This window comes from Sphingomonas sp. SORGH_AS_0879, from assembly GCF_030819175.1.
Lineage (GTDB): Bacteria > Pseudomonadota > Alphaproteobacteria > Sphingomonadales > Sphingomonadaceae > Sphingomonas.
Genome location: NZ_JAUTBJ010000001.1, coordinates 57,672 through 113,184, shown reverse-complemented (window position 1 = coordinate 113,184; position 55,513 = coordinate 57,672). Strand labels below are relative to the sequence as shown.

General features: G+C 66.7%; 36 protein-coding genes and 8 pseudogenes (1 of these 44 running past the window's edge). 20 read left to right on the top strand and 24 right to left on the bottom strand.

Annotation, left to right across the window (positions count from 1 at the left end):
- Together QE379_RS00505 and QE379_RS00500 are read right to left on the bottom strand one after the other, a co-directional pair.
- Positions 1 to 844 (bottom strand): annotated as a pseudogene (locus tag QE379_RS00505) (IS3 family transposase); the annotation flags it as partial.
- A 48-nt stretch (positions 845 to 892) separates the two neighbouring features.
- Positions 893 to 1,596 (bottom strand): annotated as a pseudogene (locus QE379_RS00500) (IS3 family transposase); the annotation flags it as partial.
- A gap of 38 nt (positions 1,597 to 1,634) precedes the next feature.
- On the opposite strand from QE379_RS00500, the gene QE379_RS00495 reads away from it, so the two are divergent.
- Both QE379_RS00495 and QE379_RS00490 read left to right on the top strand, forming a co-directional pair.
- Positions 1,635 to 1,856 carry a GFA family protein gene (locus QE379_RS00495; protein WP_306996810.1) on the top strand — a complete coding sequence of 74 codons (222 nt, stop codon included), beginning with the start codon at positions 1,635 to 1,637 and terminating at the stop codon, positions 1,854 to 1,856.
- Positions 1,857 to 2,314: 458 nt separating this feature from the next.
- Positions 2,315 to 2,848 (top strand): helix-turn-helix domain-containing protein, encoded by a 534-nt coding sequence (locus QE379_RS00490; protein ID WP_306996808.1) that lies wholly within the window; start codon positions 2,315 to 2,317, stop codon positions 2,846 to 2,848.
- Here the strand turns inward: QE379_RS00490 and QE379_RS00485 are convergent.
- From QE379_RS00485 to QE379_RS00470, 4 genes and pseudogenes are all read right to left on the bottom strand, one after another.
- Positions 2,812 to 2,961: pseudogene (locus tag QE379_RS00485) on the bottom strand (IS481 family transposase); the annotation flags it as partial. The gene QE379_RS00490 and the pseudogene QE379_RS00485 overlap by 37 nt on opposite strands.
- Positions 2,962 to 3,750 (bottom strand): annotated as a pseudogene (locus QE379_RS00480) (IS256 family transposase); the annotation flags it as partial. It lies immediately after the preceding pseudogene.
- A gap of 128 nt (positions 3,751 to 3,878) precedes the next feature.
- Positions 3,879 to 9,380, bottom strand: a complete 5,502-nt coding sequence (locus QE379_RS00475) for an autotransporter-associated beta strand repeat-containing protein (RefSeq protein ID WP_306996816.1) — start codon at positions 9,378 to 9,380, stop codon at positions 3,879 to 3,881.
- A complete protein-coding gene (locus QE379_RS00470; RefSeq protein WP_306996806.1) occupies positions 9,283 to 12,828 on the bottom strand; it encodes a hypothetical protein in 3,546 nt (1,181 codons plus the stop codon). Before QE379_RS00470 ends, QE379_RS00475 begins: the two co-directional genes overlap by 98 nt.
- A gap of 524 nt (positions 12,829 to 13,352) precedes the next feature.
- Here QE379_RS00470 and QE379_RS00465 point away from each other — a divergent pair.
- A complete protein-coding gene (locus QE379_RS00465) occupies positions 13,353 to 13,988 on the top strand; it encodes a transposase (protein WP_306996804.1) in 636 nt (211 codons plus the stop codon).
- A 130-nt stretch (positions 13,989 to 14,118) separates the two neighbouring features.
- Here the strand turns inward: QE379_RS00465 and QE379_RS00460 are convergent, their stop codons facing one another.
- From QE379_RS00460 to QE379_RS00435, 6 genes and pseudogenes are all read right to left on the bottom strand, one after another.
- Positions 14,119 to 14,856 (bottom strand): hypothetical protein, encoded by a 738-nt coding sequence (locus tag QE379_RS00460; protein ID WP_306996802.1) that lies wholly within the window; start codon positions 14,854 to 14,856, stop codon positions 14,119 to 14,121.
- Positions 14,857 to 14,880: 24 nt separating this feature from the next.
- Positions 14,881 to 15,564 (bottom strand): annotated as a pseudogene (locus QE379_RS00455) (IS3 family transposase); the annotation flags it as partial.
- Between the two features lie 1,145 nt (positions 15,565 to 16,709).
- Positions 16,710 to 17,252 (bottom strand): annotated as a pseudogene (locus tag QE379_RS00450) (recombinase family protein); the annotation flags it as partial.
- 78 nt (positions 17,253 to 17,330) lie between these two features.
- Positions 17,331 to 17,717, bottom strand: a complete 387-nt coding sequence (locus QE379_RS00445) for a TniQ family protein (RefSeq protein WP_306996800.1) — start codon at positions 17,715 to 17,717, stop codon at positions 17,331 to 17,333.
- Complete coding sequence (locus QE379_RS00440) at positions 17,707 to 18,624, bottom strand: TniB family NTP-binding protein (RefSeq protein ID WP_306996797.1); 918 nt, start codon at positions 18,622 to 18,624, stop codon at positions 17,707 to 17,709. Before QE379_RS00440 ends, QE379_RS00445 begins: the two co-directional genes overlap by 11 nt.
- Positions 18,625 to 18,626: 2 nt before the next feature.
- Positions 18,627 to 20,357: a Mu transposase C-terminal domain-containing protein gene (locus QE379_RS00435; RefSeq protein WP_306996795.1), complete on the bottom strand. Its 1,731-nt coding sequence runs from the start codon at positions 20,355 to 20,357 to the stop codon at positions 18,627 to 18,629.
- 162 nt (positions 20,358 to 20,519) lie between these two features.
- On the opposite strand from QE379_RS00435, the pseudogene QE379_RS19535 reads away from it, so the two are divergent.
- Positions 20,520 to 23,488: pseudogene (locus QE379_RS19535) on the top strand (Tn3 family transposase).
- Positions 23,489 to 23,628: 140 nt separating this feature from the next.
- Entirely contained in the window at positions 23,629 to 23,928 is a 300-nt protein-coding gene (locus QE379_RS00420; RefSeq protein ID WP_306996789.1) for a hypothetical protein, read from the top strand.
- Between the two features lie 12 nt (positions 23,929 to 23,940).
- Here the strand turns inward: QE379_RS00420 and QE379_RS00415 are convergent, their stop codons facing one another.
- Positions 23,941 to 24,444: a hypothetical protein gene (locus tag QE379_RS00415; protein WP_306996787.1), complete on the bottom strand. Its 504-nt coding sequence runs from the start codon at positions 24,442 to 24,444 to the stop codon at positions 23,941 to 23,943.
- A 315-nt stretch (positions 24,445 to 24,759) separates the two neighbouring features.
- On the opposite strand from QE379_RS00415, the pseudogene QE379_RS00410 reads away from it, so the two are divergent.
- Both QE379_RS00410 and QE379_RS00405 read left to right on the top strand, forming a co-directional pair.
- Positions 24,760 to 25,626 (top strand): annotated as a pseudogene (locus tag QE379_RS00410) (purine nucleoside permease); the annotation flags it as partial.
- A gap of 68 nt (positions 25,627 to 25,694) precedes the next feature.
- On the top strand, positions 25,695 to 25,973 hold the full coding sequence (locus QE379_RS00405; RefSeq protein ID WP_306996784.1) for a hypothetical protein: 279 nt from the start codon (positions 25,695 to 25,697) through the stop codon (positions 25,971 to 25,973).
- 28 nt (positions 25,974 to 26,001) lie between these two features.
- On the opposite strand, the gene QE379_RS00400 is transcribed toward QE379_RS00405, so the two are convergent.
- The 6 genes from QE379_RS00400 to QE379_RS00375 form a co-directional block, all read right to left on the bottom strand.
- Positions 26,002 to 26,850 (bottom strand): alpha/beta hydrolase, encoded by an 849-nt coding sequence (locus QE379_RS00400; RefSeq protein WP_306996782.1) that lies wholly within the window; start codon positions 26,848 to 26,850, stop codon positions 26,002 to 26,004.
- A gap of 365 nt (positions 26,851 to 27,215) precedes the next feature.
- The gene (locus QE379_RS00395) at positions 27,216 to 27,623 is read right to left on the bottom strand and encodes a TadE/TadG family type IV pilus assembly protein (protein WP_306996780.1); all 408 of its coding nucleotides are present in this window, start codon (positions 27,621 to 27,623) and stop codon (positions 27,216 to 27,218) included.
- Entirely contained in the window at positions 27,620 to 28,138 is a 519-nt protein-coding gene (locus tag QE379_RS00390; protein ID WP_306996778.1) for a TadE/TadG family type IV pilus assembly protein, read from the bottom strand. The genes QE379_RS00395 and QE379_RS00390 overlap by 4 nt, the downstream gene beginning before the upstream one ends.
- Positions 28,135 to 28,719 carry a hypothetical protein gene (locus QE379_RS00385; RefSeq protein ID WP_306996776.1) on the bottom strand — a complete coding sequence of 195 codons (585 nt, stop codon included), beginning with the start codon at positions 28,717 to 28,719 and terminating at the stop codon, positions 28,135 to 28,137. Before QE379_RS00385 ends, QE379_RS00390 begins: the two co-directional genes overlap by 4 nt.
- Entirely contained in the window at positions 28,679 to 29,980 is a 1,302-nt protein-coding gene (locus tag QE379_RS00380; RefSeq protein WP_306996774.1) for a pilus assembly protein TadG-related protein, read from the bottom strand. Before QE379_RS00380 ends, QE379_RS00385 begins: the two co-directional genes overlap by 41 nt.
- Positions 29,981 to 30,143: 163 nt before the next feature.
- Entirely contained in the window at positions 30,144 to 30,761 is a 618-nt protein-coding gene (locus tag QE379_RS00375) for a TetR/AcrR family transcriptional regulator (protein WP_306996815.1), read from the bottom strand.
- Between the two features lie 47 nt (positions 30,762 to 30,808).
- Here QE379_RS00375 and QE379_RS00370 point away from each other — a divergent pair, with 47 nt between their 5' ends.
- The 10 genes from QE379_RS00370 to QE379_RS00325 all read left to right on the top strand — a co-directional run bounded on the left by QE379_RS00370 (position 30,809) and on the right by QE379_RS00325 (position 42,754).
- Complete coding sequence (locus QE379_RS00370; protein ID WP_306996772.1) at positions 30,809 to 31,654, top strand: oxidoreductase; 846 nt, start codon at positions 30,809 to 30,811, stop codon at positions 31,652 to 31,654.
- Positions 31,655 to 31,831: 177 nt separating this feature from the next.
- Entirely contained in the window at positions 31,832 to 32,473 is a 642-nt protein-coding gene (locus QE379_RS00365; protein WP_306996769.1) for a TMEM175 family protein, read from the top strand.
- The gene (locus QE379_RS00360; protein ID WP_306996767.1) at positions 32,470 to 32,982 is read left to right on the top strand and encodes a DUF2306 domain-containing protein; all 513 of its coding nucleotides are present in this window, start codon (positions 32,470 to 32,472) and stop codon (positions 32,980 to 32,982) included. The genes QE379_RS00365 and QE379_RS00360 overlap by 4 nt, the downstream gene beginning before the upstream one ends.
- 192 nt (positions 32,983 to 33,174) lie before the next feature.
- A complete protein-coding gene (locus QE379_RS00355; protein WP_306996765.1) occupies positions 33,175 to 33,585 on the top strand; it encodes a hypothetical protein in 411 nt (136 codons plus the stop codon).
- 82 nt (positions 33,586 to 33,667) lie between these two features.
- Positions 33,668 to 35,881 (top strand): TonB-dependent siderophore receptor, encoded by a 2,214-nt coding sequence (locus tag QE379_RS00350; protein ID WP_306996763.1) that lies wholly within the window; start codon positions 33,668 to 33,670, stop codon positions 35,879 to 35,881.
- On the top strand, positions 35,881 to 37,008 hold the full coding sequence (locus QE379_RS00345) for a PepSY domain-containing protein (RefSeq protein WP_306996761.1): 1,128 nt from the start codon (positions 35,881 to 35,883) through the stop codon (positions 37,006 to 37,008). Before QE379_RS00350 ends, QE379_RS00345 begins: the two co-directional genes overlap by 1 nt.
- Before the next feature lie 121 nt (positions 37,009 to 37,129).
- Positions 37,130 to 37,789, top strand: coding sequence for a TetR/AcrR family transcriptional regulator (locus QE379_RS00340; protein ID WP_306996759.1), 660 nt, complete (start codon positions 37,130 to 37,132; stop codon positions 37,787 to 37,789).
- Positions 37,790 to 37,920: 131 nt separating this feature from the next.
- A complete protein-coding gene (locus tag QE379_RS00335; RefSeq protein WP_306996757.1) occupies positions 37,921 to 40,149 on the top strand; it encodes a TonB-dependent receptor in 2,229 nt (742 codons plus the stop codon).
- Positions 40,150 to 40,193: 44 nt separating this feature from the next.
- Positions 40,194 to 41,498, top strand: coding sequence for an LLM class flavin-dependent oxidoreductase (locus tag QE379_RS00330; RefSeq protein ID WP_306996813.1), 1,305 nt, complete (start codon positions 40,194 to 40,196; stop codon positions 41,496 to 41,498).
- On the top strand, positions 41,495 to 42,754 hold the full coding sequence (locus QE379_RS00325) for an MFS transporter (protein ID WP_306996755.1): 1,260 nt from the start codon (positions 41,495 to 41,497) through the stop codon (positions 42,752 to 42,754). Before QE379_RS00330 ends, QE379_RS00325 begins: the two co-directional genes overlap by 4 nt.
- A 103-nt stretch (positions 42,755 to 42,857) precedes the next feature.
- On the opposite strand, the gene QE379_RS00320 is transcribed toward QE379_RS00325, so the two are convergent.
- The 3 genes from QE379_RS00320 to QE379_RS00310 form a co-directional block, all read right to left on the bottom strand.
- Complete coding sequence (locus QE379_RS00320; protein ID WP_306996753.1) at positions 42,858 to 44,051, bottom strand: Fic family protein; 1,194 nt, start codon at positions 44,049 to 44,051, stop codon at positions 42,858 to 42,860.
- Between the two features lie 198 nt (positions 44,052 to 44,249).
- Positions 44,250 to 45,770, bottom strand: a complete 1,521-nt coding sequence (locus QE379_RS00315; RefSeq protein ID WP_306996749.1) for a family 43 glycosylhydrolase — start codon at positions 45,768 to 45,770, stop codon at positions 44,250 to 44,252.
- A gap of 55 nt (positions 45,771 to 45,825) precedes the next feature.
- A complete protein-coding gene (locus QE379_RS00310) occupies positions 45,826 to 47,349 on the bottom strand; it encodes a glycosyltransferase family 39 protein (protein WP_306996747.1) in 1,524 nt (507 codons plus the stop codon).
- A 581-nt stretch (positions 47,350 to 47,930) separates the two neighbouring features.
- Here QE379_RS00310 and QE379_RS00305 point away from each other — a divergent pair.
- From QE379_RS00305 to QE379_RS00295, 3 genes are all read left to right on the top strand, one after another.
- Entirely contained in the window at positions 47,931 to 49,091 is a 1,161-nt protein-coding gene (locus QE379_RS00305) for a glycosyltransferase (RefSeq protein WP_306996745.1), read from the top strand.
- A 222-nt stretch (positions 49,092 to 49,313) separates the two neighbouring features.
- Entirely contained in the window at positions 49,314 to 51,434 is a 2,121-nt protein-coding gene (locus tag QE379_RS00300) for a TonB-dependent receptor domain-containing protein (RefSeq protein WP_306996743.1), read from the top strand.
- On the top strand, positions 51,395 to 51,847 hold the full coding sequence (locus QE379_RS00295; RefSeq protein WP_306996741.1) for a hypothetical protein: 453 nt from the start codon (positions 51,395 to 51,397) through the stop codon (positions 51,845 to 51,847). The genes QE379_RS00300 and QE379_RS00295 overlap by 40 nt, the downstream gene beginning before the upstream one ends.
- A gap of 130 nt (positions 51,848 to 51,977) precedes the next feature.
- On the opposite strand, the gene QE379_RS00290 is transcribed toward QE379_RS00295, so the two are convergent.
- The gene (locus tag QE379_RS00290) at positions 51,978 to 52,997 is read right to left on the bottom strand and encodes a phytase (protein WP_306996740.1); all 1,020 of its coding nucleotides are present in this window, start codon (positions 52,995 to 52,997) and stop codon (positions 51,978 to 51,980) included.
- Positions 52,994 to 55,513: the 3' portion of a TonB-dependent receptor gene (locus tag QE379_RS00285; protein ID WP_306996738.1), read on the bottom strand. The gene runs 276 nt beyond the window's last position; 2,520 of the gene's 2,796 nt are visible here — the last part of the coding sequence; its start codon lies off the right edge, out of view; its stop codon occupies positions 52,994 to 52,996. The genes QE379_RS00290 and QE379_RS00285 overlap by 4 nt, the downstream gene beginning before the upstream one ends.

Here is a 55,513-nt window from a genome sequence, read left to right as displayed (position 1 = left end):
GCAACCGCGCGCCACGAGATGATCTCGCGGTCATGGGCGTCGATGATGAAGGCACCGCGCACGACCTCACCGTTCCAGCAGGTGAACTCGAAGCCGTCGGAGCACCAGCGCAGGTTCGAGCGGATCGTCACTACGACGCCGTCATGCCCATAGTCGGCTCGCTCGGCGTAGCGCCGCGCCAGCAGCAGGCGGTCCGCCGCCATGATGCGGTAGACGCGCTTGTGGTTGACCGGCGCAAGTCCTTCGGCGCGCCGCTGCCGATTGAGGACCGCCGCGATGCGGCGGTAGCCGTATGTTGGCCGTTGCGCGGCGATCTGGCGAATGCAGGGCAGCAGATCCGTGTCGTCGGCCTTGGCGTACGGCCCGCGCGTCCTGGTGGTTCCCGTCAGGCGGTCGTACACCGTCGAACGCCCGACCCCGAGCGTGCTGGCGACCAGGCTCACCGGATAGTCTCCGGCAGCGGCGAGTGCATGAGCAAGCTCGCTTTTTTTGGGCGCGAGCGCTCCAGCGCCTCCTTCAGTATCTCGACCTCCAGCGTCTTGCGCCCGAGCTGGCGCTCCAGTTCGCGGATGCGGGTTTCCATCTCGCGGACCTGCCGGTTGCTGGTCACGTCGTCGTCGCCGGCAACTGCAACGCTCCCGCCTTCCAGCATCAGCCGCCGCCAACGGTACAGCAGGTTCGGCGCCACGCCGTTGCGGCGCGCCACCACCGATATGCTCTCCCGACCATCGAGCGTCTCCTCGACGATCCTCAGCTTCTCGGGCGTGCTCCAGTGACGGCGACGACCGCCGTCGGTGATGATCTCGGACACGGACATAAGCCTATGCTCAGGGGATAGCCCCAAGCCTCCTTCCTAGGCTCAAATCCGTCCGGTCGAAATGGGGGCCAGTTCACATTCGCGCGTGACGTCATCGACGATGTTGAGCACGCGGAACCGACGGCCGGTCACGAGCTGGTCGTGGACGAAGTCCAGACTCCAGCGCTGGTTGGGAAGCGCCAGCACTGACGCGGGCGCACGGCTGCCTGTGGCGCGCCTTCGTCCCTTCCGGCGCCTGACCGTCAAACCCTCCTCACGATAGAGCCGCTGGGTCTTCTTGCGGTTGATCGTGATGCCGTCCCGGCGCAGCAGGATGTGCAGACGCCGATAGCCGAACCGTCGGCGTTGCTGCGCCAGCTCGCGCAGCCGCGACCGCAGGTCGCCATCATCCGCCCGGCACGAGCGATACCGCATGCTCGTGCGGTCTGCCCCAACGACCGTGCATGCCCGCCGCTCGCTCATCCCCAGCGTCGCCTGGAGATGCGCGACCGCTTGCCGCTTCGCGGCGGGCGTCACCACTTTTTTGACAGCAGGTCTTTCAACCCCGCATTGTCCAGCATCGTGTCCGCCAGTAGCCGTTTGAGCCGGGCGTTCTCCTCTTCGAGCGACCGCAGGCGCTTTGCGTCGGATACCTCCAGGCCGCCGAACTTCGCCTTCCACGCATAGTAAGTCGCGCTCGACATCCCGTGCTTGCGGCACAGCTCCGTCACCACCGCACCCGCCTCGGCCTCCTTCAGGATGCCGATGATCTGCTCTTCCGAAAACTGCTTCCGCTTCATTCCGTCCGTCCCTTTAAGGAGACGGTCTCTACTTCCAGTTGGATGAAGAAACGGGGGTCACGTCACGCGGCTTCTGCACGAAGTGCGGAACGACGCTGTTTTCCGAACGCCTGAGCGCCGGCACCATAGGGTTGTCGATGGGAAGCCTCGACAGGCCCGAGTTGTTCGAACCGACCGAGCATATCTGGACTTCCAGCAAACAGGCGTGGCTCATTCTCAACGATGGCAGGCCACAGTATCCTGAAGGACCGCCCGCATAGAAGCTGGCCTGACCTTCCCGAAATCGAAGGTCGGGTGAGATTCCGGGCCACCGACCGTCCGGGCCGCGCGCTTCCAAGACGAATTTCCCGAAATCTGTTCCCGATTGCCTTTTCCCGAAATGCGCCATCGGACATGGAGTTTCGGGAAAGGGCGGGTCGTCTGAAAACCGGCGTGACCGAGCCCGCTGCTGGCGCAGCGGGTCCGGGGTTAGGAGCCGAGGGGTGTCGCATCAGCGGGGGCAGCGCTGCGCTGCTTGGATGGCTCCACGCTGCCCCCGCTGCTACCAGACGGTGTCATTTCTATCTGGCGACGATTATGTCTTTTCTAAATTGCGGGAACAAGGAGTGTAAGCACCAGATACAAATGACACCACTCTGCTAGATAGAAATGGCACTGCCGGTGCTGTCAGCGGGTCGCCGGTGTCATAGCCTTCCTCGGCAACGAGGACGCGCATGGTATGACGGTGCTGACGATGAGTGCTGCAGAGATCACCCGGTTCGACACGTTGATGCGGGTCGACCGCGGCGAGATCCGGATCCCGGACGCGATGGAACTGCTGGGCCTCCAGCGGCGGCAAATTTACTGGCTGCTCCGCCGTCTTCGGCAGGAAGGCGCTGCGGGCCTCGTCTCGCGCAAGCGCGGGCGGCCGAGCAACCGGCGCTTTAGCGATGCCTTCCGCGCCGAGGTGGTCGCGCTGGTGCGCGAACACTATGCCGACTTCGGCCCGACGCTCGCGCGCGAGTACCTCGCCGAGCGCCATGGTCTGGGACTGTCGTGTGAAACGCTGCGACAGATCATGATGGAAGCCGGCCTCTGGAAAGACCGCGCAGCTAGGCGCCCTCGCCCCTATCAGCCCCGCTACCGGCGCGACTGTCGCGGCGAGCTGGTCCAGGTCGACGGCTCAAAACATTGGTGGTTCGAGGAACGCGGCCCGCAATGCACGCTGCTGGTGTTCATCGACGACGCCACGAGCGAGCTGAGGCTTCGATAATAGGCGACGGCGGCGTGAAGGAAGGCGATGGCGCTTTCCTTCTTCTCGTCGGCGAGCACCTGGCTGAAGGCGATACGCGAGTTGTCGTCGATGGCGACGTGGACAAATTCCCATCAGATGACGAACCGCTCGCCGAAGACGACGGCGAACTGGGTTTTTGCCTCGGACCACTCGCGGGGTGGACGCTTCCACTCCTGAGCGGCGGTGTTGAGCACGAGGTATAGCAGCTTCATCGCGGCATCGTCACCGGGGAAGTGTCCGCGGGCCCGCACCGCCCGGCGTAGTTTGGAGTTCAGCGCCTCGATGGCGTTGGTAGTGTAGATGATCCGGCGGACGCCCTCGGGAAAGGCAAAGAACGGGATCACCTGATCCCAATGGCGCCGCCAGCTCTGCGCGATCGCGGGGTAGCGTTTGCCCCAGGGACCGGCCTCGAAGGCGTCCAGCGCCGCCAGGCCGGCCTCGGCGGTTTCGGCCCGGTAGACGCTACGGAGCGCCTGTGCGACCGGCTTGCGGTCCTTCCACGACGCGAAGCTCATCGAGTTGCGCAACAGGTGGACGATGCAGGTCTGGACGAGCGTCTGCGGGAAGGCTGCGTTGATCGCCTCAGGAAACCCCTTCAGGCCATCAACGACGGCGATCAGGATATCGGCGACGCCGCGGTTCCTGGGCTCGTTCATGACTCGCAGCCAGAATTTGGCACCTTCGGTCTGCTCGATCCAGATGCCGAGGATGTCCTTGGTGCCGTCGGGCAAAATGCCGAGCGCAATGTACACCGCCTTGTTGCGGACGAAGCCCTCGTCGCGGATCTTCACCCGGATCGCGTCGAAGAACACCAGCGGGTAGCAGGTGTCGAGCGGGCGGCCCTGCCATTCCGAGACGGTTTCCAGCACCGCGTCGGTCAGCCGCTTCAACCGGACATTCTCTTCCTCCAGCACCTTCAAACACCTACGCCCGTTGCTTCCCATCGAGGAGGCAACGGGCGTCAGTTTTTCCAGACCGGTCGTGGCCTCGCCCGACCGGTTGGATCGCATCAGAAGCGGAAGCGGACGTTCCCGCCGATGCGGTAGCTTTCGTAATTGCCCGCGCTTGCGTCCAGCCCGATCCGCACGCCCTGACCGACGTCGACCTGTGCGCCAACCCCAGCGTTGACGCGGTCGCGCGCCAGCCCCGGATTGGTCATGGTCACGCCGATCGGGTCGATCGCGCCATCGGCCGTGATCGGGGTCAGTCCATTCTTGAATTCGTGGACATAACCCACCTTCACGAAGGTCAGCGCGTTCGGGGTGACCGAATAGCCGACCTGCGCGTTCAGGCGGCTGATCGCACTGTCGCGACGCTGGCGACGGATGTTGAACAGATCCAGCCCCGCCTCGCCGCTTTCCGAGAAGGCATCGACCGTCTGGCTGATGCCCAGCACCTCGGCCGACCCGCTCAGCACGGCGCGCCCGAACGGCTTGTAGTAGCCGAAGCCGCCACCATAGACGAAGCTGTTCCCGTCCACCGAATGGAAGCGCGCAGTGCCGCCGATGACGCCACGCGTGCCGCCAGCCTTGTAGGTGCCGTAGGCGACCCGACCGATCAGGCGCAGCGCCTGGTCGCCCGTCAGCGGCGCGGACACGCCCAGCCCGAACTGCTCGCCATTCAGCTTGGCGTTCATGTTCGTGCTGCGGAAGCCGCCTTCCGAATGCGCATAGCTGATATTGGCGCGCAAGATCGACAGGTCGTGGCTGACACCGATCTGGTAGGTCGTGTCGCGGAAGCGGTTATGTGCATAACCGTCACGCTCCAGCCCGCGCAGTTGTCCGCCATGGATGTCGCCGGTCATCGCGCTCTTGCCCGGGGTGAGCGTGTTGTAATCGCTCACCTCGACCAGACCGTCGATCATCGACGCGCGCATCCCGTCGCTGATGCCCGCATAGGCATCGGGCGACCAGCGTGCGAAGCTGGCCTGCGTCGCGTTGCGTCCGCCTGCGACATTGGCGGCCAGCGACTGGAGGAGGTTGCCACCATAATATTGCGGCACCCCGCCGGTTGTCTTGACCAGCATCGCGGCCAGTGCGCCCTTCTGGCTGGCGGTAATCGCGGTGGCATCCGACAGCGTCTGCGGCGTGTAGGACCCCATACCGATCACGGCGCCGTTCGACAGGTTGAAGGCCAGGTTCTGCCCGAAGTTCGCCTTCGTCACCGAACCGAACGACCCGCTGATCGCACCCGGCTTGAACTGGAAGATCTGGATCGCGGTGCCCAGCGGCAGCTCGTAGCTGTTCGCGGGGACGCTCTTGTCCAGGGCCAGTACCGAGGTGCCCGACAGCGCCAGCTTACCCGTCACGACGATACGGTCATACCCGTTCGCAACGCCCGGCCCGGCATTGCCGTCGATCTGCATCGCGGCCACCGCATTGTCGCCGAACGACAGGTTCGCGAAGGTCATGACGCCCGGCGAGTTACCCGGTGCGACCACGCCCTTGCTTGCGCCGCCCACGATCGTCGAACCACTGACCGAGCCGTTGCCGGTGAGCTGCCCACCGCCATTGACGAGGGTGGTGGTGCTGGTGAGCTGACCGGACGTCGAGCCGGCGGTGTTGAGTGCCAGCCCGTTGCCGAGGTGCAGCGTGCTGTTGTCGGTGACCGTCGTGATGGTCGCCGTCGCGGCACCCGCCAGATTGATCCGGCTGTTGGATGCACTCAGCGTCTGAGTGGCCAGCGTCGTGGTGCTGCCGACGTTCAGCGTGCTGCCCGGCTGCACTGCGAAGGTGCCGCTGGACACGGTGCCCGCAGTGTTCAGGTCAAGCGCGCCCGAGGTCAGCGCGATCTGCCCGGTGCCGTTCACCTTGCCGGTGAAGTTGCCGCCGGTGGCCAGCGTCAGGGTGCTGGCCCCGATGTTGAGCGTACCCGCGCCGGTCAGGTCGCGGATCGTCTGGTTGGCCTGCAGCGTCAGCGTGGCGGGCGCCGCGACGGACACCGTTAGCGCCTTGTCCAGCAGCCCGGCATTGACGACAGTCAGCTGCCCCGCCTCGATCGCCAGCGACGTCGGTGCGAAGCTGTCAACCGCGCCAGCCAGCGTCAGCGTCGCCGAACCTAGTTTGGTCACTGTACCGGTGCCCGCGATCACACCGTTATAGGTGCCGTCGACCGTCTGGTTGATGGTCAGGCGGTTGGCGTTGATCGTGATCGTGCCGCCCGCACCCGACAGCGAGCCGGTCGACATCGCCCCGTTCGCCGTCAGCGAACCCGCATTCTGCTGGTAGGCACCCGCAATCGTCAGCGTGTCATTGGCGACGATCGTACCGCTGTTGACGAGGCTGCCCAGCGTCGGAGCCGAACCCGCCGCCAGCGTCATCGTACCGCCGCTGGCGTTGCTTACTGCGCCGCTCACCCCGAACATCGAGGCGGCGGTGACCGTCCCGGCGTTCGCCAGGCTGGCCATCGACGCCGCGCCATTCAACGACAGCGTTGCATTTGCCGCGTTCGTGACGGTGCCACCCGCCGCGAAGGTCGAAGCCGCAGTGGTTGACCCAGTGTTGGTCACGTCGCCCAGCGCAACGAAGTTGGCGTCGAACCGCGCGGTCCCGCTGTTGGTGAGCGTGCCGACACGATAATTGGCGTTGGCGGTGAGCGAGCCAGCGTTGGTGACGTTGCGCACCATGTCGGCGGTGCCGACGGTGTAGCCCGCACCCTGCGCCACCGTCACGTCCAGCGTGTCGGCGAAGGTGCCGCCGCCCGTCGTGTCGACATTGCCTGCAGCGATCGTGAAGCTGCCGGTGAAGGTGTTCGCGCCAGTCAGGACCAGCGTGCCCGCACCCGCCTTGGTCAGCATCCCCGCACCGGCGACGATGCCGGCATAGGTGCTGGTGCCCGACTGGTCGATCGTCAGCGCCGACATATTGGCCAGCGTGACGACGCCGCTGGCGTTGCCCGTAAAGGTCGAGGTGTGGAGCGTGCGATTACCGGTCACCACGGTCTGGCCGTTGTTGACCGTCCCGCCAGTGGTAGTCAGATCGGCGTTGAGCGCCACCAGACCATCATTGGCGAGCGTGGCGATCGTCTGGTCGGCCTGTACCGACAGTGTACCCGGCGCCGAGACGGCCACCGCCAGTGCGTGGCCGAAGATGTCCGCGTTCGCGGCGGTCACCTGGCCCTGCGCCACGGTCAGCGAGCTCGGCGCGATGCTGTTCGCCGCACCCGCCAGGGTCAGCGTCGCCGCACCGGTCTTGGTGAGCGTGCCCGTGCCCGACAACGTGCCGGCATAGCTGCCGTCGACGCTCTGCTTGACCAGCATCTGCGTCGCGCCGTTCAGCACGATGTCACCACCCGCACCCGACAACGTGCCGGTCGCGATATTGGCGTTGGCGGTCAGCGTGCCGGCGTTCTGGGTATAGCCGCCCGCCACGGTCACTACGTCGTTGGCGACGATCGTGCCCGCGTTGGTCAGACTGCCCAGCATCGGCGCCGAAGTGGAGGCGAAGGTGATCGCGCCGGTCGCGGCATTGTCGACTGCCCCCACGACGACCAGCGAATGCGCCGCCTTGACCGTGCCGGCGTTGGTCAGACTGCCGAACTGGCTGGTCCCACCGTTGGTCATCGACAGCAGCGCGTTCGCCGCGTTGGTGACGTCGGTATCGACGACCAGCGCGCCCGCCGCATTGACAGTGCCGGTGTTGACCAGCTTGCCCATCACGCGACTTGCCGAGGTGGTGGCCAGGTCGAGCTGCCCACTGTTCGTCACGTCGCCTCTGGTGGCAAGGATCGCATTGACCTGCGCCGTGCCGCTATTAATCAACGACGCCGCGCCGTAATCGGCATTGGTGGTCAGCAGGCCCGCATTGGTGACGTTCTGCACGATGTCGTTTGTGCCGACCGTGTAGCTCGCCCCCTGTGCCACCGCGATGTCGAGCGTATCGGCCAGTGTGCCGCCGCCCGTCGTGTCGATGCCACCTGCGTCGATCGCGAAACCGCCGGTGAAGTTGCTGGCACCGGTCAGCGTCAGCGTACCCGCGCCGATCTTGGTCAGCGCGCCTCGACCGGTGACGATACCGGCATAGGTGCTGGTGCCCGACTGGTCGATCGTCAGCTTCCCCGCTTCGGCGACCGCGACCACGCCACCGGCATTGCCCGCGAAGGTCGAAGTGTGGAGCGTCTGCGTGCCCGTCACCGCGATCCCGCCGTTGTTGACGGTGCCGCCGGTGGTGGTCAGGTTCGCGTTGAGACGCGTCACGCCGTCATTGACGAGCGTGGCGATCGCCTGATCGCCCTGTACCGACAGTGTACCCGGCGCCGAGACGGCCACCGCCAGCGCTTGGCCGAAGATGTCCGCGTTCGCGGCGATCACCTGGCCCTGCGCCACGGTCAGCGTGCTCGGCGCGATGCTGTTCGCCGCACCCGCCAGCGTCGACGTCGCACCACCCGTCTTGGTAAGCGTGCCCGTGCCCGACAGCGTGCCGGCATAGCTGCCGTCAACGTCTTGGTTCACCAGCATGTGGCTGGCGCCGTTGAGCACGATGTCACCACCTGCACCCGACAACGCGCCGGTGGCGACATTGGCGTTGGTGGTCAGCGAGCCGGCATTCTGGGCATAGCCGCCCGCCACGGTCAGTGTGTCGGTCGCGGTGATCGTGCCGGCGTTGGCGAGGCTGCCCATCCTGGCCGCCGCGCCCAGCGCGATCGTACCGGTCGCTCCATTGTCGACCGCATTCGCCACCGTCAGCGCCGAGGCGGTGGTAACCGTACCCGCGTTGCTCACGCTGCCCAGCCAGGGGGTCGAACCAACATCCAGGTTCAGCGTGGCGTTCTGGGCGTTGTCGACCGCACCGGTGACGATCAGCGCGTGATTCGCGAGCACGAACCCGGCGTTCGCCAGGCGCGCGAACTGCGTCGCACCGCCGCTGTACAGCGTCATGCTCGCATTCGTCGCATTGGTAACCGTGCCGTCGACCAGCAATTGGCCGCCGACATGCATGACGCCCGAACCGGTGTTCGACAGCGCGCCCTGCAGATGTGCGACCGCCTGGTTGCCGATCTGCAGTTCGCCACCGTTCGTCACGTCGCCGGTCGCCAGGAAGGCGTTGTCGACGCGCATGAAGCCGCTGTTGTTCGCCGCCGCGACGCCGAACGCCGCGTGGGCGATCGTGACACCCGCGTTGGTGAGGTTACGGATCGTATCAACCGTGCCGACGTGATAGCTGGCGCCCTGCGCGACCGAGACGTCGATCGTATCGGCAAAGGTGCCGCCGCCCGTCGTGTCGATCGTACCCCCGTTGATCGCCAGCCCGCCGGTGAAGGTGTTGGCGCCGGTCAGCGTCAGCGTACCCAGCCCGGCCTTGGTCAGCGTGCCCGCGCCGGTGACGATACCGGCATAGGTGCTGGTGCCCGACTGGTCGATCGTCAGCGATCCCGCCGTGCCATCGACACCGCCCAGCAGCACGCCGCCGCTGGTGTTACCCGTGAAGGTTGGCGTCTGAAGCGTTTGCGTACCGGTGACGGTCAGCAGGCCATTGTTGGCGACCGCACCCGAGGCGGTGATCGCGCCGTTCATCGCCCAGCTGGCATTGTTGGTGACGATGCCAGCCGTCAGGTCGGCGTTCTGCAGCAGCAGGCCAGCCTGATCGTTCAGGATGTTGCCGGCCGTGGTCGTGCCGTTGAACACGATCCGCCCGGTGTTGCTGATACCGCCGGTGCTGGCGCTCGAAGCGAAGCGGATCGTGCCGGCGTTCACGATCGCGGCGGTGCTGACCGCGGCATCGGCGAGCAGCATGCCCTGGCTGGCGACGGTGACGGCGTTCAGCTTTTCGGCATTGGCGAGGTGCAGCGTGCCGCCATTGACGGTGGCATAGCCGCCGATTGACCGCATCCATCAACCGACCCGACAGATCGTTCAGCTTAGTCGAAACCGCGCCGCTGTTGACGGTGATGCCGCGCAGCGTGTTCTGCCCGGTCAGGTACAGGCTGCCGCTGTAGTTGGTGCTGTTGGCGGTCAGGAAGCCGTTGGTGACATTGCCGGTCAGCAGCGCGAAGTCGCCGGTGCTGCCGAGATTGTCATAGACGGCGACCTTGCCGTCCAGCCCGTTCAGGTTGATGTTGTTCATCAACCGCACCGCGCCGGTCGCGTCCACGGCGTCCGATCCGAACACCAGGGTGTCGGCGGTACGCACGAACCCTCCCGAGTTCCACGTGAGGTCCTGCCCCTGACCGCCGTTCAACGAGCCGAAGTTGAGCGTCAGGCCGTTGGCGAGCGCGGCGAAGCCGCCGCTGCCCCCTGCGGTGCTGGTTACGTCGGTCCACGACACCTGGTTCGGCTGAACGCCGACGCGACGCGTCACCGTACCCGAGGTCAGGAGCGTGCCGGCATTGGCCGTCGCCAGCTCGGTCGAGCCGCCGATCGTGCTCTGCCCCTCGAACAGGATGTGGCTGTTGGCGTTGATGCCCACGCCGTCATCGGCACGCAGTGTGCCGCCCTGCAGGCGAGTGTTGCCGGTATAGGTGTTGACGTTATTGAAGCGGACGAGGCCGCCACCCGCGATCGTGATGTCGGCGCCATAGCCTGCCGCGATCGACGTGTTGCCGATGCTGGCCGCGCTGTCGTCGGCGATCGTGCCGTTGAAGGTGATCGTCTTGCCCGCGCCCGGTGACAGGATGACGGTCGAACCGCGCATGATGAACAGGTCGCTGCCCGCCGCACCGCCGGCCGCGCCGCCATTGTTGCTGGAACCGCCCAGCGCCGCATTGCCGTCGAACAGCGCATTGCCGTTAATCTGCAACGTACCGCCGTCGCGCACGAAGATTGCGCCACCATAGCCGGAGCCGCCGCCGCCGCCCTGGCCGTTCGAGGAGCCAACACCGCCACCGAATCCGGCTGCGCCGCCCGCCCCCGCCGCGCCGTCTAGGCTTTGCCCGCCAGAGCCACCCGCACCGCCAGCACCGCCCGAGCCGCCGCCCGCGCCGAAGCCGCCGGCACCGCCGGCACCGCCCGCGCCGCCGGCACCGCCGTCGGTGATCGACAACGCGCCCGCGCCGCCCGAGCCGCCCCCGCCGCCGGCACCGCCGCCGAAGAAGGTCGCGCCCGCACCGCCGGTGCCGCCCGCACCACCGGCGCCGCCGAACGCGACCTTGCCGTTAGCCATGTCGATGTTCCACGTCACCAGATCGGCGATCGACTTGGCGAGCAGCACGCCCGCGCGCGCGGTCTCGACCGCCAGCGCCGCCGACAGCGCCGCGCCCGGCGGGAAGGTGGCGAGCGCGCCCGCGACCTCCGCGGCCTTCAGCCCGACCTCGATGCCGTTATTGACGGTGTCGATCACCATCGCGGTGTTGACCGGCTTGCCGCCGCTGCCGGCGCCGCCCGAACCGCCGTTGCCGCCCGCCGCGGCGGTGCCCGCCCCGGCGTTATAGCCGTTGGTGCCGACCGAACCCTCGCCATCGTTGAGGATCGCGTTGAAATTGCTGCCGGTGCGCCCGCCACCACCGTCTGAACCGACCGTCCCGGTCGACACGATCGCGTTCATCGAGCCACCCTTGACCAGGTTGGCGACCGCCGGGTTGATGACATAGGTGACCGTGTTGCTCTGGGCGTCGATCGCGGTGACGACCGCATTGGCCGGGATCGCCCCGTCACCCGACAATACCTGTCCGACCTTCATCCCGCTGATCGACACAAGCGTCACGGTGCGCGCGTTGGTGTCGATGCTGGCGACCGGGCTCAGCGTTATCAGCATCTTGCCCTTGCTGATCGCGTTCAGCCCTTCGCTGCCGATCGTGCCGCTCAGCGTGATCGTGCCGTCGCCGTTGATGGCGGTGATCGTCGTGCCGTCGGCGATGCCCTGACCACTGATCTTCTGGCCGACACGCATCCCGTTGGTCGAATTGACCTTCACCACGGCGTTACCGCTGTTCGACACGATGGGGTTCGACGCCGCCTTCAACGAGGTGACGGTGTTCAGGTCGACCGCGTTCGACAGCGTCAGCGCACCGGTCGCCTCGTCGATCGCGGTGACGGTGGTGCCGGCGGGAACGCCGTTGCCGGTCACGGTCATCCCGACCTCGAACCCGGCCAGGGTTCCGCCCGACGGGGGGGTGATGACGTTGGACACCTGCGGGGTGATCGAGGCGGCGAAGCGCGTGATGTCGAACTGCGTCGCCGACGACACTGCGACGTTCAACGCACCGGTCGAGCCGTCCGACAGCGTGAAGCTCTTGACCTTCTGGTTGCTGTCGTAGGTGACGTTCTTGACGGTTACGCCGGCGCCGACTCCATTGCCGTACACCACCGAACCCGGCAGCAGTTTGGCGGCGTCGATCGTGCCGGGAGTGACGTAATAACCCGCCGGGTCGCCGTTCGCGGGGGCCGCCTGATAGGAGGCGGTGATGACGCTGCTGGAGTCCAGCGTGTACGGCTGCGCCAGCGAGACGTGTTGCTTGCCATCATTGTCGACGGTGACCGCGCTGATCGTTGCGCCAATCGCGCCGCCGCCCATCGCGACGCCCGCGCCGACGCCGATCAGCGAATTCTCATTGTCCAGCGTGAAGCCGGTGATGCGCAGGTGGGTGCCGTCGTAGCTGGCGGTCACCTTCGGGAAATACAGCTGCACCGCGGCCGCATCGGCGCTATTGGTGGCCAGCGAAAAGACCTTGGGCGCGACCGAGAAGATCGGCGCCCCACCGCCTTCGCCGCCCTTGGTGGTGTTGCTGGAAAAGCTGACATTGTTGAGCGTCAACCGTGACCCGCTGTCGATGAAGAACACGCCGCCGAAGCCGCCACCGCCGCCCGAGCCGGCTCCACCTTCGGTGTTGTAATTGGTGTAGACGGTGGTTTGGCCATCGCTGCCGATCGTAGTGGTGGACGGCAGGACGGTCGGATTTGCCCCGGCCGAAACGTTGGCGGAAACGATGAAGCCTTTGCCGCCCGCGCCGTCATTAACCACAGTCGTGGTTTGCGCCTGCGCGCCGGCCCCCCCGATCGTCGCCATTGCGAGCGCGGTCGATGCCAACAATTTTACCCGATTTTTCATGTGACTTAACCCCCCGATATTACGCAACACGAAGCATGAACCGCCTCTTGCCTAGCATATGGCACCGGGCGATACTATATTTGAAATTCTTAATTTCGTGTGTGCATGCTCGCTGAAATTATATCAGAAATATTGTAACCAACTATTTCATGGTGATAACGACATTTGTTTAATGTTATCAAACACAAGATAATCTTTTTAACGATAGAGTGTGCGGAATGTTTGCATTTTAATATGTGGGGATCAGGACCCATTGATGTGATGGCTTCGATCTGATCCGGGCTCCGCGAGGAGGCTGGCATGAGCGACCTGTTTTGGCTGACGGACGAGTAGATGGAGCGGCTACGATCGTTCTTTCCCTAAAGCCACGGCAAGCCACGCGTCGGTGACCCGCGGGTCCTAGGTATTCAGTCCCGGCATCTGGTGGATCGGGTTAACGATGAACCGGTCATCGTGTAATTTGTGACTGCTTCCTCGGGCTGGCTGAGCGGCGCACCTTCTGGTTGTCGGACTTTAAGGAAGCGCGTGTCCGGCTCGACAACACCATCCGTGGCCTCTGCGCCACCTTCGGGATCAGGCCGGGAACCGGTCAGGGTGAGCGGTTCCTTGCGCGGGTGCAGGCCGCCGTCGCCATCCCGGGTCTTGGCGAGGCGGTGGCCTCGCTGCTCCGGGCGCGAGCTGGCCTGGTCGAGGAGATCCGCCAGATGGACCGCGAGCTCAAGGCGATCAGCGTTGCCTCTCCGGCCTGCCAGGCCTTGATGAGCATCCCGGGCGTCGGCGTGCAGACCTCGGCTGCATTCGCCGCTGTCATCGATGACGCCGGCAGGTTCAAGCGATCGCGAACGGCGGGGGCCTATTTCGGCCTCGTCCCGCGGCGGCACCAGTCGGGCGAGCTTGACTGGACTGGGCGGATCACCAAGCAGGGTGACGGCACCGTCCGCAAGCTCCTCCACGAGGCAGCGAACTCGATCCTGACCCGAACGCGGCAGACCTTCGCGTTGAAGCCCTGGGCGCTCAAGATCGCAAAGCGGCGCGGCCTCAAGAAAGCCAGGGTCGCGTTCGCCCGCCTAGGTGTAGGCGCTTGCACACGTAGCGTCGCCTGCTCGCAAACAGGGCCATTTTTTGCTCGCATTGACTGACAGCCAGTACGTTATGCTGCTCACACTATGTGACAATGTACTCGCCATCAGCTCCGTCTGCTCGCAAACGGCGGTGTCCTGCTCACATTGATAGCCTGCCGGCCAGCGCGTTTGGATCGTCGATCCGATGTCACGGCAAGCGTTCCAATTTCCTCAGTTGATCCGCTGCCGCGTTCCCCCACTCGGTGTTCCCGATTTGCCCGGTCAGGCGGTCGAGATAGTCGGAGAGCTGGGCAGCCTCATCTGCGCGCGCTTCGTCATTCGCGACCAGGCACGCCTCTTCCCATGCTATCCGCGCGAACATTTCCGGCGCGATCGTCCGGCTCGCGACGTCGAACAGCCCCAGCCAGCTTTGCTCGAAGCTGACCGTCTGCCATTGGTTTAGGAAGAACCATATGCCGAAGCGCAATGCTTCCACACCCAGAAAGCCTGTCCGCGCGGCATAGGCCGGAAAGACCTTCTCAGCCGCGAAGCTGTCGTGCTCCTGATCGACTGTCCGAAACCAGACCCGCAGGGCGGCTGCGCTCCCATTATCCAGCGTCGCGAGCGACAGCGCGGCTTCCGACAACGCGGCGGGCGCGTGGTCGTCGGTGCCGCTCATCAGCCTGTCACCGGGACACTCCGTGGCATGTCGCCGAGCCGCGTCGCCATAGGAAATCAGCAGATCCCGGAGAGCCTTAATCACCGGTTCGGCGTCGGCGACAGGCACGGCGCGGATCGTCTCGAAAAACTTGCGCTCGTTGAGACGTTTGCGACCGGCCTGGAACTGGAAGCGGAGCGCACCGGCGAACGTCACGTCGCTCAGCGGGTTTTCGGTGATGCGCCGCGTCATTTCGTCAATGACGTTCGCGAAATCGACGACGGACATACCCCCTGACGTGACCCCGGTCTTTCATCCAGCGGCAACCAGAGACCGACCGTGGTTTTCGCGCATAAGCGCAGGTGAAGCAACGGGCGGGGTTAACCCCGCCCGTTGCTGTTCGAGCCCGGCAGCGAAGGCTGCCGGAGTGGCGTAGCCGAGCGAGGAGTGCGGACGCTCGTTGTTGTAGTCGTCGACCCAGCGGGCCAGAATCGAGCGGGCCTGACCGATGGTGAAGAACAGCGTCTCGTTGAGCAGCTCGTCGCGCATGCGACCGTTAAAGCTCTCGACGAACCCGTTCTGCGTGGGCTTGCCCGGCGCGATGTAATGCCACTCGATGCGGGCATCGCCGGACCAGGCGAGCACCGCGTTCGACGTCAGTTCGGTCCCGTTGTCGCTGACGATCATCTTCGGCCTGCCACGCTCGGCGATCAGATCGGCCAGCTCGCGCACGACCCGCCGGCCCGAGATCGACGTGTCCACCACCGCCCGAAGGCATTCGCGCGTGACGTCATCGACGATGTTGAGCACGCGGAACCGACGGCCGGTCACGAGCTGGTCGTGGACGAAGTCCAGACTCCAGCGCTGGTTGGGAAGCGCCAGCACTGACGCGGGCGCACGGCTGCCTGTGGCGCGCCTTCGTCCCTTCCGGCGCCTGACCGTCAAACCCTCCTCACGATAGAGCCGCTGGGTCTTCTTGCGGTTGATCGTGATGCCGTTGTCAGTTTCCAAAGCCAACGTCAGCGGTTTGTCGAAGCCGATGTCAGCGCGCCCAACGCGGGGTCTTAGGCCACCCTTGGCCGCAGGATGAACTCCGCTCGCTCCCGCACCGAGGGTGATCGGTCTTGAAGAAGTGGCGTGGCGATTGCGGCGGCCTCGTTCGTACCGAGCAAATGCCGAATGACGCCCGTTAGTGCCACCTTCCGCACGGCCGCTGAGCGATCGGCGATGCCTCGCTCGATCAGGGCTTCTCTGGGCACGGCTACAGATAGCGGACGATGATCGAAAACCGGTATGCGGCGCCGCAGCCCCATAGATTTGTCGATCCACTGCCATGCGGTGCCGGTTGGCCATTCTGCTTTACCGTCGATCAGGGCACTGAGAGCTACAGCCCGGACGGAAGGCTGTACCGCCTCCCGAGCAAGTCTCTCTAAGTGCTGGTCGAGTGCGGGGGTACGAAGAGCATAGCGAAGCGTTGATGCTTGCGGGCCGGTTTCCTCCTCAGCGATCAGTTCGGCAAGGCGCGCTGCCACGTCTTCCCGGCTGAACACGCGATCGAGCAGCGTGCGTTCGTCCCGCCATCTACCCCAGCTCGCTTGGCGAACCAGCAACTCCGCGGCAGTGCGAGCTACAATGACGGCGGCAGTAACGGGAAATGTGCGGCTTGCACATCTAGCGGCTGCCTGACGGACGGGTTCGGCCCAATCATTCAATCGCCAAAGCACTGCTGCAAATACGAACGGACTGGGCAAGCCACCTGTTATCTTCAGGAGTGCTGCCTCACGGAGGCGCCCATCACGGTGGAAAAGGAAAAGGTATTCAAGGCCCGGCAGTGCCAGCAACTGTTCGGCTCCACTCGGCTGCCGCGCCAGCAACCGCCCGATAAGCGGCTGCGGCGGATGGCGGTACAAGCCAGCAGCGTCCGCGATTTCGCCATCCGCTCTGGCAACGTGCCTGGGGTCCAAGCCGAATAGCAAACTCAGTGCTACTTCGAGTTCACGGCCAGCCTTACTCCCTTCCCGCAGTTTAGCGCCGACTATGTCCAAAGCGCTCAACAGCTCGGGAGAGAGAACGGAATGGCGAGCCATTAAATCACTTCCTCCAACGCTGGCGTGTCCCGGAGCCGTTTGACGGATCAGGGCCAACTCTCGATAAAGAGTAGAACGCCCAAGCCCAAGTTGTTTCGCAACCTGCGCAGGGCGGATGCCAGCCTCGACCAGTTTCAATGCCGACGCCAGCTTATCCGTGTCGAGCGTCGGCCGACCCGGCACCTTGCCGCGCGCGCGTGCCGCAGCGATCCCGTCGCGCGTGCGCTCGATGATGAGCCGCCGTTCAAAATGCGCGATGGCGCCAAAGACGTGGAACACCAGTTCGCCGGCCGCTGACGACGTATCCAAACGCTCTTCCAGCGATCGGAACGCCAGCCCCCGCGCCTTGAACATGTCGATCGTCTCCAGCAGCTCCTTTAGTGAGCGGCCGAGCCGATCGAGGCGCACGACACAGATGGTGTCGCCGGCACGGCAGAAGTCCAGCATCTCGGTCAGGCCCGGCCGATCGAAGCCCTTGCCGGACATGATGTCGTCGAACACCCGGATCGCGCCGGCTTCCTCGGTCAGCCGGCGCCGCTGCACCTCCAGGTCCTGGTCGCTGGTGGAGACGCGGGCATAACCCAGCACGTCCGGCATTGTATCACCCCTCGTCCCTAATCCGCTCGGTTTGTGGACGAGCGCTCCGGCATCCGCAAAATTACGGCTTGACCGTCCCTAAATACCGTCCACAAATCCGCCGTGTCCAGAAAATCTGAACCTCATTTTGTGGACGATTTCCGGATCGCAGCGGATCACCCAGCGCGCTGCCACCCTTGTTCGAGCATGGCAGCGGGCGTCGGTCATGTTGCGGAGCCGGCGGATCGACTGACCGGTGCCGCTCGACAGTCGATCCAGCAAGGCTTGGGGCGGATCGTCCGCGCATCGATCAAGGTCGCCGACATTGCAGCCGAGGCCATATCGACAGAAGGTCGCCACACCCATGCCGTAGGTGTCGACCAGTCTGCGGATATAGGTGTCGAGCCTCTCCAACGGACGCGGTTGCGGATGCAGCGGCCAGCGTGGGTGCGGCAGGTCGCCCATCAGCTCGACTTCATCGAACACGGGGGAAGGACGCTTCGAAGAGCGCACGCCGTTCGTCCGGCCCACGAAAGTCGCACCCTTCAAGCATCACGCGGTCGATCCGTTCGCGTCCGTGCAGCAGCGCATGGACGGTCGCGGCGGTAAGCAATGCTGCAACCTCGCCGATCAAGCCGGTCGATCGGCGCAGCACCATGCTGCGCAACTCGGGCGCGTCCGCCAGCGCTGATCGTTCGCGCAAAGGCAACGCACGCTCGAAACTGGCGAGGAGACGCGCGAACACACCGTCATCCTGCCATGCCGGCAGCGGGATCGGCTCGAAGCGGTTCTCGAGCTGGTCGTCGCTGCGCACCGCGATCTGAGCCTGTTTGGTGCCCAGGCCGACAATCGGGATGCGGAGCGTGTTGCCGAGGAACCGGAGCATGTTCAGGAATTCGGCGCGGCGACGGTGCGTGCCGGCGAGCAGGTTGTGCAGCTCGTCCACGATCAGCACCCGCACCTCGACGGCGCGCAGCAGGTCGAGCGCATAGCGTTCGAGACGTTCGCCGGGTAAGTTGAACGACACCGGCGCGTTAAGCGCCGTCAGGATCGCTCCGTAGAAGCGTCGGACGCTCGGTTCGGTCGGCATCTGCATAACCACGACCGGCACCACCTCGCGCTGGCCGCACGGACTTGGCGACGGCGGATGCAGGCGCCGGAATTTCTCGGCAATCATGCTCTTGCCGTTGTTGGTAGGCCCCACGATCAGCAGATTGGGCGGCCGGATGCGGCCTGGTCCAAATCTGAAAGCGTCATCGAGCCGCGCCAGAGCTGCTTCCGCATGGGGATGCGCGATCCACCATTGGCCGTGCATATGGGCCAGGCGCTCCGACGATGGCAGGTCGGCGATGTCACGGGCGGCGGGCGAGAGATGATCTGGTTCGCCCGTCATGCTCACCACTCCTCTACATCGAAAGGCTCGGATGACGCCGTGTTCTCGACCGCTCGCACCGGACAGAGCGAGGCGGGCTCGCTCAGCCGTGGCTCGGGCTCGGGGATGACACGCAGCCCGAGCCGGCGGGCCTGATTGCGGCGGGTCGTGCGCGTCGTGGTCCGCGCCTGCACCTCGATCTCTCGCATCTCCTCGATCGCGGCGAACAGCACACCTTCGTCTATGTCACTTTGCCGTTGCCGACGCAGGCGGGATCGGGCGAGACGGTGTTCCCACAGCGAGACGGGTGGCCGGGAAAGTTCACGGTAGCCGACTTCGAGATAGCCGCCGTCGTCGGGGTCATGGATGTAGATTCGGCTGAGGTCGCGGGGATCACGGCGGATGAGTATGCGCCGGGGTGGTCCGTCCCGTTCGATCCACGGTTTCAGCGCATCCGAAAAATATTGAATGTGGTCGATCACTACCCCGTCGCGGCGCAAGGTCCGCCGGACCACGGGCAGGAAATCGATCAGGAACGCGCGCGGATCACGCGGCGTGGGCGGTGTCCGACCGTCAGCGGCGAGGGCACGCACGCCTTCCTGATAGCGTCGCAATGGGGCTTCGCCGTCCAACCCGGCATGGGGGCGCAGATGGTAAAGCTTGGCGATAGCGACGGCCAACCATCTTTCCAGCTCCGCGAGCGTCAGACACGCGGCCTTGTCGCTGTCGTAGCGTCCACGCTGCATGACGTTGGAGAAGGTCGTGCCCGGCAGGCCATGCACCAACTCCATCAGCGTGCCGATCACCCGTTCCACGATACCACCGACCTGCGGTCGCCCGAGCGGTCGCCAGTCGATCGTGATGTCGTGCTGGGCGCAGCCGCGCTCCAGCGCCTCCGAGTGGAACTCGGCCGCATTGTCCACGCCGATGCAGCGAGGACGCCCCATCACCGGCCAGTCCGCATCGACCCCGATAGCGTCCAACCATACCCGCTTGTCCGACGCGACGTGCGCCAGGCACAGGCCGACACTGGTGGCGGACGGTGCTTCCAACGTGATGAGAAAGCCGGCAATGCAGCGGCTGAACACGTCGATCGCTACCGTCACCCAAGGTCGGCCGATCGGGCGGCGCTCGATCGGATCGACCAGAATGAGGTCTACCGGCGTATGGTCGATCTGCACCACATCGAGCGGTGCCTTGGCCGTCACGATCGATCCCAGCACCGCTTCCGGCACCTCCATATCCCCCCGCCGACGCCGCTCCTCCTGCGACAAGGCCGCGATCCTGCGCCGAACGGTGCTCGCCGAGGGCGGGCGCACATGCTGGTCGCGAGCGCGCCGGCGAACCTCAACCACGATCCTCTCGGCCGACAGCCGCTGCGGCGTCAGGTACAGTTCGGCAACGGCATCGCGGATCAGGGCATCGCGGCGCTCCTCGATCCGCCTCTTGCCGCGTCCGCCATCCGACCCGCTGCTGACCAGCGCGGTTAGCGTACCGCCACCCTCACGACATCTACGAAGCAAACGGTAAACCTGACGCTCGGATACGCCCAAGGCGACTGCGGCTGCGCGGGCCTGCTCGCGAGGACAGGCCCGCAGCGCCGCAAGTGGCCGAAGCACCAACGCACGCCGCTCTGCCTCCTGCCACAGGGGCTGGGGCACGAGGCTCAGGTCCGGGACTGTTTCCGCCATCTGCCGACCTCCACTCCGATAGAAGTGCAAGCTGCTGACATCGACTCCGATCGTCAGCGACACCGACTGTGACAAAAGCCGGCACCGCCTAGCAAGTGGTCATTCGGCTTGCGCTGACATTGGCTTCGATAACTGACACGATCCTCATAATGTCACATAACCCGTCTTTCGGTCTATGCTCCATGAACAGGCCCGTTTTCCTGTTTCGTGACGAACAGGACACCGATGCCGACCAAGACTATCCTGTCGCCTGCACAGCGTACCGCGATCTTCGATCCGCCTGCCGATCGTGCGACAATCGAACGGCTCTACACGCTCGGTCCCGACGATCTGGCGCAGGTGGCGCAACGTCGGCGCGGGGCCAACCGGATCGGCTATGCGGTGCAGCTCTGCTACCTGCGTCATCCCGGCCGGGGGTTGCTGACGGACGAGGCGGTGCCCGATGCCATGCTCGTGCTGCTCGCCGATCAGATTGGGTGCGCGGCCGACGACTTTACCAGCTATGCCATGCGCCCCACGACATTGCGCGAACACCGTGCCGAAATCGAAGCCCTGCTCGGTCTGCGTGCCTTTGCGCGAGTGGACGTGCGAGTGATGCTGGCGCTGGGATCGGAGATCGCCGCCTCGACCGACCGGGGCGAGACGATCGTCGCCGGGATGGTCGATCGTCTGCGGGCAGACCGGATCGTGCTGCCGGCGGCATCGACGCTGGAACGGCTCGCGCTCATCGTGCGGACACGAGCGCGCAAGGCGGCCCATTCCAACCTGATCCGCGACTGTTCGGCCGAGCAGGAAGCGGCGCTCGAACATCTGATCGCTTCCGACGACCACGGCCGTACCCGGCTCGGATGGATACGCGAATGGCCCGAAGCCCCATCGGCCGCCAACCTGAAAGGGATTGTCGAACGGCTCGACGCGGTGCGCGGCATCGGCATCGCAGCCGACCGGGCGCGCCGCATTCATGCCGCCCGCTATGCCGTCATCGCACGGACCGCCGGCATCGTCACCGCACAGCACCTGCGGCGTCTCGAACGCCCGCGCCGGCTCGCCATGCTCGTCGCTTCCATGATCGAGGTGGAAGCGGCGTTGACCGATGCTGCGTTGGTCATGGTCGAGAAGATGGTCGGCGCGCTGTTTCGCCGTGCCGACCGCACGCGGTCCGATCGACTGATCGGCCAGGCACGGATGCTGAAGGATACCGCGCGTTTCCATGCCCGGCTCGGTCGTCTGCTGGTCGACGCCCGCGCGAGCGGTCGCGATGCCTTCCGCACAATCGACGCCAAGCTGGGCTGGGACCAGCTCGAACGCAGCATCCGTTTCGCCGAGGATCTGACGCGCGCGGCCGATGACGGTCTGGAGGAAGTGGTCGAACGCTATCCCGCCGTGCGACGGTTCGCCCCGACCTTCCTCGCCGCCTTCACCTTCCGCACGGCGCGGTCGGGCGACCCGCTGCTCGGCGCGATCGAGGTGTTGCGGACGATGTACCGCGACGGTCGATCGGCCCTGCCGAAGCGGGTGCCGACCAGCTTCATCAAGCCCCGCTGGCGTAAGGTGGTGCAACCGGCAGAAGGTGCGATCGACCGGCACGCCTATGAGATTGCCGTGATCGTCCATTTGCGCGAACGGCTCGGGTCGGGTAGCATCTGGGTGGATGGCAGCCGCGCCTATCGCACGCTCGACGACTATCAACTGCCCGTGCCCGCCTTCGAGGCCTGCGCGCGACCGGCGATCTTCGTCTGGCCGTGCCGAGCGACTTTCGCGAATGGTATGAGGAACGCCGCACTCTGTTGGCCCGGCGCATGACGGAGGTGGAACGCGCAGCAGCAGCGGGCGAGCTGGTCGACGTGACGATCGAACGCGGGCAGTTGCTGATCTCCCCGATCCGGCGATCCCCGTCCGACGATGCCGATGCGCTGAAGGTGCGGCTCTACGCGATGCTGCCGCGTGTCCGCATCACCGACCTGCTGGTCGAGGTTGCCGCATGGTCGGGCTTCGCCAACCGTTTCGTCCATGCGCGCAGCGGCGCACCCGCCTCCGACCCGTCCGCGCTTATGGGTTCGATCCTCGCCGATGCGACCAATCTCGGGTTGGGCCGCATGGCGGAAAGCTCGCGCGGATTGACGCTGCCGCGCCTGCGCTGGACGGCGGAATGGCATGTGCGCGATGAAACCTACCTGTCGGCGCTGGCCGCGATCGTCGATTGCCACACCGCGCATCCGCTCGCAGCGGTATGGGGACCGGGCGACACATCGTCGTCGGACGGCCAGTTCTTCCGCGCCGGGGGCCAGGGCGAGGCGCGCGCCGATCGCAACGCACGTTACGGCACCGAACCCGGCGTGCTGTTCTACACCCACGTCACCGACCGCTTCACCCCGTTCCACACCAAGGTCATCGCCGCCAATGCCGGCGAGGCCGCCCACGTCCTTGATGGCCTGCTCGACCATGAAAGCGAGCTGGTCATCCGCGAACACGCGACCGACACCGCAGGCGCGGTCGATCATGTGTTCGGCCTATGCCACCTGCTCGGCTTCCGCTTCGCACCGCGCATCCGTGACCTCAACGAACGCCGGCTGTATGGCTTGTCGCCGCTCGACCCGTGGCCGACCCTTCGCCCCCTCGTGGCCGGTCCGGTCAACGTCCGTGCGATCGAGGCGGACTGGGACGAGACGTTGCGCCTTGCCGCCTCGATCCGCGCCGGCACCGTCAGCGCCTCGATCATGCTGCGCAAGCTGGCGGGCTTCCCGCGCCAGAACCCGGTCGCGCGTGCCCTGCGCGAGATCGGGCGGATCGAGCGCACCCTGTTCATGCTCGATTGGTTCGATGATCCCGACCAGCGGCGCCGCACCGGCAGCATCCTCAACAAGGGCGAAGCCCGCAACGCGCTCGCCCGCGCCATCTTCTTCAACCGGCTCGGCGAACTGCGCGACCGCACCTTCGAGAACCAGCGCCATCGCGCCTCCGGCCTGACCCTCGTCACCGCAGCCGTTACGCTGTGGAACACCGTCTATCTCGACCGAGCCGTCCGGCATCTGCGTGGCAACGGCGTCGACGTGCCCGACGAACTGCTCGCCCATGTCGCCCCGCTGGGCTGGGAGCATATCGGCCTCACCGGTGACTATCTCTGGGGCGAGATCCACAAGCCCCGCGAGCGGTTCAGACCGCTTCGCCTCCATCAGACCGGCCGCGACGCTTAGCGTACGTTTTCGACCATCCTCTCACCGGCCCCCTTCTCGCCCGCGCCGGGCGGCGGCTATGTCCTCGCCCGGGGCATGGCCAGTCAGCCGGTGGCGCGGGACGGCCTGGCCGCGATGATCGTCAAGCAATGCTCGAAATCATGACCGGGCCTGCCGAGGGCGGTGGTGCCATCGTCTATGGCGCCCTGGCCGACGAATTGCTGCTGGCGTCCCAGCGGCTCGGCGAACTGGCCTATGACCTCGGCAGCGACAACGAGACGCTGCGGCGTCATATGACCAGCCTGCAATCGGTCGACGAGGTGACCCAGCATCTGCTGGTCGTCGCCGACCTGTTGCGCGCGGGGGCCGATCGGGATGCGATCGCGCAAGTCCCCCTCGCCGACATGGCCGACCGCCTGCAAAAGGCCCTGTCGGATCGGCCGGTCGGCGCACCGTCATGATATGAACATCCTTTACCGACGCGCCGATGCGCCTTCCACGACCGCCTCGTATATCTGCGACCGATCCGGTCCTTCGGCGATGTGCAGCACGACCCAGGTTTCGGCGCGCCGGGCGACCATCACCCGTATCCGGTCGTTGAACAGGCCGTCCGCCAGCCCGACCGGCGCCACCTTGCCCGAATTGAGGATCAACGCGCCCATATCGCGCCCGCAGGCGGGGCCGACGCAGGAATAGGCGATCGCGAACCCCGCCTTTCGCAGCACGCCGTCATAATAGCGCTCGATCTGCAAGGGCGCGGTCGCCGGTTTCACCCGGTAATCGATATGGGTGACCGTGCCTTCGACGACCTGCCGGTTGGCTTGCCCCTCGGCATCGGCGATCGGGCCGGTCGGGATGACGATCTCGTCGAGCGAGGGCGCCCGGTAGCCGTCGATGACGGATTGCGGATAGCGCGGAAGATCGGGGTGATCCTGGCCGTCGCTGTCCTGGGCTGACAGCGGACTGCTCAGGGCCATGCATGCGATCACGAGAATGCGGGAATATCTCTTCACCATCGTTCCTGTCTCCGTTGCCGTGTCGTCGAAGGGCGTCAGGCGATGCGCCGCGATCGGGGATGGCCGTCAGCCGGGATGGCGCATGGATAGCATGGCGGCATGACGCAGCCGAGACGATTCCCACGGCGTCTGTCCCAGGCTGCGGTCCGTGTCGCTGCTCTACTTCCTGCAACGCTGCGTCAGATTCATTGCGTTTGCGTGCACATCTATAATCGATAGTTGCTGGCGGCTCGCTGGTCGTCGGTCCGATGCCATGCCTTAGCGCCGACACCGGGCATGCCGGGTTCCGGGGGCATGGTTGGCGAGCGCGTATCGGTTTTCCAGTCGCGGGAGTCAGCAATGCGATCGATCCTCCGTCTATCCGTCTTCTCCCTTGCCCTGGCTTTCGCACCGCCATCGGTGGCGACGGCGCAGGAGCCGCCGGTGCCTCCCCTGCCCACGAACCGGCGCATAGCGGTCAAGGTGATCGTCATCGCGAATTTCGAGCCGGGCAAGGACATGGGCGATGTTCCCGGCGAGTTCCAGCTCTGGGCCGAGCGCGAACATCTGGACGAAGTCATTCCCCTGCCGGGTGCGACACACCCGCTGCGCCGAAATGCGCAGGGACTGTACGGCATGGTCTGGGGCAGCACCGGCACCCTGTTCAGCGACAATGGCCAGCAGCTGATCGGGCTGTTGATGGACCCCCGCTTCGATTTCACCAAGACATATTGGCTGTTCACGGGGATTTCCGGCGTCGATCCTGCCGTGGCCTCCGTCGGTAGCGCGGCATGGGCTCGCTGGGTGGTACAGGGCGATACGTTGCGCGAATTCGACGATCGCGAGGTGCCGACATCATGGCCCTACGGCCTTTTCGCGATCGGCGCGGACAAGCCCGATCGGCTGCCGACCAACGGCAACAGCTTCGGCGGAACCGACGACATATCCGGACTGGGCATGGCGATCGAATTGAACCAGGGCCTGGCACGCTGGGCCTTCGAGCGGACGCGTTCGGTCCGGATACCGGATTCTCCGTCGCTGCGCCGGGCGCGGGCGGCGTGGAAGGGCTATCCCAATGCGCAGCGTCCGCCGTTCGTGCTGATGGGCGAAACGCTGGGTTCGCGCCGCTACTGGCATGGTCCGGGACGTACCCGCTGGGCGCGCGACTGGGTCAGATTGTGGACGCACCAGAAGGGCGTGTTCGCCATGACCAATATGGAAAACGCCAGACATTGGCCGGAGCGATCGAACTGGGCGCCAAGCTCAAACTGGTGGACCCGGGGCGGGTCATGGTTCTCCGCACGGGCAGCAATCCGTCCATGCCACCGCCGGGCACCTCGGCGACCGCCAGTGTCGGCGACGAGGGCCCCGGCCAAATGGTCGCCTATGAGGCCAATTACCGCGTCGGCGTTCCCGTCGTGCACGAATTGCTCGACCATTGGGACCTCTATGCCGACACCGTCCCGTCCGTCGATACGCCCGCGAACGATCCCGCAAAGCCCGCCCGGTGAGACGGGCGGACGCAAAGGCTATCCCGATCTACAGCATGCCGATGTCGTGCAGCCATTGCTCGACCTGCCCGGGCCATTGCCTTGTGATCGGATCGGCGGTCGGCCGCATGCCGAAGGCATGCCCTCCCCTTGCGTAGAGGCGCATATCCACCGGCACGCCAGCGTCGTTGAGCGCCAGCGCATAGGCCATGGGCTGCCGGATATTGTCGACGGGGTCGTTCATCGCATGGATGATGAGCGTCGGCGGTGCCTTGGGGTTGATCTTTACCCAGGGGGCGAGTTCGAGTTCGTTCCTGCCCTTGCCGGTGTCCCACACACGGGCCGTATAGGCGACGATCGCGAAGTCGGGCCGGGGCGATACCCGATCCGCCGCATCGCGGACGGGATAGGTCCTTTCGTAATCGTTGCTCATGTTCGTCACGAGATACGCGCCCGCCGAAAAGCCGATCACGCCGATCTTATGAGGGTCGATCCGATAGGCCGTCGCCTGGTGACGCAACAAGCCCATGGCGCGTTGCGCGTCTTCCAGACCCAGCAATATGTCTGGCCGCTTCTGCCGCCCATTCACCTTGGGCCAGACCTGCGGCGTCCGGTATTTCAGCATGACGCATGTCATGCCCTTCGTGACGACCCAGTCGCAGATCTCGGTCCCTTCCAGATCCGTCGCGACCGCGTAGAAGCCCCCGCCCGGTAGCACCAGCATGGTCGCACCGGTGTTCCGCCCCTTCGGCCGGTAGATCGTCATGGTCGGCCGGGTGACATAGCTCACCCAATGCCACTTCCTGCCACCGACCAGCGGCGAGCCGTTGCCCGTGGCTTCGGCCTCGTCGCCGGTGTCCGGTTTGGCGAGAGCGGCGCCGGCGGGCCATAACGGCATTTGGGTTCCGCCGACGGTCGGTTGCCAAACGCCCTTTCGTTCCACCTTGGGAACCTCGATCCTGTCCGTCGGCGTGTCGCTCCTGCTCGCCTGGCCGCAAGCCGCTCCAGCAAGTCCGAGGGCGAGAAGCGAGGGCACGACACACCGGAAGCGCGACAAGGTCCTGTCTCCAAATTCGAGGGCGCGACCGGCGGTCGGGGATCGGCCGGGTCGCGCTGATGCAGGTTAATGGCGGCTGCTATTCCCGCAAGCGGCGGTGTGCCCGAAATCGAACGGCAAGCGAGGCGGGCAATCTCCCGATCCGTCGCGCTTGCGATCCCGAGCCTATGGCCCGCTCGACCCCTCACCCAAGGAGTGGCGCCCCTTCAATTCGGCGCGACGAAGCAGGAATTCGCGTTGAGGGTCGAAAGGGATTTCGGAAGGAGCGATGTGGCGAGGCTGATCGGAACGACGATCGTCACCTTGTTCATGCCATTCGCCCCGGAACAAATCTGGTCGGTCGATACCGTCACGCTGCTCGGCGGTGCGGGGATGCCCCGTTGTTGAGCGAGGGCACTGGCATAGGCTTGCGTCGCCTCCGGCGTCTCGCACCCCGATGCGCCGAGGGCGAAGCAGCGGACGCTTTCCGATGCCACTTGCTGAAGCCCCTGCTGCCGCCATTCCAGCAGCGCCCCTTCGATCAGCAGGAATATGAAGCTGAGCAGGGCCGGTGCGAGTAGCGCGAATTCCACCGCGCTGGCTGCCTTGCGGTCGGCTCGAAGGCGTCGGATCATGGCAGCCTCACCGTCACCGCGCTCGCCATGGTCGAACCATCGAGCCACGGATTCCGGATGATCGAGCGATAGTTCGACGTTGCGGCGATCGTGACATAGAAGCCCGAGGTAGCGCCGCTGGGACAGGGCGCGCCGCAGGAGGACGCAGGCACATAGGTCGTCGGCAGGCCGGGCGCCACGCAGGAGCATGAGCGCGCGGACGGGGCGACGGCGCAATTCTGCGCCTGGCCGTTGCAACGGATGGTCGCGGTGACGGCATCGGCGGGAAGGGCGCTGGCGGCGACGACATATCGGGAGAGCCGGTCGACGTCCAACGCATTGGCGTTGCGCATGTTATAGCCAAGGATCGAGGCCTGCTCGACCGCGCTGCTCAGCCTGGCGCTCCTGACGAGATAGACGCCGAAATCGAGCGCCGGGAGGAGCGCGCCGAAGATGAGCAGCGACCAGAGCGCGAACTCGATCGCCGCGACACCCCGGGTGTCCCGGAGGAGCTGTGACGGAGCTTTCCTGGTCATCGCACCAGTCCCACATTGCCGCTATTCCCGCCCGCCGACATGCTGGCACAGGCGGTCGCCGCGCTCGGCCCCCCGGAGAGCGTCACGGTCTTCGCGACCAGGGAGAAACATCCGCCCCCGATGCTCGCGCCGCCACTCATGCGAAAGTCGGAATTGGGCGCATAGATGATCCCGGAATAGGCATCCTGGGTCCCCCCGCCCAGCGTGGTCGTGGCGCTGGAGCGCGTCGCGAAGAGAATGTCGGCGATCCCGAAGGACGATCCGCTCGACGGCGCGTTCAGGGCGATGGCCGTTCCCCCGGCGGCTTTCAACGTGCCCGCCAGGATGAAGCTGACGTCGCGGCCCGCCATCGTGCCCCCGGTATTGTTCGTAAAGCCGCCATTGATGAGGTAGGTGCCGGACCCGAAGGTGGAACCGCCGTTCAGGTCCAGATCGCCGTTGATATAATGGGTACCGGTCGCCCCGAAGACGATGTTGCTGCCGCCGGCGGTCTTGACCGCGCCGTTGGCACTGAAGGCGCCATCGCCGAAGCTGGCTTCGCTACCCCCCCGATAGGCCGATCGCGGTGCCCTTGCCGTCATTCCCGATGGCATAGTTTCCGGCCCCCACGGTCAGGCGGCTGCCGCCGCCATCCACCAGGATGGCGCCCGCCACATCCATGTCGCCCGCGCCGATCGTGGCGGTCGACCCGCCGCCCAGCGAGATCGAACCGAAATAGTGGCGACCGGCTCCCACGGTCAGGGTGGTGCCCCCGCTCAGCGCGACGGGCGCGTTGATGGTCACCGGCCCATCGGGCAGCATCAGCCCCCCGCCCCCGCCCACGGTCACGCTGCCGCTCACCGTCACGACCGATGGCCCCTGGATGTTCAGCTTCAGCGACCCGGTATTGAGATTGGCGAAATGATATTCGCCCGCCGGGAATGTCCATGTCCCGTCCGACAGCGTGCCGGTCTTGCCCTGGAACGTCATCGTCGTGGGATAATAGGACAGGGAAAGGTCGTCGCCGGTCGGCACGCTCGCCCTTCGGGGGGCGGTATAGGAACCGAGCCGGGAGAAAGCCGCCGCCAGCGCGCTGTTGTTCGCCAGCGGGTCGGGCGTGCTGCCCGTCGCCTTGACCTGGCGGCCGGTGACGCTGCTGCCGCCGGCATTGGTCAGGCTTCCGCCATAGGTGATCGTATCGGCCTTCAGCCCACTACCGCCGCTCAACCCGATATCGCCGGACGACGTGACCGCCTTGGCGCTGATCGTCGAGCCACCGCTGATCGCGATGGGGCCGTTCGAGAGCAGGGCACAATTGGACGCGCTGACGGACGTGCCGCCCGACAGGGTCACGCCATTGGACGGCGCCAGCGCCAGGATGCAGGGCGGCGCCTGCCTGCTCGGCAAGGAGGCGATCGACGCGACCGTGACGTCATAGCTGGTCTTGGGCGTGAAGATGCGGGCCAGGTGGAGCGGAATGGACGTCGTGATCGTGACCTGCACGACATCGCTGATCGTGGCGCTGTATCCGGTGATGTGCCGGACCGTCACCCGCTGCGGCAGGATGCCGTTCGCCAGTGCGACATCTTTGGCAGCGGCGGCCAGCACGGCATCATCGGGCGACTGCACATAGGCGTTTGCCGCCGCCAGGGCCGCGGCATCGGCCGGGCCCTGCAGGCTGATCTTCGATCGGTAACCTTGCCCCAGTTCGACGGCAAAGGCCGCGGTGCCGATCAGGCTGAGCAGTGCGAGGACGCCGAGCAGGCTGACCGACCCTCGCCGATCGCTTCGGAAAGTAAGCGACTTTGGTTCGGCGTTTCCAGCGGCCGCGAAAACGTGCTTGAGCGATCTTCGAACGGGCATGGCACCCGAATGGCACGATATTGTATAATTAACGTTAAATCGTCTGCCGGAGGTCGTTCTGGACCTGCGGATCGGCCTGGTTCATCGCGTTCGCCCTTTGCCTCAAGGGAACCCTTCCCTCTTCCGGGGCCATTCCGCTTTCCATGATCGCCCGACCCCTTGGTTATCCAGGCGACGTCCGGCACGGCAAGTGAGGCGGAACGGGCGCCAGCGTGTCGGCGATGGCGAGGGCCGCCTGACGAAGTTCGTCGTCGGATAGCTCGCCAGCCGACCAGAAGGACAAGGCGCCGCGAAAGGCGAGGGCGAGCTGGTAGGGTCCGTCGCTGGCCGATGGTCGACGTGAAACGCCGACCATGGCCTCGCCCGTCCATGCCAGCGCCCAAAAGGCCGCGGATCGTTCCAGGGCATCGGTTCGAGCCGGGCCGGCGGTGCCGAGCGATCCCATCACGGCGCGGTTCACGTCCGGCTCCTCCAGCATGACGGCGACCGCGACCGCGACCGCCAGCCTGATACGGCCTGCCCTGTCCGCTGGCGGCGTCGCCGCGGTGTAGCGCATCGCCATCGTCTCGATCCGTCGGCCGGACAGGGCGTGCATGACGCCAGCCTTGCTGCCGAACTGGTTGAAGGGGGTGGCGAAGCTGACCCCCGCCTCGGCCGCCAGGTCGCGCATCGAAAATCCGGCCTTGCCCGAGCGGAGCAGCCGTTCCGCCGCTTCGAGCACCCGCTGGCGGACGGGCGCTCCCCGTTCGCCGGGGGAGCCGTTGGGCTTGCTTAGCGTCATACGCACCTATATCATGATATAGTTATCCGGTTTCACAGGGTTATCGTATGAACGCCGTCTCGCCAAAGACCTTCCTCATCACCGGTGTCAGCTCGGGCCTGGGTCGCGCCTTCGCGCAAGGGGCGCTCGATGCCGGGCACCGGGTCATCGGCACCGTCCGGCGCGAGAGCGACGCCGAGGCGTTTGCGGCGCTCGATCCCGATCGCGCGCATCCGCTGGTGCTGGACGTGACCGACTATGCCGCCATCCCCGACGCCGTCGCCCGCGCGGAGCGGAGGGCGGGTGCGGTCGAGGTGCTGGTCAACAATGCGGGCTATGGTCACGAGGGCGTGGTCGAGGAATCGTCGATCGACGATCTCCAGCGTCAGTTCGCCGCCAATGTGTTCGGGCCGGTGGCGATGATGAAGGCGGTGCTGCCCGGCATGCGCGCGCGCCGGGCGGGCCATATCGTCAACGTGACCTCGATGGGCGGGTTCATCACCATGCCGGGGATCGGTTTCTACTGCGGCAGCAAATTCGCGCTGGAGGGCATTTCGGAAGCGCTCGGCAAGGAGGTCGCGGGCTTCGGCATCCGCGTCACCGCGCTCGCCCCCGGTCAGTTCCGCACCGACTGGGCGGGGCGCTCGATGGACCGCACGCCGCGCAGCATCGCCGACTATGACGCGGTCATGGACCCGCTCCGCGCGGCACGGCAGGCCAAGAGCGGCCACCAGCCGGGCGATCCCGCCAAGGCCGCGCAGGCGCTGCTGGCCCTGATCGACGCGGAAACGCCGCCCACGCGGCTGTTCCTCGGGGCCGACGCGCTCGGCCTGGTCGATCAGAAGCTGGAGGCGATGAAAGAGGAACGCGACCGGTGGGACGCGCTCTCCCGTTCGACCAGCTTCGCGACCTGACCAAGACGCTTCCTGGAACGCAAGGCGATCGAAACGGCCGGGGCCGTCTCGATCGGCCATGACGTGTCCGCGGTGAACGGTCGGAAGCGTTTCGATGACCGGGCCTTGCGCTCGGCCTTCTCTGCGGCTTGCCTTGGCGTCGACCTGCGGTGAAGATGCGGCGCTGGGGGGACGACCATGACGAACGACCGTGGACACGCCAAACTCGAACGGCTGACCTTCTTCTCGGATGCGGTGTTCGCGATCGCCATGACGCTTTTGGTGATCGAGGTGCGCCTGCCGGAATTGCACGCCGTCACGGAATCATCACTGGCGCAGGCGCTGGCGAACCTGCTGCCCAACTATATCGGCTTCATCATCAGCTTCCTGGTCATCGGCCGGTTCTGGACCGGGCATCACCGGCTGATGGCGATGATCGACGCGGCCGATCCGGCGCTGGTCCGCGCCAACCTGCTGCTGCTGATGGCGATCGCCTTCATGCCGTTCCCGACCGCGGTGCTGAGCGACTATTCGCTGATGCGCGTCGCGATCGGCTTCTACACGGCCTATCTGCTGCTGGTCGGGCTCGCCAATGTCCGGGTCATCACCGTCGCGATGCGGCACCTGTCGAAAGGCGATCCCGACGTGGCGGAGGATGCCCGACAGTTGCGGCGGTCGATGTGGTCGCCGCTCGTCATCGCCGCGACCGGCTTCGTCGCAGGCATGGTGTCGCCGGTCGCCGGGCTGGTCGCCATGGTGGTCGTAACGCCGTTCGTCCTGCTGGTCCTGACCCGCCTCGGCCATCGTTCCGGCGTGTCGGGTGAGGGATCGGAGGCATGATGGCGTCCGTCGCTCATCCCGCCGCGCCCCGCGCCTCCGTGCGGCCGGAACGGATCGACCGCCTGCTGTCGGCTGGTGCGGTCATCCTGTTCGTCGCGGCCGTCGCAGCGATCCTGCGGGGCCACGATCAGTGGCGGATGGTACCGGCGCTGATCTGGCTGCACCTTGCGACCATCCTCGTCGCGACCGCGCTGACGCCGGTCATGCTGCTGCGCGTTCGCGGCGACCGGCGACACCGGACGATCGGCAAGCTGTGGATCGTCGCCATGCTGGCGACGGCGATCTCCTCGCTGTTCATCCACGTCTCCGGGCCGGGGCGGTTCTCCGTCATCCACCTCCTGTCGTTCTGGACCCTGGTGCAGGTGCCGCTGATCTGGTGGACGGCGCGTCGCCACGATGTGGCCCGGCATCGCCGGGCGGTGCACGGCATGGTGATCGGCGCCCTGCTGGTCGCCGGTTTCTTCACCTTCCCTTTTCACCGTCTGCTCGGCACCTGGCTGTTCGGCTGATCGACCCGTCGGAGGCTGGGGCGCTTCCCCAAATGCGGCGCGTGCGGAGATGCCCCACCCCAACCCCTCCCCTGAAGGGGAGGGGCTCGGCCCGGGTGTCTCCATAGCCTGACCGGGGCGCGCTAGGGGAAAGCCGGAGCGGGGCGGAATGTCCAAGTGACACAAGCGGATGGCAAGGGTAAGTCGTCCTCCGTGCACGCCGTCCGGCATCTTCTGGCGCAACGCCATCTTGCCGTGCTGATCTGCGCGGCGACGCTGCTGCTGAAGCTGCTGGTCCCCGTCGGCTACATGATCGACACCGATCATGGGCGGATCACCGTCACCCTCTGCCCGGGCACCGCGCCGCGCGCGATGACGATGGCGATGCCGGGCCTGCATGGTGACATGCCCGACCATGGCGGGCTGAAGGACCATGGCAAGGCGGAGACGCCCTGTGCCTTCTCCGGTCTGTCGGCCGCGATGCTGGGCGCGATCGATCCCGTCCAGCTCGCCGCGCTGATCGCATTCGTCCTGGCGCTTGGCCTGATCGCCACGGTCCCGCGGGCCCCCTCATGTCCCGCCTATCTCCGTCCGCCGCTGCGAGGACCGCCGACCTCCCTTTGACCTGTCGTTCCACGCGCTTGATCCGGCGCGTCCATGAACCGCGGTTCGCGCCCTTGGCGTCGGGCCGGTCAAAGGTATTTCGATGCTTCGAAAACATCTTCCGGTCGGCGCGGCTGCGTCCTGCCTGCTGCTGGCCGTGCCGGTCGCGGCACAGACCCGCGACGCCACCGACGATCGCACCGATGCGACGATCGTCGTCACCGGCCAGCGCGATCCGCTGAAGCTGGACGATCAGGCGCAGGCCGGCAGTCGGCTCGGCCTTTCGATCCGCGAGACGCCGGCGAGCGTCGAGGTGCTGACGCAGGACGATCTCCAGCTTCGCGGCCTTCGCACCGCGCGGGAGACGTTCAACGATGTGGTGGGCGCGATCGCGGGCAACGTGCCGGGGAACCCGGCGGTCGTCTCGCTGCGCGGCTTCGCCGGGAACACCGTCTCGATCCTTCAGGACGGGGTGCGGGTGTCGGCATCGACCGTCGTCCAGCGCGACAGCAACAACTGGCATTACGACCGCATCGAGGTGCTGAAGGGCCCGGCGTCGGTCCTCTACGGCGAAGGCGCGCTGGCCGGCGTCATCAACAAGGTCACGCGCAAGCCCGTGCTGGGCGAACGCCATCTCGATACCCTGCTGTCGGTCGGGAGCTTCGACACGGTGTTCGCAGGCGGCGGGGTCAACCTGCCGGTTTCGTCGACGATCGCGGTGCGCGCGGACGCCAGCTACCAGCGGTCGGACAGTCTCTACGATGTCGACGACAACGCCAGCTTCTCGGCCGGACTGACCGCCAGCGCGCTATGGAAGCCCAGTGATCGCCTCTCGCTGCTCGTCGCGGTCTATCATTTCGAGGATCGTTACGACGCCACCTATCAGGGTTTGCCGCTGATCCCCGGCCGATATGCGCTGCACCCGACCGATGCCGTCACGACGGCGAACGGCCTGGTCGCCGATCGCGGCTTGCGTCGCCGCAACTACAATCCCCGGGGCGCCTATTCCGGTGCCGACGAAACGACGCTGCGCTCACGGCTCGACTGGTCGATCGGCAGTGGCTGGACCGTCGCGCTCGACCTGACCGGCTATACGGCCAAGCGCGCGTTCCTGCTGGCGGACAGCCAGACCTTCGTCTCGCCCACCCCGGCGTTCCCGAGCGGCAGCTTCCGCCAGACCTATCAGGATTTCCGCCACGATCACCGGTTCTGGAACGCGCGCGGCGTGATCGGCCATGACAGCCGGATCATCGGCCTGCGCAACCGCTTCGGCCTGGGCGTCGAGCATAACGACACCGATTTCGTCAGCCTGCGGCAGACCGCCTCCCCCTCCGCCCTCCCGGCGGTGGACGTGCGCAACCCGGCCGTCCTGCCCCTGCCCACCGGGACAGCGATCTTCACCGCCGGCAACGTCACCTTCGATTCCAGGCTGAAACAGACCTCGGTCTTTGCGGAGGAGGCGCTGAACCTGACGCCGAAGTGGCTGCTGGTGGGCGGGATACGCCGGGACCATATGGAACTGGACCGCGCGACGATCCAGAATGTCACCGGTGCGGTCGATCGCAACCGCCCGACCTTCGATCCCGTCTCGTGGCGTGCGGGCACGACCTGGGACGTGGCGCCGGGCCTGACGCTCTATGCGCAATATACGACGGCGGTATCGCCGGTATCCTCGATCCTGCTGGCCTCGATCGCCAACAGCCGCTTCCGGCTGACGAAGGGGCGTGCCTATGAGGCCGGTTTCAAGGCAAGTGGCTGGGGCGGGCGCGCAAGCGTCACCGGCGCGGCCTATCGGATCGAACAGCGCGATATCCTGACGCGCGATCCCGACAACCCGGCACTGGCCGTGCAGGGCGGGCGGCAGTCCTCGCAGGGCGTCGAGCTGTCCGGCGTCCTCTCTCCGGTGAAGGCGCTGCGCCTGTCGGGCGGCGTGTCCTACACCGACGCGCGCTATGACGCGCTTTCCGAGCTGGTCGGGGGCGTGCGGGTCGATCGAAGCGGCAACCGCCCGATCAACATCCCCTCGACGACGGTCAATGCCTCGGCGCTCTATACCATCGCCGGCGCGGTGACGCTGGGCGGTTTCCTGCGACATGCCGGCGCCTTCTATACCGACACCGCCAACACCATCCAGGTCGCCGGGCATATCGTGCCGGATGCCAGCCTGTCGGTGCCCGTCGCGCCGCAGGCGACCCTGACGCTGCGCGGCCGGAACCTGACCAACGCCTTTTACGGCGAATATTCCGGCTATCCGACCACCAACATCTATATCGGCGCGCCGCGATCGGTCGAGGTGGCGCTGGCGACGCGGTTCTGATGCCCGGCCATCGCCGATCGACGGCATCGCGCGCGCGCATCCTGGTGCGCGATGTTCATCTCTGGCTGGGCATGGGCCTGGGGTTGCTGTTCGCGGTGCTGGGCCTCACCGGATCGGCACTGGTGTTCTACACCGGCATCGACGCCGCGCTTCATCCCGTGGTCGAGGGCGGGCGGAGCGACGGTGCGCCGGACCTGACGTCGCCGGTCTGGGATCGGGCCTTGGCGGCCGGGCGTGCCCGCTGGCACGATCCCGTCGGCAAATGGACCATCGAGGTGACGGGCGAAGGCGGCGCGATCCCGGCGCGCTTCTATCCGTCGTCCGGTCACGGTCATCACGCCGATCGGATAATGGTCTGGTTCTCGCCCGATGGCGGGCGGATCGTCCGTGCCGAACCCTGGGGCGGCTATCTGATGAGCTGGCTCTACCAGCTTCACATGGCGTTGCTGGCCGGCGACCTGGGCGGTCAGGTGGTGGGCTGGTCGGGCGTGGCGATGCTCCTGCTGCTGGTCACCGGCATCGCGGTCTGGTGGCCGCGCGGAAGCTGGCGCAAGGCGGTTGCCTTCAAACGCGACGCGGCGCCGATCCGCCGCCTGCGCGACCTGCACAAGCTGTCCGGCCTCTGGAGCGTGGTGCTGCTGTTCGTGCTGGTCGCGACCGGCATATTGCTCGCGCTGCCTGCCGTCACCCAGGCCATGTTGCGGCCCGATGCCATTCCGGCTCCCAAGTCCGTGGGCGGCCCGGGTGCGGGCACGACGATCGTGCGAGCGTTCGACGTGGCGCATCGGGCGTTGCCGGATGGCCGGATCGTCTTCATCGACATACCCGGCGCGCACGACGCACCGATCCGCGTGCGCCTCCAGGTGCCCGGCGACCCCCATGCGCGCTTTCCGGGAAGCTACGTCTTCATCGACCGGGTCTCGGGACAGGTGCTGGCGGTGCACGATGTCCGCCGTGCCGATAGCGGAACCGCCGTGGCGAGCTGGATCCGCACGCTGCATGACGGGACGGTCGGAGGCCTGGCTACGCGCATCCTGGCCGTGGTGGCGGGCCTCGTCCCCTCGCTGCTATGGGCGACCGGCATCCTGCATTGGCTGCGACGGCGCAGGCGTTCGCGGGATCGGTGATGCTCCGGGAATGTCCGGGGCTCCGCGTCGAGACCGGCCACCCAGAAAGCGACGATCGATTTATTCCCCGACGCCTCTATCCTGACCCGCTATGCCCAGACTCATCGCTCATCCCAGGCCCGTGACGCTGTTCGATATCGAGGGCGAGGAAACGCCGTCCAAGCGCCGGCTTGCCGACGCCGGCGAGCGGTTGATGGGGACGCACGGCATCGATACGCCGTCGCTACAGGAGATCGCGGCCGCAGCGGGTCAGGCGAACAAATTCGCGGTGCAATATCATTTCGGCGGGCGTGACGGGCTGATCGACGCCATCTTCGCGATCCGGATGCGACACATCGTCATGCGGCGCCAGGAATGTATCCGCCAGGCCGAAGAGCGCGGCTTGACGGATGATCTCGGCAGTCTGCTGGAGGCGGTGTTCCTGCCGATGTCGGAGCAGATCGACGCGAACGGCCACCACAGCTACGCACGGCTGCTGCTGCAATATACGACGCGGATCGGGTTCGATCCGCATCGCCGCGACGACCCGTTCAACGCGCGGCGCGGACTCGCGGTGTCCCTGATGGAGCGGATGGCCGCTCTGCTCGACCTGACCACATCGCAATTCGAGCTGGCTTTTTCCCAGCAGCATTTCGCGATGATCGTCGGGCTGGCGGCACGTGACAATTTCGCCTTTCGCGGACATGCCATATTGTCGCTCGAAGAGCTGATCGATCAGACCATCGCCATGACCGTACCCGCGCTGGAGGCGGCCGCCCGCTTCATATTGCGACGCGGCTGAGCCCCCCGGCCCCCACGCGCGAAGGGAAAGTTGCACCCCCGCAACCAAAAGCTTCTTCAAATCCCCATCGATCGGATAGGATAAGTGGCGGCACTTAATCCGCGCCGGATGCGGTCATGGGGGGAAGTTCGATGGCTGATCGCCACTCTAGGCACAGGATCGCCGCGCGGGCGGCGGGGCATGCGTGGCTATGGCGCGCGGGCACGCTTGCCGTCGCGCTCGTTCCCGCTGCGGTTCGCGCCGCGCCGCCACAGGATCGGACGGGCCTGTCCGACATCGTCGTGACCGCACAACGCCGCGTCGAGAATTCGCAGCAGGTGCCGATCTCGATCCAGACCCTCGATACCAAGGCGCTCGACACCCTTGGCGCGCGCCGCCTGAGCGACGTGGAGGTCGCCACGCCGTCCCTGTCGTTCGGCGACGGCAGCGAACAGGGCCGCACCGGTATTCGCGGCGTCATCGATTACTCGCGCAACGCCGGCTATGATTCCCGCGTCGGCGTCTATGTCGACGGCGTCTATTACAGCCGGTCCTGGATGAACAACCTGACGCTGTCCGGTATCCGGCAGATCGATGTGTTGCGCGGTCCGCAGGGCACGTTGTTCGGCAAGGACACGGATGCCGGCGCCCTCTCCATCACCACGATCCAGCCGTCGAAGACGCTGGGGGGCGAGGTCAGCGCGGATATCGGCAATTTCGGCTATCGCCAGATCGCGGCGCGCAGCAACCTGCCGCTGAACGACAGCGTCAGCCTGCAACTCGGCGGCACCCATGTCCAAAGCGACGGCTATTACCGCAACGTCCTGCTGGGCAAACGCAACCAGGGCGTCAATTCGGACGCTGTCCGCGCGCAACTCCGGGTGCATCCGGACGACGGGCTCGATGTCACGCTTGCGGCGGATTTCACCGACGACGACAATTCGACGCTGCACTACACCTATGTGCCGCCAGCGGGCAGCGATCCGTTCGCGATCCGCTCCTATGTCGACGATGGCGCGCGACGGCGCATGGGCGGCGTGTCGCTGACCGCGCAGAAGGACATTGGCGGAGGGTTCCAGGCCACGTCGATCACCGCCTGGCGATCGGGTCACCAGTTCCTGCACTTCAACAACGAAACCGGCCCCACGCCGATCCTGACCGCCGACCTGCGTCAATATACCGACCAGTTCACCCAGGAGCTGCGGATCGCGTCGCCGCGCGAGCGCCGCTATGATTTCGTCGCGGGCGTCTTCTACTTCCGGGGCGACAACCGGGACCGGCAGGCGCTGACCTTCGGCTCGGGCCTGCGCGCCCTCGGCCTCGGGGCCGCCGTGGGCAAGGCCGCGACGCTTGCGACGTCGGTCAGCACCGACTCGATAGCCGGTTTCTTCCAGGCGAACGTGCGGCCGTCATCCCTTGTCGAGTTGTTCGCGGGGGCGCGGCTGACCTATGAGCGCAAGCGTCTGAACGACATCACGACCGCCGACCCGACCGGGTTGTTCTCGATACCCATCAGCGGCTACCGAGACGCGCTCGCCAACACCTTCTTCACGCCCAAGGGCGGCATCAACCTGCATCTGCGGCGCAACGTGCTGCTGTTCGGGACGATCGGCCGTGGGTTCAAGAGCGGCGGATGGAATGTCGAGGCGACCAGCGCCGCTGCCTTTGCCGCCGGTATCCGCTTCAGGCCGGAAACGGTGACCAGCTACGAAATCGGGCTCAAGAGCGATTTCCTCGATCGCCGCGCCCGCGTCAACGTGACCGGCTTCTACGAGAGGTTCGACGATTTCCAGGTCTTCACCTTCGTCAACGCCACCGTCGGCGGTCGCACGGTTCTGGCCAGCAGCCTGTCGAACGTCGGCAAGGTCTCGTCCAAGGGGATCGAGACCGAAATCGCGATCATCCCGGTCGCCGGCCTGACGCTGGCCGCCCAATATAGCTATAATGACAGCGTGTTCGACCGGTATCCGGGGGGTGGCGGCACGGTCGGCACCAAAGTTCTCGATGCCGATGGCGTGCAGACCCCCTATGCGCCGCGTCACAAGGCCTATGTCTCGGCCGATTACGAGGGGGCGCTGGGTGCGGGCCTGCCGCGCTGGCAGGCGCATATCGGCTATAGCGTCCAGTCCTCGGAGAATTTCGATCCGAAGGTCGCCAATCCGGTGTTCGGGAAGGCCTATTCCATTCCGGGCTACGACCTTGCCGACGCCCGGATCGGGCTGACATCCGCCGATGGCCGGTGGCGCGCGTCGCTATGGGGCCGCAACATCTTCGACAGGCACTATATCCGCTTCGCCAATCGCACCGCGATCCTCGGCAATGCCGCGATCCTGTACGGCACGCCGCGCACCTATGGCGCGACGCTCGGCTACACATTCTGAGCGATCGGGAGGGACCAGCATCATGACCACCCACCCCCCGCCAGATCAAGCTCGGCGCCTTCATCATGGGCGTCGGCCATCATATCGCCGCCTGGCTCCACCCATCGGTCGAGCCGCGCGATCTGGTGTCGCTCGATCATTATGTCCGCATCGCGCAGGCCGCGGAGGCGGCGCGGTTCGATGCCCTGTTCTTCGCGGACAATGTCGCCGCGCCGCCATTGTCGCCTTTGTCGGCGCAGGCCGCCCCGGTCTATTACCTCGAACCCCTGATGCTGCTCGGCGCGCTGGTCCCGGCGACGCGGCGGATCGGGCTGGTCGCGACGGTGTCGGCGACCTACCTGCCCCCCTATCATCTCGCGCGGAAGTTCGCGACGCTCGACCATATCAGCGGCGGGCGCGCCGGATGGAATTGCGTCACGTCCGGCTCCGATGCCGAGGCGCGCAATTTCGGCCTCGACGCCCAGATCGGCCATGCCGAGCGCTATGAGCGGGCCGCCGAATATATCCATGTGGTCAAGGCGCTGTGGGACAGTTGGGGCGACGACGCGCTGCTGTTCGATCAGCCGGGCCGCCGCTTCCTCGACCCGGCCAGGGTCCGGGCGATCGAGCATGACGGACGCCACTTCCGCGTCCAGGGTCCGTTGCAGGCCGGTCGCCCGGTCCAGGGCCATCCGGTCATCGCGCAGGCCGGATCCTCGGCGGACGGCATCGCACTGGCGGCGGCCACGGCGGAACTGGTCTTCACCGCGCAACAGTCGCTGGGCGAGGCGGTCGCCTTCGCCGACACGGTGCGCGACCGCGCGGTCGCGGCCGGGCGTCGCCGCGACGACGTGGTGGTCATGCCCGGCTTGATGCCCTTCGTCGCCGAAACGCAGGAAGAGGCCCAGCGCCTTCACGACGAACTCCAGGCGCTGGTCGATCCGCGGATCGCGATCGGGCTCGCCTCCGCGATGATGGGCGCGGACCTCGGCCAATATCCGCTCGACGGCCCCGTTCCCGACCTGCCGCCCACGCAAGGCTGGCAGAGCCGCCAGAAGCTGTTCTTCGACCTCGCCCATGCCGAGGGTCTGACGATCCGCCAACTGGCCGTCCGCGTTGCCGTCGCCCGCGGTCACAAGGTCGTCATCGGCACGGCCACGCAGATCGTCGACGAGATGGAGGCGTGGTTCCGCGCAGGCGCGGCGGACGGCTTCAACATCATGCCACCGATCCTGCCGCACGGCCTGGATGACTTCGCGCGGCTCGTCGTCCCCGAATTGCAGCGGCGCGGCCTGTTCCGCACCGATTACGAGGGGGATACGCTGCGGGCGAACCTGGGCCTGGCCCGCCCGGCCGGACGCACGGCATGAGCGCCCGCCCCGTCTATCGCGGATGGCACATGGTCGGGGCGGTGCTCGTCGCCCTGATGCTGTGCGGGACCACCACGATCGTCACCACCTTCGGCATCGTCACCGCGCATCTGACCCGTGCCTTCGGCTGGAGCCAGGGCGCGATGGCGTCCGCGCTGTCGCTCTTTCTGCTCGCCACCACGCTGGCGGTGCCGGTGGTCGGCATCGCCGTCGACCGCTTCGGTTCGCGGCGCACGGCCATGGCCGGCACCCTCGCCTTCGCGGCGCTGCTCGCACTGGCGGGGGGAGGGATCACGTCGCTGCGCGGCCTGATGGTCTTCTACGCCCTGTTCGGGGCGGTCGGCGCTTTCACCAATCCGATCGTCTATATCAAGGCGCTGTCCGCCTGGTTCGACCGTCGCCGCGGCTTCGCGCTCGGCCTTGCGGTGGCGGGCCAGGGCGTGGGCGGCGCGATCCTGCCGATGGCCGTCGAGTCCATCAGCGAAGCCTTCGGTTGGCGCCATGCCTTCCATGCTCTGGCGGCGGGCCTGATATTGCTCGTGCTGCCGCTCGTCGCCCTGTTCGTGCGTGACGATCCGGCAGAGGCGGGCGTCCCCTTCGCCGATGCGGCCGATCCCGTCCGCATCGACCAGCCGGCGGTATCATCGGGTCTGACCGTGGCCCAGGCGCTGCGGACCCGTGCCTTCTGGATCATCATCGCGGTCTTCCTGTTGTTCGGAATGACCAGCTACGCGCTGACCGCGAATTTCGTCGCGCTGATGCTCCAGCGTGGGGCCGGCACGCTGCCGCAGATCGCGATGCTGTCGTCGATCGCCGGTGTCGCGATGATCGTCGGCAGGCTGGTGTTCGGCTGGCTGCTCGACCGTTTCCCCGTCCCGATCGTCGGCGCGGGCGGCGTGCTGTGCGCCGCGGCTGCGCTGGGCATCCTGCTCCGCATCGACAGCATCGGCGTCTCCGCCGTCACGATGAGCGTGCTGATGGGCGTTGCGATGGGCGCCGAGACCGACCTGCTCTCGATCCTCGTAGGACGATATTTCGGGCAGCGCGCGATCTCCCGCATCTACGCATGGCATAATGTCAGCTTCCTGCTCGGCGCCGCCATGGGACCGCCCCTTTTCGCCATGCTGCTCGGCCGGTTCGCCAGCGCGGATATTCCCATCCTGACCCTGATCGCGCTGGTCATCCTGTCCGCCGCACTCCTCCTGTTGCTGCGGAGCCCAAGGCTCGTGGATCGGCCGCGATACCCAAGCTCATGAACAAGTTGCAGCAGCCCCCCCAGTCCTCACCACCGATCGCGAGGGGAAGGCGGTGAAGGTCAGGAACCTGAAGATCGAGGATATGCGATAGCCCCCGTCGCCCCTATCGCACTTCCTCGATCGGCTCGGCGCCGAAGGGGCGGTTGAGGATGCCCAGCACCTCGTTCGCGGCGAAGACGCGGTTGCGGCTATAGCCGGTGCGTTCGTGCAGGATTCCGGCCTGGACCAGTTGCTCGATCGCACCATGCGCGCTGGGGGCGGAGACCCGGAGCCGCTCGCCCAGCCGCCGGGCGGTGATGACCGGATAATCGGCCAGCAGCGGCAGCGCGCGCCGCGCGGCGGAGTTGCGGCGAAAGGCACGTCGCCCGTGCCAGGCGGCGACCAGCCGCGTCAGGGCGGCGCGCGTGACCATCAGTTCGTCGACCGTGCCCGTAATGGCATCGGCGATGAAGGCGATCGCCGCGCTCCAGTCCAGCCGCTGCTGCGCCGCTTTCAGGCTGTCATGATAGGCCTGTCGGTTCGCCTCGATATAGGGGGAGAGATAGAGCGGGACCTGGCCGTCCGCCGCCATCATCAGCGGCATCAGCAGCCGCCCGACGCGGCCATTGCCGTCGCGGAACGGGTGGACCGCCTCGAAATGGGCATGGGCGATGGCCAGCCGCGCGACGATGCTCTGGGTCATCACCTGCATGCCCTGGCCGCGCATATAGGCCATGCTCTCAGCCAGACAGGTTTCGATCCGGTCGGGCGGGGTGGGATTATAGGTCGAATAGGCGATGTCATGCCCCCCGCCCCCGATCCACACGACATGGGTGCGCAGCATGCCCGGCGCATCGGCATAGCGGGGATCGCTTCGCATCACCTCGCGATGAAGCTCGGCCACCAGTTCGGGGGTGAAGAGGGCGGCCCCCTCCCCCGCCGCGCGCGGGATCAGCCGGTCGAGCGTCAGCGCATAGTCGCGCACCTGGCGTGCGGCGTCGCGCTGCTCCTCGCCCGCCTCCTCTTCCAGCGAGAGGAGTTCGTCGAGCGTGCTGTTCGTCCCCTCGATCGAGGAACTGCTCACCGCCTCGCGCCGGACGAGCAGGCGGCTGACGACATAGGGATCGGCCATGTCGGCCGCGAGCGCGCGCACCCGTGCCAGCGCCTCGATCGCGCGCTGGTGGCTGGCCATGGCGGTGCCCAGCGGGATGCCCTCCCCCGGGGGCGGCAGCGGGACCACGCCATAATGTGCGGCATGGGGCTCGGGCAGCCGCTGGAGCCGCTCGCGAACCGCGTGGCAAAGATCGTCCCGGCGCATCGGCTCCTCATAAGCTTGAACAGGACACTGCTTGGGCGGCTCTTATTTAGGGTTATAGGGTAAACCTATAATGAAGCAAACCGCGTGGGGTGCCTATTCAGCTTTGTGGGAAGGCCCGCTCTCCAGGCCGCCCCCGCCTCCCTCCCCTGCAAGGGGAAAGAGCGAATGACAGGTGCGACGCCATTTTGCTCCGCCGGATCAGCAGGATGGCGGCATGGCGTCGGGACGCGGCATCGGCTTGGCGATACCTGGCGACAGCGCCTCCCATTCCTCCACGGCCAGCCCGGCATGGCGGTCCTTGCTCCCCGACGCCTCCAGCACCGCGCGCAGGCAGCGGGTGGTGACGGGTCGGAAGCGGACCTCCTGAAACCCGTCCGTGCCGGTGGGATAGGTGCCCGCGATCGGCTTCCATCCGCCGTCCCAATATTCCAGATGCCAGGCGGCGGGCGGGGCGACGCCCTCCCCGGCCCCGGCGGGATGGTCGGCGAAGAAGCGGATGCGGCTGGCGTTCAGCGTCACCGGGCGGGGCCAGCGATAGGCGATCCAGGCGCTCGCCGGGTTCGCCCGCGTCCAGTTGCCCCACATGTCGGGGGGCAGCGGCGCACTGCGGACCTTGCCGTCGTTGAGCGCGGCGATCCAATATTGCACCGGCACCGGCTGGTTCGACGCGCTGGCCCAGGCGCTCGGCGCGATATTGCGCGTCGGCGGAGGTGGCGGAGCGGGTGCCCTGCTCGGCGTCACGGCGCGGATGGCGGGGGGCGAGACGCTGTCGTCCCAGTCCATCGGATCGATCGCGACCGAACGGCGGAAATGGCCGCCGCCCTTCGCATCCGCCGTATGATAGGTCAGATACCAGCGCCCCTTATACTCCACCGCCCCCGCATGGGAGGTGGTGGACGATACCGGGCGCAGCACCACCCCGCGATAGGTCCATGGCCCCATCGGCGACGGCGCGGAGGCATAGGCCTGGCACGCATGATAAAGCGTCGGGGTGCACGGGCTGTCCGGCCCGGCATTATTGGCGGCGTAGAGCAGATAATAGGTGCCGCGCCGCTTCATGATCCAGGGCGCCTCGAAAAAGCCGGTCGCGCCGGTGACGATCTGCTCGGGCCCCTTGGGTGTGACCATGTCGGGGGCCAGCTCCATCGCGCGCAGCCGCCCGAACGTGCCCCAATAGATATAGACCCGCCCGTCATCGTCGATCAGCACGCTGGGGTCGATATTCTGGATGTCGTTGGCGACGGGCGTTTGCTGCGAGATGATCGGCCCTGACGGATGCGCATCGCGCCACGGCCCGGTCGGGCGGTCGGCGACGGCCACGCCGATCGCGAAACGGTCCCTGGCGTCCCCCTCCCGCTGGAGCACCGGGGCGTAGAGATAGAAGCGCCCGTCCCGCCCCTTCACGATCTGCCCGGCATAGGCGCGGCCCGGCTCGGCCCAGGCGAAGACCGCCTCCGGCCGGGCGATGGCGGGGAAATGCCGCCACACGCCGCTCGCGGGGTCCTTGGTCGACAGCAACTGCCACTCGTTCATGATGAAGTCGTTGACCCCATCGGGCGCTTCGTCCCGCCCCGCCAGGATCCACAGCGTATCGCCATCGACCAGCGGCGCAGGGTCGGTGGAGTAATAGCGTCCGTCGGACAGGATCGGATTGCCGGTCGTGCGGACCGTCTCGGGCGTCGAGGGAGCGAGAAGTGCTGCGAGGAGGACGGGGATCATGACCGCCATCCTGACGGACCCCGCCAAACTTGTCGATATCGTATACGGTTCCTGGTCAGCGTATCGCCAGCATCGCCTCGCTCGGGCAATGGGCGGGCATGGGCCCCGGCCCGCGTCGATAGACCAGCCGCACCCGGCTCGGCCCGGTCGGGACGCAGGCGGCGAGGTGATAGTCCCTGGCCAGCGCCTCGCCCAGCACCTTGCGCGTCGCGGGGTTGCCGAACGCGAAGCGCGGATAGTCGTCGACGATCGCCCCCGGTCGCGCGGCCAGGATGCGGCGGACCTCGGCGACCGGATCGGTGCCGATCGCGCTCGCGCTCGCTTCGTCCAGCGTGTTGAGATGGCCGGGAAACACCCATTTCGACGGCAGGCAGCTATGGGTCAGCATGTAGAGCGCGGGATAGCCGTCATAGACATAGAGGCAGCCCCGATCAGGCCCCCGTTCGGGCATGGCGGCGCGGGCGACGGCCAAGGCCTCGGCGCGACCGCCCTTGGCGCGTTCGCTCAAGGCGAGCACGACCTGTCCCGCCAGCGCGATCACCGCGATCAGCGCCACCAGCCACCCGCGCCGCCAGCGGCCCAGCACCGGCGCGGCGACGATGGTCGCGGGCAGGACGATCGGCATGGCATAATGCGGGCTGCCGAACCGGCCATAGAGCAGCACCGCGACCGCCGTCACCGCCAGCCAGACGATCAGGAAGCGAAACCCCCCCCGCCGCTCCGCCGCGACATGCCGCCATGGCCGCCCCAGCGCGATGACGAGGGCGAGCGGCAGCAGGATGCCGACACAGGCGGCCAGCCCCTCCAGCTCGGTCGCCAGCGGTCGCGCCGCCTGTCCGCCGAGCGAGAGAAAATTGGCGAAGAGCCACGCCTGCCCCTCCCCCATCGCGGCATAGGCCCCCCAGGCGGCCAAAGTCGGCAACAGCGCCAGCGCGACCCAGGCCAGCGCCATCCCCGCCAGCCGGACCGGTGCCACCCGCTCGCGCCACCCGCACCAGAGCAGGATACAGCCAAAGGCGAACCCTTCGGGCAGCACCGAATATTTGATCTGGAGCGCCAGCCCGATCGCCGCCATCGCGCCCGCGCCCGATCCGAAGAGCGACCCGCGCCGCTCCACCGCGCGCAGCATCATCGTCGCGGCGACCAGGATCAGCGCATTGTAGAAGACGGGCGACTGCCCCCCTTCCCCCTCCATCAGGTTCAGCCAGAGGATATAGAGGATCGCCGCCCCGATCGCGGCCATAGGCGGGGCGAAGGCCCGCGCGATCCGCTGCACCCCGTAAGCGGTGGCGACGACGAATCCGGTCGCGACCAGCTTATAGGCGAGGAATCCGTCCCCCCCCAGCGCCCGCGCGCCCGCATAGAGCAGGAACAGCCCGATCGGCTTGCGGTCGAAGATATCGACATAGGGCAGCGCGCCGTGCAGCATCCGGTCGCCGACCAGCAGATAGAATTGCTCGTCGAACCCGATCACCGGATTGCCGAAACCCTGCGCCCGCACGATCAGCGCCACCAGGGTCAACAGCCCCAAGGTGGCGACCGCCCCGATCCCGCGCCCCTGTCCGCTTGCGTCGTTCATCCTGTCGGCGGGTGGGTGGCTTTGGGTGCAAAGGCAAGCGGGAATCGGCGCTGATGGACATTCCCCATTCCTCCCCTGCAAGGGGAGGTGGCAGGCCGAAGGCCTGACGGAGGGGTGTCGCGCTCTCGATAGGGGGACACCCCTCCACCATGCTTCGCATGGTCCCCAGTGGCAGGTGAGGAATGGGGAATGTCGATCCGGCCTGAAATCCGGGCGACGTCGCCTTTTTTTGCGCGCAGAGGCGCGGAGGGCGCAGAGGAATCAGGCTCGCGCGGCAGCGCCTCGCCAAAACGTCGGATGAGGAAAATGGACTGCCGACGCCCCGTGCACGACCTCTCTGCGTCCTCCGCGCCTCCGCGCGAACACATTCTTCGCGCCTTCGCGTGAAAAATAAATGCCGATCCGCTCCCGAGTGACGAAACGGGACGGGCCACAGAATCCCCCAACATGACAGAGGCTTCACGACCGATTATAGGGGCGGTGTCGACCATTTTCCCTGGCCGATCTATGGGTGGAGCGATGGGGCGATTTCCGCGACGTTCGGGTGATGGGGCACGGCTTCGGGCGAAGCGGGCGGCATTTTGCGCGTCCTGACCTTCCTGCACAGTTTCGAGCCCGGCGGGGTGGAGCGGATCGCGCTGCGCCTCGTCCGCCGCTGGCGGGAGACGGGGATCGATGCGCCGCTCTTCCTGGGGCGGACCGATGGCGCGATGGCCGAGGATGTCGGTGCGGGGCTTGATTTCGTGACGCCGCCCCGCCGCTGGCCGGGGATCGCGCATTGGGAGACGATCTGGATGGTCCTAACCCTGCCGCGCGTCGTGCGCGCGGTGCGGCCCGACATGCTGTTCTGTGCGGGCAACACCTATGCCTTTGTCGCGGTGATGCTGAAGCTGATCCTGGGCCGCGACTGCCCGCCGGTGGTTGCCAAGATCAGCAACAATCTGGACCGGACCGACGCCTCGCGGCTCTATCGGGCCTTCTATCGTATCTGGCTGCGCATCCAGGGGCTGGCGATCGACCATTTCGTCGGCATGGAAAAGCCGATGCGCGCCGAGATCGTGCAGGGCGTGCGCGTCTCCCCCGCCCGCGTGGCGATCATCCCCGACCCGGCCTTGTCCGAGGCACAGATCATGGCGTTGCGCGAGCCGCTCCCCGCCCCGATCCGCTCGGACGGACGCCGCTTCGTCACCATCGCGCGGCTGGCCCCGCAGAAGAATCTCGCGCTGATGCTGCGCGGGTTCGCACGCGGGGCCCGCGCGCACGATACGCTGACCCTGTTCGGCGACGGGCCGGAGCGACCCGCGCTGGAGGCGCTGGCGGTGACGCTGGGCATCGCCGACCGGGTCGATTTCCGGGGCTATGTCACCAATCCCGCCGCGCTGCTGGGGCAGTACGACATGCTGCTGCTGTCCTCGCACTATGAGGGCGTGCCCGCGGTGATCCTGGAGGGGCTGGCCGCCAATATCGGCATCATCGCCACCGATTGCAGCCGGTCGATGGCGGCGCTGTTGCAGCAGGGCGCGCTGGGGACCCTGGTCCCGGTCGGCGACGAGGCCGCCTTCGCCGACGCGATCGCCACGGCGCGTCCCCACGCCCAGGACGCCCGGCGCACGCTGCACCAGGCGCGACGCTTCACCATCGAGCATGGCGCGGACCATTATGTCCGCGTGATGCGCGGCGTCCTTCGCAGCAAAAGGGCCCCCGCCCCGCTGATCACCGAACCGGTCGTCCCGACGAACTGAGCGGGTTCGCACCGCATGCGAAGAGGCGGCATGAGAAAATCCCCGCGCTGCCCTGCTCGTTCAAGTCTCTCCTGATGCTCAATATTTTCTGTCGCGCGGAAGTGTCTTGAGAGTATGTCAAGCTTCTCTCAAAAAATGCCATAATTGTGACATGGTTGCCACAGTATCTGCCGCCTTCACGTCGGCGATGGGAGTGGCTGGACGATGCGAGCTAAGGGGAGCGTGCGGCCGAAGCGCCGCGCGGCATGGTCGGTCGTCGCCCTGGGCCTGTCGGCCCCGGCCTTCGCCCAGACCGACACGGGCGCTCCGCCCGCCGAAGTCACCGTCACCGGCAAGCGCATCCCCGGCTCCGTCATCGGCGCGGTCGAGCCGGTCGCGGTGCTGGATGCCCAGGCGCTGGACGCCATGGGCGCCCCCAACCTGACCGAGTTGCTCAAGCGGGTGAAGGCGCTGACCAGTTCGTCCGGCGGGGGCGAGCCGGTGATGCTGCTCAACGGACGCCGCGTCTCGGGCTTCGCCGAATTCCAGAGCCTGCCCTATGAGGCGATGGAGCGGATCGAGATATTGCCCGAGCAGGAGGCGGCGCGCTTCGGCTATCCGCCCAATGTCCGTGTGATGAACTTCATCACCAAGAAGAGATTCCGCGCGGTCACGGTCCAGCTCCTGCCCGGCATCACCACCGAGGGCGGGGGCGGCACCAAATATAGCGAAGTCACCTCGGCCCGGATCGACGGGCCGCGCCGCCTGACCTTCAACGTCTCGCATCTGCGGCAGGACCCGGTGTTGCAGAGCCAGCGCGATATCGTGCCCGATCCCGACACGCTGTTCGCGAGCGGTGGCAATGTGACCGGCGTGAACGGGGCCAGCCTGGACCCCCGCCTCGACCTGCTGGCGGGGCGGAGCGTCACTGTGGCCGGGGTGCCGGTCGATCCGGCGATGCGGGGCACGCTTGCCGCCTATGCGAACAGCCCGGCGGGGGTCACCGATCTGGGGCCCTATCGCACGCTCCAGCCGTTGAGCGACACGATCCATAGCGAGGCGAGCCTGGCCTCGCCGCTCGGCAAGACGGTGTCGGGGTCGGTGATGCTGTCGATGGCGGCGGTCCAGACGCGCGGGCTGAACGGCCTGTCCCCCGCCCTGCTGCGCGTGCCCGGCGGGCTGGGGGGCTTTCCCTTCGCCGATGACACCCTCCTCTATCGCTATCTGCCCGACAGCGTGCTGCGCCAGCGGACGACCAGCATGGCGCTGCACGCGGGCGGTTCGCTGACCGGCACCGTCCGCCGCTGGAGCTGGGCGGTGACCGGCAATTACGACCGGCTGGCGTCGCGCAGCAATTCCGAGACGGGAGTGCCGCTGAACGCGCTTCAGGCGGCGATCGATGCGGGCGGGGACCCGATGGCGGCGATCGATCCCGCGACCGCTGCCCTTCGTACCCGCAACCGGAGCCGAGCGGCGTCCGACACGCTGGGGATCAAGGCGACCGCCGACGGCCCCGTCGTCCATCTGCCCGCCGGCGACGCGCTGCTGACCGTCACCACCGATTATGCCCGGATCGACAGCCGCGCGACCACCAGCCTGGCGCTGCCCGACGACGGGGTCGGCCGCACTACGCGCGGGGCCAGCGTCAATGCCAGCCTGCCCCTCGCCTCGGCGCGCGAGGGCTCGCTGGGCTTTCTCGGCGAATTGCAGTTGGACGGCATGGCGGGTGTGTCGCAGGTGTCGGATTTCGGGCGGCTGAGCAATTCCAATATCGGGCTGAACTGGACGCCGTTCCGCCCCGTCCAGTTCAGCGCCTCGGTCAACATCGCACAGGCCGCGCCCGCCATGACGCAACTGGTCGCGCCGGTGCTGGCGACGCCCAACATCCCCTTTTTCGACTTCGTGACGGGGCGCTCGACGCTGGTCACCACGATCATGGGCGGCAATCCCGATCTGGCGCCCGAAAAGCGGCGGGTCACGACGCTGGGCATCGCGGTCCAGCCGGTCAGGGACAAGGAAATCCGCTTCGGCCTGGATTATCTCGACACGCGGATCGACAATCAGGCGGCTTCGCTGGGCGGGGCGACGCCGGCCTTTCAGCGCGTCTTTCCCGACCTGTTCGTCCCGACGCGCTGGGGCAGTTGGTCAGCGTCGATCTGCGCCCGGTCAATCTGGCGTTCGAGCGGGAGCGCAAGCTGCGGATCGCGGTCAATCTCCAGACCCGGCTGGGCAAGACCCCGCCCCCGCCCGCCGCGGCCCCCTCCCCCGATGCGGCAAAGACCGCCCCGCCGCCCCGCCCGCGCAAGGAGCCGGGATTCCTGTCGGTGTCGGCGACGACCAATTACCGGCTGGAGGACCGGCTGACCCTGCGCAGCGGCGGGCCGGTGCTCGACCTGCTGGACGGGGCGACGCTGAACGGCACCGGGGGCCGCCCGCGCTGGGATGTCGAGCTGAACGGCTATGTCAACTATGGCCTGTTCAATCTCGGCCTTTATGGCCGCGTCCAGGGGCCGACCCGTATCCGCAGCGACATCGCCGCGTCCGACCTGCGCTTTTCCGGCCGGACCTGGCTGGTCCTGTACAGCTTCCTCAAGGTCGACAAGATCCTCGACCGGCCCTGGACCAAGGGGCTGAACGTCAATGTCACGGTCGAGAACCTGCTGAACGACCGGATCAACGTCACCGACCGCAACGGCGATACGCCCAACCGCTTCCAGCCCGCCTATCTCGACCCCATCGGCCGCTCGGTCCGGGTCGGGGTGCGCAAGCTGTTCTGAAGCGCGATCCGGGCCGAGCCCCTCCCCTTCAGGGGAGGGGTTGGGGTGGGGCCTCTCCAACCGGCGTCGCGTTTGCGGAAGCGCCCCACCCCCGGCCCCTCCCCTGAAGGGGAGGGGAGCGTCGAGGACCCTACAGCCCTAGCGCCTCGACGACCTTCCCCCAGCCGACATATTTGAAATTCTGCGTATCCGGCGCGTTGTCGCCGTCCTGGGCGACGAACAGGCCCTTGGGATAATCCGGCCCGAAATCGCCCAGCGCCAGTTCGATCCCGTCGGTGTCGCTCGTCCCGTCGATCGCACCCCCGCCGATCCGGAAGCGCCCGGCATAGGTCACGCCCGGCAGGCGGTAGAGGCTATAGCCATTGTCCCCCTGGCTGGAGACGACCAGATAGCCGCCCTTCGCCCCCTTGGGCGCCAGCGCCAGCCCTTCGGCATCGGCGACCAGCGTGCGGCCGTCTACCCTGGCGATCGGCGTGCCGGTGGTCGGCGCGGCGGGGTCGGCGGCAAAGCGCCACAGCCCGACATCTTCCTCGGCAACATAGAGAAGGCCGGTGCGGTCATCGACCACGCAGCCCTCGGCCTGGCTGGCGAGCTTCATGCTGCGCAACCGTTCGACGCGCGGGGTGGCGGTGGACAGGTCGATGCGGACCTGATCGATCCGCCCGTCCTTGAGCACGACGAAGCCGAACAGCGCCTTGTCCTTCGCGCGGGTCCACAGGCACATGCCGTACGCCTCGCCCGCCCCCACCGGATAGCGGCCCATCGGCACCAGTCGGCGCGCGGTGGTGTCGAGCGTGAACAGCGCGACATGCGCGTTCGCCTTGTCCGCCCGGTCGCTGGCCGCCACGATCACCCGGCCCCCCGCCATCTCGCGCAGATCGACATTGTTGAGCCGCGCGGCCGGCGTGAAGGACAGGCGCTTGCCCTTCAGGTCATAGACATGGATGCCCGCCTGCTTGTCGGTGCCGATGACCAGGCTGGCGGCCGGGTTGGCGGCGTTGCGCCAGATGGCGGGATCGTCCGCCGCATCCGATGTGCTGTCGACCGGATCGGTCTCGGCGCTGGCGGCGACATTGGGCGCGGTGATCGGCGTCGCGGCGGGCACGCTGGCGCACCCGGCGAGCAGCAGCGTCAGGAACGCGGCCCTCACAGCTTCACCCGCACACCGGCGAAGACGGTATAGCCGAACTTCTCATATTCGTACGTCCGATACCGTTCGCCGAAATAGCGCACGCCCGGCGTGTTGGTCAGGTTCTTGCCCTCGGCGAACAGGTTGATGCCCTTGGCAAGCTGCACGCTGCCCGTCACGTCGAGTTGGCCGCGACCTTCCCAATACAGGTCCAGCGCGGGGTTGTCGGCGTTGATCTCGTCCAGATAGTCCGACCGCTTGGTATAGGCGACGCGGACATTCAACGGCCCGCGCTCGTAGAAGAGGCTGGCGTTCCACATATGCGTCGACTGGCCCGGCAGCGCGAAGCGGCTGCGCCCGGCATAGGCGGTGTCGAACGTCGCATGGCCCTTGGTATAGGTGTAATTGGCGAACACCCCGAACCCGCTCAGCACGCCGGGCAGGAAGCTGAGATGCTGCTGCCAGTTGACCTCGACGCCGTACAGCTCGCCAGCCCGCGCATTGACCGGGCGGCTGAGGATCGCGCCCCCCACGCCGTTGTAGATGCCCGTGCTGGTCAGCGTGTAGCGATAGTCGGACAGGTCCTTGTAGAAGCCGTTGACCGAGATCACGCCCAGCGGCCGGATGTAATATTCCAGACCCGCATCGGCGTTGTTGGACAGGGTCGGCTTCAGGTCGGGATTGCCGAACTCGACCCGCACCGTATTGCCCTCGCTCGTCTCCAGCACGCGCGGGGCGATCTGCGGGAAGTTGGGACGGTTGATCGCGCGGCTCAGCGCGGCGCGCAGGATCAGGTTGGGCGTGAAGGCCTGGCGCAGCGTCAGGTTCGGGAAGACATCGGCATAGCTGTTATGCCCACGCGCATTGGTGACCGCGCCGGTGCGCGAGACGCTGGGCGCGCTGCTCTCGAAATCGGTCGTCTCGACGCGAAGCCCCGCGATCAGGGTGGTGCCGTCCTTCACATATTTCGCCATGCCGAACAGGCCGAGGATCTTCTCCTCCGCGACATAATCGGCGGTCAGCGACTGCGGCAGGCGGCGTTCCGAGGCGGCCTTGGTCGCGTCGAAATAGGCGTCCGCCAGCCCGGTGTCGAACCGCTGGCCCAGGTCATAGCCGAAATTGCGCGAGTCCTGATCCGACAGCAGCCCCGTCAGGCTCTGGCTCGGGGCGGCGCTGGCGCGGCGGTCGCGGAACCGCTCTTCATCGGCGTTGATATGCCGCGCGCGATATTTGCCGCCGGTCGAGAAGGTCACCGTCTCGCCCACCGGCAGGTCGGAGCGGACCGCCAGCGTCAGTTCGTCATTCTTCGTCGTGTTCGACCGATAGGCGTTCTCGCGAAAGGCGAAGGTTCCGGTCTGGAGATGCTCCTTCGAGGTGAATAGCGAATAGCCGGGCAGGTCGGCATCGGCGAAATCATAGGACAGCGTCGGGCGCAGGCTGGAGCGGAACAGCAGTTCGTCGCGACGCGGATAGGTCTGCGAGCTTTCGCTATAGGCGACATCCGCGCGGATCGTCCCCTCGCCCAGCCGCTGTTCGATGCCCGCCGTGGCCGACCAGATTTCGTTGACCTGCTTGCGGTGGCGGACCTGCTTCTCGATGCGGGTGTTGCGGTACGTCGCGGCGCGGTCGGTCGATCCGGCCTGGAGCGTGCCCTCGCTCCAGAGGATACCAATGCGATCGCGAAACTCGTCATCCTCGAACCGGGCATAGGTGCCGCGCACCCAGGCATGGGTCAGGTCGGACGGACGCCATTCGAACGCGCCGGTGCCCGCGATACGCTGGCGCTTGGTGTCGTAATCCTTGAACAAGGTTTCGGTGACGCGCAGCCCCGCCGGGGTCTGGGTCCAGGTGTTTTCGACATTGTCGGGGCGGCGATGGGTCATCGAATAGCTGCCCGAGAGCAGCAGGCCGAACTGGCGATCCGGGCCGAAGGTATCGCTGACCGCGGCCGATCCGCGATAGTCATGGCCCTTGCCGAACTGGTTGTAGCTCATGCCGCCCATGCCGGTCAGCGCGAAGCCCTTGCGGTCGAAGGGCGAGCGGGTGGTGATGTTGACCGCGCCCGCGATCGAGTCCGCATCCTGATAGGGGAGCAGCGACTTGGTCACCTCCAGATTGGCGACGATGTCGGAGGGCAAGGTGTCCAAGTCGACGGCCCGCGTGGTCGGGTCGACCGAGGGGATCTGGATGCCGTCGACCGACACGGCCGACCACTCGCTCGGCGCGCCGCGCACGTTGATATAGCGGCCCTCGCCCTGGTCGCGCTCGATGCCGACGCCGGGCGCGCGTTGCAGCGCTTCGGCGATATTGGGATCGGGGAAGCGGCCGATGGCGTCGGCCGAGATGATGGTGACGGTGTTGTCCGCCGTCCGCTGCTGGTTGAGCGCGCGCGCGGTATTGTCGAGCAGCGAGGCGCCGGTGACGACGATATCGCCGGGCTCGCCGCTGGCGGCGGGCAGGGTCAGCGAGACGGGACGCCCGCGATCGGCCGCCGCGACGACATGGGTGATGCCTGCGCGCCCCAGATAGTCGATCAG

Excerpts from the sequence above, each read along its gene's own strand:
- QE379_RS00335 (WP_306996757.1), top strand. The coding sequence starts at position 37,921 with ATGGCTGATCGCCACTCTAGGCACAGGATCGCCGCGCGGGCGGCGGGG.
- QE379_RS00370 (WP_306996772.1), top strand. The coding sequence starts at position 30,809 with ATGAACGCCGTCTCGCCAAAGACCTTCCTCATCACCGGTGTCAGCTCG.
- QE379_RS00460 (WP_306996802.1), bottom strand. The coding sequence starts at position 14,856 with ATGTCCGTCGTCGATTTCGCGAACGTCATTGACGAAATGACGCGGCGC.
- QE379_RS00310 (WP_306996747.1), bottom strand. The coding sequence starts at position 47,349 with ATGAACGACGCAAGCGGACAGGGGCGCGGGATCGGGGCGGTCGCCACC.
- QE379_RS00360 (WP_306996767.1), top strand. The coding sequence starts at position 32,470 with ATGATGGCGTCCGTCGCTCATCCCGCCGCGCCCCGCGCCTCCGTGCGG.
- QE379_RS00440 (WP_306996797.1), bottom strand. The coding sequence starts at position 18,624 with ATGACGGGCGAACCAGATCATCTCTCGCCCGCCGCCCGTGACATCGCC.
- QE379_RS00475 (WP_306996816.1), bottom strand. The coding sequence starts at position 9,380 with ATGAACGGCGCGATCACCGCCTCGGGTGCGGTCGCCAACAATGGCCTG.
- QE379_RS00415 (WP_306996787.1), bottom strand. The coding sequence starts at position 24,444 with ATGGCCCTGAGCAGTCCGCTGTCAGCCCAGGACAGCGACGGCCAGGAT.
- QE379_RS00315 (WP_306996749.1), bottom strand. The coding sequence starts at position 45,770 with ATGATCCCCGTCCTCCTCGCAGCACTTCTCGCTCCCTCGACGCCCGAG.
- QE379_RS00490 (WP_306996808.1), top strand. The coding sequence starts at position 2,315 with ATGACGGTGCTGACGATGAGTGCTGCAGAGATCACCCGGTTCGACACG.
- QE379_RS00325 (WP_306996755.1), top strand. The coding sequence starts at position 41,495 with ATGAGCGCCCGCCCCGTCTATCGCGGATGGCACATGGTCGGGGCGGTG.
- QE379_RS00395 (WP_306996780.1), bottom strand. The coding sequence starts at position 27,623 with ATGATCCGACGCCTTCGAGCCGACCGCAAGGCAGCCAGCGCGGTGGAA.
- QE379_RS00350 (WP_306996763.1), top strand. The coding sequence starts at position 33,668 with ATGCTTCGAAAACATCTTCCGGTCGGCGCGGCTGCGTCCTGCCTGCTG.
- QE379_RS00390 (WP_306996778.1), bottom strand. The coding sequence starts at position 28,138 with ATGACCAGGAAAGCTCCGTCACAGCTCCTCCGGGACACCCGGGGTGTC.
- QE379_RS00375 (WP_306996815.1), bottom strand. The coding sequence starts at position 30,761 with ATGACGCTAAGCAAGCCCAACGGCTCCCCCGGCGAACGGGGAGCGCCC.
- QE379_RS00365 (WP_306996769.1), top strand. The coding sequence starts at position 31,832 with ATGACGAACGACCGTGGACACGCCAAACTCGAACGGCTGACCTTCTTC.
- QE379_RS00420 (WP_306996789.1), top strand. The coding sequence starts at position 23,629 with ATGACCGGGCCTGCCGAGGGCGGTGGTGCCATCGTCTATGGCGCCCTG.
- QE379_RS00400 (WP_306996782.1), bottom strand. The coding sequence starts at position 26,850 with ATGCCGTTATGGCCCGCCGGCGCCGCTCTCGCCAAACCGGACACCGGC.
- QE379_RS00380 (WP_306996774.1), bottom strand. The coding sequence starts at position 29,980 with ATGCCCGTTCGAAGATCGCTCAAGCACGTTTTCGCGGCCGCTGGAAAC.
- QE379_RS00345 (WP_306996761.1), top strand. The coding sequence starts at position 35,881 with ATGCCCGGCCATCGCCGATCGACGGCATCGCGCGCGCGCATCCTGGTG.
- QE379_RS00385 (WP_306996776.1), bottom strand. The coding sequence starts at position 28,719 with ATGACGGCAAGGGCACCGCGATCGGCCTATCGGGGGGGTAGCGAAGCC.
- QE379_RS00320 (WP_306996753.1), bottom strand. The coding sequence starts at position 44,051 with ATGCGCCGGGACGATCTTTGCCACGCGGTTCGCGAGCGGCTCCAGCGG.